Consider the following 57,671-nt stretch of genomic DNA (forward strand, 5'->3'; position numbering starts at 1 on the left):
ATAGGTGATGTTCTTGTTCAAGCAAAGTCATCTGTAACTATAGTGGATTCCAGGATAGAAACAGAAAAAGCCATGAACTTACCAAGCGTTCATGGCTCTATGAGTCACATGGAAATGGATATTCCATGCTTAGTTGATATAGCTTGATTTATGATAAATTAAGCCTCTCCAAAAAGAATCTCATCCCAACTAGGAACAGCAGCTCTCGTGCTCTTCTTAGCCCTAGTATGCTCGTTCATATGCTGTTTTGGTTCAGTTTTTGGAGTTTCTATAGCAACTGTTTTATCTGCTTGAACATGCGCATCTTCAGAATCTGATCCAAAAGTGTTTGATTTAGAATTTGCATATTTGCTTTTTGCAGAAGCAGAATTGGAAGAATCGACTACCGCATTTTCACTAGAATTATCTTGTGAAATGTTTGCGCTCGCATTTTCGCTACTATCTTCATTTTCTGAATTTTCTTTAGACTTATAGATTCCAGAATTAGAAGAAGAGTTTGCAATATTTGCAGCAGTTTCTGCGGCTTCTATGTTTTTTACGTTTGCAGAAGACTGTTCTGTATTATCTGGATTGTTAGATGGAGTAGAGTTTGATACCAAATCGCTTAGAATTGGATTTTCTGTATAACCATCTAAAGAATTATTAGTATTGTTGCTGTTTTGTTCTTTTTGTGCAGCCTCTGTTTGAATAGCAACATTTGCAAGATTAACGCTATTCCTTGATTCCCACTGACTCACAGCACGTTCTATTCTTGCAGAACGAATCGAATTTCCTGGAAGCTCATCATTTGCGAATGGGAAGTTTATGCTTACTGTGTCTCTATAAGCTCCTCCAAACTGTGATTTTTTAGAAGAAGAATCATTGTTCATAACTTCTTCGCCAAGCAACAATCTAGATGAAGGGTTTGCGCACGTAATAGAGTTGTCGTGCATATTCCAAGTCCACTCTGCTTTTATTGTTCGAGTAGCAGTGTTGAACTCTGCTGTTATAAGCCATGGTTCAAGTCCGCGTCTTGTGGCACGCCATTTTACAGTTTCCATTCCAATGTGTGCTTTTGCGAGAGTTCGTTCAATCAAATCTGAAATAGTTCTCATATTGCTTTGTTTTGGAGCTGGAACTGTTAAGAATTGCTCAATAGCATACTGTTTTTCTGTTTCAACGCCACTAGAGAATCTTTTAACTTGAGATTCGCTTACGTTATATCGCTTTGCAACATGTTCTGGATCGACGCCAGCACGTATCAGTGCTTGTATCTGAGATATAGGTAGTGTTGCCGTGGTAGCAGCTGGCGAATCATCAGATTTACTAATAGAATTAACTGTGTTTTGATTATCGCCACCAACATTTGTTAGTTTTTTTGATTCGGCAATCGCGCGCTCCAGCGTGTCGTCAACATGAATTTTTAACGGCGTGTTTTCAAAAATAAAAATTAAATCGCCATTATTATCCACATGATCGAAACTCGCCTCTTTTGGCGGATTTTCAAGCATTGTGCACCACTTTCCTCGCTTTTAACGCTACTTATAACATACTTTAGTCCATAGTCTGCCTTCTTTGCCATTTTCTATGAATAAAAAAGCGAGTATTCTATGCGGGGTAGCTTTCATGTATGCTATGCGCGTAGGTAGCTTTTATTAGATAGCTAAAAGTATAAAAGTAGATTTAGTAAGTAGTTTTAAAAACGAAAGGACCATAATGGCACAGGATTATGATTCTCCTCGTAGTAAAGACGAAGACGAGGAGTCATTGGAAGCGTTGAGTAAGGGTTCACAAAGCTCTGCTAACGATATAGACGATGATGAGAATGCTATTGCAGAAGATTACGAGTTGCCAGGTGCAGATTTAAGCAATGAAGATGCGTCTGTTACAGTAATACCAATGCAGGGTGATGAATTTATTTGCTCAGAGTGTTTCCTCGTAAAGCATCGTAGTCAGCTTGCACAAATGTCTCAAGATGGTCAGCCAGTTTGTAAGGAGTGCGCAGCCTAATGTCTTATGACGAGACCTACACTGGTCCAGAACAGGTAGAAGTTCTTATCAAGTATTTGGATAATTTGAATGATACTGATAGTAATCAGCCTGCTATGGAACATATTTCTTACGCTCATGCTGGAGATGCTGGGGCGGATTTACGAACTACGCAAGATGTGACTTTGCGCCCATTTGAACGTGCTCTGGTTCCAACTGGTGTTGCTATAGCTTTGCCAGCTGGATACGTTGCTCTAGTTCATCCGCGTTCTGGTCTCGCTGTAAAACAAGGTGTTACAGTTCTTAACGCGCCAGGAACCGTTGATGCTGGGTATCGCGGTGAAATTAAGGTTCCGTTGATAAATATGGATCCGAACAATACTGTGCAGTTCCATCGTGGAGATCGTATAGCTCAACTAGTTATCCAGCGTTATGTTGAAGCTAATTTTATTGAAGCAAATAAGCTTCCAGGATCAGATAGATCTACAAAAGGATTTGGATCTACTGGAGTGCAATAAATTACATAAATCCGGCCAGAGCTAAGTTTATTAGACTGAGTCGGATTTATTGTATTTAATATTAAGTTTATTGTGTTTAATATTAGACATGTAGATTATTGTATGATTTAGCTTGTTTTACAATGTAGGATAGTAACTATAAATCGGGAGGTGATATTCGATGGGTGAAAATCAAGACGACATTAAGGGCGCTAACATGCTCGGATGTGAAATTAGCGAAGATATGCGAGACCCATTGTGCCCAATATTGCGAATGTGTAAGTGGCATCATCCCGATGAGAATATGGAGATTTTGCACAAAGCTTATGCTAGAGCCGTAAAACAGCATACTGGTCAAAGGCGTAAATCAGGCGAACCATATATTATTCATCCTCTTGCTGTTGCTCAGATTTTAGCTGACCTAGGAATGGGTCCTATAGTTGTTGCTGCAGGATTATTACACGATACTGTTGAAGATACGGATTACACGCTAGAAGAGTGTAGGGCTGATTTTGGTGATACTGTTGCAGGATTAGTCGACGGTGTTACAAAAATATCAAACATGGAATATGGAGAAAGCGCTCAGGCGGAAACAATCAGAAAAATGGTTGTTGCAATGAGCCGAGATGTGCGAGTGTTGGTGGTAAAACTTGCAGATCGTTTGCATAACGCTCGTACATGGAGATACGTTAAGCCATCTAGCTCGCATAAAAAGGCTCGTGAAACTCTAGATGTTTACGCTCCTCTTGCAAATCGACTCGGTATGAACGCAATTAAGACAGAGCTTGAAGAGCTAAGTTTTAAGGTTTTATATCCAAAAATTTATAACGAAATAGTAGTTTTAGTTGCTCGTAGAGCTGGTCAACGTGAAGTTTATTTGCGTCAAATTCTAGAAGAAATCAATGAAGATTTAAACCAGCAACATGTAAAAGCTTCTGTTAAGGGGCGTCCAAAAGATTATTTTTCAATCTATCAAAAGATGATTGTTCGCGGTCATAATTTTGAAAATATTTACGATCTTGTAGGTGTGCGAATAATCGTTGATTCTATTCGGGACTGTTATGCTGCATTAGGTGCAGTTCATGCGCGCTGGAGTCCTGTTCCTGGACGTTTTAAGGACTATATAGCAACGCCTAAGCTAAATATGTATCAAAGCTTGCACACTACTGTTGTAGGTCCTGGTGGAAAGCCTGTGGAGATTCAGATTCGCACATGGGACATGCATAGGCGTGCTGAATTTGGTATTGCTGCTCACTGGAAGTATAAGGCAAACGGACAAGCTGGTCGCGCTTTAAGTAAGCCAGATAAAGGTGATGTTAAGCGTGAACAAGAAGAAAACAAAGAGCTTAGCGAATTAGATAATTTAAAGTGGATTCAGCAGCTTGCAGATTGGACCAGTGAAACGCCAGATTCTGACGAATTCTTGGGTTCCTTAAAGCAAGATCTTGGAGCTTCGGAAGTCTACGTGTTTACTCCAAAGGGAAGTATTGTTGCTCTTCCGCAAGATGCAACTCCAGTTGACTTTGCTTATTCTGTGCATACTGAGGTTGGTCACAGAATGATGGGCGCTCGCGTAAATGGAAAGCTTGTGCCACTTGACACTAAGCTTAACAATGGCGATACTGTAGAAGTTCTTACATCAAAGTCTGATACTGCTGGTCCTTCAAGAGATTGGCTCAGCTTTGTAAAAAGCCCTAGAGCTAGAAATAAGATTCGTCAATGGTTTAGCAAGGAACGCCGTTCGGAGGCGATTGAAGAGGGTAAAGACGAGCTTACGCGAGCTATGCGTAAACGTAATTTGCCTTTATCTACTTTACTTACTCCACAAGCGTTAATAGGTGTTGCAGAAGAGCTTAATATAACTGCTAATGTAGAAGCTGTTTACGCTGCAATTGGCGAAGGTCAAGTTTCCACTCAAAACGTTATTTCTCGTCTTGTTAAAGATGCTGGTAGTGAAGAAGTAGCTGAAGAAGCTCAGGAAGAAGCACTTCCGCTTAGGAGAGTTGAGCGTAATCGCAAATCTAATGGTGTTCTTGGTGTTTCCGTAAAGGGCGTTGGAGATGTGTGGGTTAAACTTGCTCGCTGTTGCATGCCTGTTCCTGGAGATGACATTGTTGGTTTTATAACTAGAAATCAGGGTGTTTCTGTTCATAGAACGGATTGCCAGAATATGATTGATTTGCAAAAGTCACAGTCGGAGCGTGTTATTCCTGTTCAATGGACTAGCGATAAAGGCTTGTTCCTTGTTAAAGTTCAAGTAGAAGCTTTGGATCGTCAGCATTTGCTTTCGGATGTTACGCGAGTTCTTTCGGATCATGGTGTAAACATTCTTTCGGGAACGATTGCTACTGGAGATGACCGCGTTGCTACAAGTCAATTTACGTTTGAAATGGCAGATCCTCAGCATTTGAACACTCTTCTTGCTGCAATTCGTAAGATTGATGGCGTTTTTGACGTTTATAGAATTACGGGCGCAAAAGATAGTGCGGAACCGCGACTCAGAAAAATGGAACGCGACTAAACAAGAAAACCTAAACAATAAAACTTCCAGTCAAATAATGTTTTGGCTGGAAGTTTTATTATTGCAATTTTATATTATTTATGCTTTATTTTAATTAATGTTATTACTTAATAACCTCAATAGATATAATTCCAACTGGCTCTAGTGGGGCATCAGACCTATCTGTTGGAACAGATTCGAGCTTATCTACAACAGCTTTAGATTCATCATCCACGACTTCTCCAAAAATGGTGTGATGACCATCAAGCCAAGGAGTTGGCACGGTAGTTATAAAGAACTGAGATCCATTCGTGCCGTGTAAGCGTCCGTCTCGTCCGCGCTGTTTTCCAGCATTTGCCATTGCAAGAAGATACGGTTTATCAAACTTTAAGGATGGGTCAATCTCATCGTCAAATTCGTAGCCAGGACCACCCATTCCGTTTCCAAGAGGGCATCCGCCTTGAATCATAAAGTCTTTGATAATACGATGGAATGTCAAACCGTCATAGAATGGTTCGTTGGATTTTTCTCCCGTAAAAGGATTCATCCACTCTTTTGAACCAGTCGCCAAGTCAACGAAATTTTTTACTGTAATAGGCGCTTTATCGTCAAAAAGATTAATCTTTATATCGCCTTCGGACGTATGCATATTGATAAGTGTCATAATGCGATTTTCCCATATGTTAAAGACTGTTCAAAACTGTTGCAAATAAAACTGTTGCAAATAAAAATAAGGCGAGCTTGAGCAGGATTAATCTTGCATTAACTCGCCTTATTTTCGTAATATCAAAACTTTAGAAACATAGATACTCTACGCTTTGGCGCTTTGATACAACGTTGAACCAGCTTCCTGGAACTTTTTACTCATCTCTTTCATACCCTCGGCAATAGCCTGACTGCGGGCTTCTTCAACAAGTTGTTCTTGTTGATCTGCGCCACCGAAACGCTTGCGAATATTCTGAGAAATAGCCATTGAGCAGAATTTTGGTCCACACATGGAACAGAAGTGAGCCATTTTTGCTGGCTCTGCTGGAAGCGTTTCGTCATGGAAAGCGATAGCGGTATCTGGATCGTAGCTTAAATTAAACTGATCCAGCCAGCGAAACTCGAAACGAGCCTTGCTTATAGCGTTATCTCTATCCATGGCATGCGGATGATGCTTAGCAAGATCCGCAGCGTGACAAGCAATCTTATAAGCAATAACACCTTGTTTAACGTCATCCTTATTAGGAAGTCCTAAATGCTCTTTAGGAGTGACGTAGCAAAGCATTGCCGTACCATAACGAGCGATTTCAACGCCGCCGATAGCGGAAGTAATGTGATCATATCCTGGTGCAGTATCGGTTGTTAAAGGACCAAGAGTATAGAATGGAGCATTTTGGCAAATTGCTTTCTCCATTTCAATATTCATGCGTACCGTATCAAATGGTACGTGTCCTGGTCCTTCAATCATAACCTGAACATCGTGTTGCCAAGCAATCTTAGTAAGTTCACCAAGCGTCATAAGCTCAGAAAGCTGAGCAGCATCGTTAGCATCAGCCAAGCTTCCTGGTCGTAAACCATCTCCCAAAGAGAATGCAACATCGTACTTGGCGAAAATCTCACATAATTCTTCGAAGTGAGTGTATAAGAAGCTTTCTTGATGGTGTTGCAAGCACCATTCAGCCATAATGGATCCGCCTCGAGAAACAATACCAGTTACGCGGTTTGCAGTAAGAGGCACGTAGCGAAGAAGTACGCCTGCGTGAATAGTCATGTAGTCAACGCCTTGCTCGCACTGTTCAATAACAGTGTCGCGGAAAAGCTCCCAGCTGAGCTTAGAAGCATCATCCTCAACTTTTTCCAAAGCTTGATACATTGGCACGGTACCAATCGGAACAGGGGAGTTACGCAAAATCCACTCGCGAGTTGTGTGAATATCGTTACCTGTGGAAAGATCCATAACGGTATCTGCACCCCACTTAGTAGCCCACGTAAGTTTTTCTACTTCTTCGTCAATAGAAGATGTTACAGCAGAATTACCCATGTTGGCATTGAGCTTAGTTAAGAAGCGAGAACCAATAATCATAGGTTCTGCTTCAGGGTGGTTGATATTGCAAGGAATCACAGCGCGACCAGATGCAACTTCAGAGCGAACAAGTTCCACATCGCAATTTTCGCGAGTAGCAACATACTGCATTTCTGGAGTGATAATTCCATGACGCGCGTACCACATTTGGGTAATAGGATGATCTGCAGCCTTCATTGGCTTATGAGTGCGACCACGCCACTCTTTTGAAGCTTTACCGCGCTTAATAGCTCGCTTGCCGTCATCTTGAAGATTTCGACTACGACCTTCATATTCAACAACATCGCCACGATCTCTAATCCAATCAAGACGAAGTGGAGCCAAGCCTTCCTTAGGATCGCACTTAGGTCCCTCTGTGTTGTAATCCTTAAATGGTGGGTTAGGGCCAACGCCTGGAGTATCAGAAAGCTTAATTTCTGTATAAGGAACTTCCAAATCGTAAGAACCATATTCATATTCAAAGTGAACTGGCGTAGTTTTACGAATATGAGCTTTGTCCCTCTGAGTACATCCGCGAGAAGCAATATCAACGCGCTGTTGCTTTGCTAATTTTGCAGCATCTTTTGCTTCTTTAGCATTAATGAACTTTGGCGTATTGTTAGCTTTCTCATCAGCTTTTTCCTGAACTATAACGCGTTTTGCATAACCGTGCTTTTGATTGCCGCGAATGTGCGTAAAGCGTTCCACGAATTCACTCATAGTGGATTCTGGTGTTTCGCTTGCGTACAATGCTTCAGATACAAACAATCCTGCAGCCTTACTGCGAGCAATCATGTCAACATCTTCTAAAGATGTTCTTCCTCCAACAAGTACTGGAAAATCGCTTGCTGAGCAAATAGTATTAATCTTTGCTACATCTAAAATAGTGTGATTTGGTTCTAATTCATAAGTTGGAGTAATGTTTTCGCAACCATCTTCTGGATTACGCATTGCCGTTACACAAATATAATCAATGCAGCCATCAGGAAGTTCATTAATAACCTTAACAAGACTTTCTGTTTCTACGGACAAGCCTATTATTGCGTCTTCTCCCAAAAGTGCTCGTGCTTCTTTAGGTTCCATGTCGCTTTGCGCAAGATGAACTCCATCGACTTTAATTCCTTGATTTCTTGCCTGCCAGACAACGTCAACTCTTCCGTCTATTACGAAAGTTACTGAATCACATTTATCGTTATCTTCTATGATTTGTGCAATATCTCGTGCGATTGATGTGATTTCTTTTGCGCTTTCATCCGCACAATTAAGCCTTATAAATGTTGATCCTGCGCGTAAAGAGTCGTCAACTATATCCGTGAGTGCGCGACTTTTGCATAGTTTAGGATTTGCAATAAAACATGTGTTTAGGTTGAACTGGTCACGCATTGATGCGTATGGATAGTTTGAGGTCATACTTAATCGTTGCTCCCTACGTTGTATTAACTAACAGGTTCGAAGGGTCAGGTTTTTCACCTATCTCAGCCTTCTTTAAAAAGAAAGCACCCCTGCAAAATGTTGTGACTCAGACATTCTACATTATTTGGTATCTTTTTAATAAATCGTAGGCATGTTGAATGGTTGATCATTTGATAAATAGAAAATCCTAGAAGCGATTAATAGATTTTACTGTATCTTACGCTACTAGGATTTTATTTGTGACTTTTTTATTTGTGACTTTTTATTGGATATTATCGACGTTCATGATGGTTGATTTTATTGGATATTAAATCTCCAACAGTTTGTACTACTTGCACAAGAAGAATACAGAAAATAACAGCAACACTCATAACATCGTATTGGTAACGCTGATATCCGTAGCGAATTGCAATATCTCCTAGACCGCCTGCGCCAACAGTTCCAGCCATTGCAGAGAATCCAAAAAGTGTAATGAAAGTCAATGCCGCTCCACGAATTAATGAAGGCAAGCTTTCAAAAAGCAATACTTTGAATACTATTTGCGTATTGCTTGCGCCAAAACTTTGTGCAGCTTCTATAAGACTTCCATCAACTTCTGCAAGAGATTGCTCAACAATTCGCGCTACGAATGGTGCAGCTGTTAAAACAAGAGGAACAATAGCGCCAGAAACTCCCAAAGACGTTCCAACAATAAGTCTAGTAAGTGGAATTATTGCAACAAGTAGGATTATAAACGGTATTGAGCGAACAATATTTACAATCCAACCTAAAACCGCATTCAAATATGAGTTAGGACGTATTCCTTGTTTTGCGCTTGTTATAAGAAGAACTCCTATTGGTAATCCTATTACGTATGCGAATAGTGTAGATATTGAAGTCATAGATATTGTATCTTTTGTGCCTTCAATAAGTAGTTCTCCATATTCGTCTATAAATTGTGAAATATTTTCTGGCATTTTTATTTCACCCCATTGTTTGTTGCGCTATTAGTGGTTATTCCATTTTCGGAATTACTATTATTGGATTTAGTTCCCCTATGGTTTTCAACATGTTCGTCTGCAATAAGCGTTTTTAAAATATTGCTTTGAGGATTTTTGAAAAGTGTTGAAGTGTCACCGATCTCTACGATTTTTCCGCCGTCAATCATAGCAACCCTATCGCAAATATTTCTTGCTACTGCTAACGAGTGAGTAATAATAACCAGTGTTACGTTAAGATCTCGGTTGATTCTTCTAAGCAAGTCAAGTATTTGTGCTGTAGTTGTTGAATCCAAGGCGCTTGTTGCTTCGTCACAAAGCATTATAGAAGGATTATTAGCAAGTGCTCTCGCTATTGCAACTCTTTGCTGTTGTCCGCCAGAAAGCTGAACAGGGTAGCGGTTTGCTAAATCTTTTAATCCAACTAAATCGAGTAAATACTTTGCTCGTTCTTCTCTTTTTTCTTTAGGAGTGTTGTTTAGTTCCAAAGGAAAAGTCACATTTTGTAACACAGTTCGCTGTTGAAAAAGACTAAAGTTTTGGAAAATCATTCCAATATTCGATCTTATTTTAGATAAATCTCTATTTTTGGCGTCCGTAATATCTTTTCCGTCTATTAGCACTCTTCCAGATGTTGGACGTTCTAACAAGTTCATGCATCTGACTAATGATGATTTTCCAGCTCCAGAAGATCCCAAAATACCAAATACTTCGCCTGATTCAATAGTTAAATTAATATCGTTAAGTGCTTCGTGCGATTGCTTACCACTTGAGTAAGTTTTATAAAGATGCTCAATTTGAATCATATTATCTCTCACTGATTTTGAAAAGCAAATATGAGGCACGTGCCTCTATGCTTTTGTGAGGCACATGTCTCATATTTGCTTAAGGTTAGAACAATGCAATCATCTTAGAAAACTGGCAAAACAGCGCCGTTGTAGTTTTTCTTTATAAAATCACGAACTGCATCTGTTTTTAACGCTTTTACAAGAGCCTTGATTTTAGCAAGCTTTTCGGATCCTTTCTTAACAGCAATAATGTTTTCGTATGTCTTAGCAGCTACGCCTCCAACTTTTTCGCTTGTAAGAGGATCTTTAGTTGGGTTAAATCCAGCTTGAATAGCGTAGTTTCCGTTTAGAGCAGCTAAATCAACGTCCTTAACAACTGTTGGAACCAAAGCAGCGTCTATTTCCTTAAACTTTAGATTCTTTGGATTAGAAACAATATCTTTCTTTGTTGCGTTAACATCCTTTGGATTCTTTAGCTTAAGAAGACCTGCATCTTGCAAAAGAAGAAGTGCGCGAGCTTCGTTGGTTGGGTCGCTAGGAACCGCAACTGTTGCGCCATCTTTTAAGTCCTTAATTGTTTTAGTCTTTCCTGGGTAAAGTCCAAATGGTTCAAAGTGGATTCCAGCAATAGAAATAATATGCGTTCCTCTTTCTTTATTAAAGTTATCTAAGTATGGCAAATGCTGATGGTAGTTTGCGTCTGCTTCGCCTTCTTCTACAGCAGTATTTGGTTGCACGTAGTCAGTAAATTCCTTAACAACCAACTTATAGCCTTGTTTTTGCAAAATTGGCTTAACTACTTTGTTCAAAATATCGCTGTGAGGAGTTGGGGAAGCTGCAACCTTAATCACCTTATCGTCTTTAGTTGCTCCATTTGCAGAAGATCCGCATGCGCTTAGTGAAAGCCCCAAAATCGCAGTTAGTGCTGTAAAAGCTGCAATAATCTTTGTGTTCTTCTTTGTGATTTTCATATTTTTCCCCTTGTCCTTTAATGTTTTTTGTTCGTTGATGTTTTGTTTCTTAGCAACGGAATATCAATATATGCGATTTTGTATCTTCTTCGCTACCTATTTTCTATTTGTATAATTTATGACGAGTTAGCAATACTAATGAAATCAGGCAGATATGTGACAATTAATTTTTTATACTTGCGATTGATTTTTTGTTTTTCGCTTGTTTTTTATGATTGGCGTTTTGCGATTTTTCTGTTTAGTGGATGCTTTTATTGCAATATGACTTTATACAATGCGGCTTATGCAACATGGATTATAATAAAAACATGACTTCTTTGCGTTTAGCTTTAGCTCAAATTGACACTTGCGTTGGAAACATAAGCAAAAATACGGATGAAATATTGCGATTTTGCAAAGATGCAAGTAGTGGAAACGCTGATATTGTTGTGTTTCCAGAAATGACACTAACAGGGTATCCAATCGAAGACCTTGCTTTGCGTGCAACATTTAGAAAAGCAGCTAGCGACGCTGCTTACAGTCTTGCAAAAATCTTAAAAGATAGCGGATTAGCTGACTTATACGTTGTTGTTGGAACAGTTGGTGTAGACGATGAATTAGGTAAGCCAAGAAATCGTTTACTTGTTATTCATGATGGAAAAGTGGAGCTTGTTTATGACAAGCATTTCTTACCAAATTATGGCGTTTTTGACGAATTTAGAATTTTCTCTTCTGGAGATGATTGCGGAATTCTAAACGTTAAAGGCGCAAAATTAGGATTTGCGATTTGCGAAGACATTTGGCAAGATGGCGGCCCAGTTGCGCGTCTTTCTAAAGAGGGGATTGATGTTTTAGTAACAATCAACGGTTCTCCGTACGAAGAAGGCAAAACGGATATTCGCTTAAAGCTGGCGCAAAAGCGTGCAAAAGAGCTTAATGCTCCTCTTGTTTACGTAAATCAAGTTGGTGCTCAAGATGATCTTGTTTTTGATGGCGGCAGTTTTGTAGTAAACGCAGATGGATCCCTGATCGAGCGTTCTAAAATGTTTGATCAAGACTTAAGTTTTGTTGATTTTAATACAGATTTAGATGCACAAAAGTGCTCAACGATTGCTCAAAAATTAGACCCAGACGAAGAAGTTTATTGCGCATGTGTTTTGGGACTTAGAGATTACATGCGCAAAAACGGATTTAAGGGCGTTTGCTTAGGACTTTCTGGCGGAATTGACTCTGCGCTAGTTGCAACTATGGCGGCAGATGCTTGCGGAGGGCAAAACGTTTGGGGAATCTCAATGCCAAGCATGTATTCTTCGCTTGGTTCTAAAGACGACGCTTGCGATTTAGCTAAGCGACTTGGAGCACATTACGATATTCAGCCCATTGAGCCACTTTTTAAGTCATTCCAAAATCAGCTTGATTTACAAGGTGTTGCTGCAGAAAATTTGCAAGCGCGAGTTAGAGGCGTGATTGTTATGGCGTACTCTAATTCAAAAGGATTGCTGGCACTAGCTACTGGCAATAAGTCGGAGCTTGCATGCGGTTATTCTACGATTTATGGAGATGCAGTAGGAGGGTATGCTCCTATTAAAGATTTGTTTAAGACTCGCGTTTGGGCGCTTTCTAGATGGCGAAATCGTGCTGCTCAAAATGGAGTAGGTCTTGGAATGTTACCTATTGCTGGCAGTGAAGATTTTCCTAAAGACAATGCTCCAAAAGATAGCATTCTTATACCTGTAAACTCGATTATTAAGCCTCCAAGCGCAGAGCTAAGACCAGGGCAAAAGGATTCTGATTCTTTGCCAGAATACGATTTGCTAGATAAAGTGTTGGAAGCTCATATTGAGCTTGCTCACGGTCGCGCAGATTTGCTTGCAGACGGTTTTGATGAGCGCACAGTTGATACAGTTATTAGGCTTGTAGACCGCGCAGAATGGAAGCGTAGGCAGTATCCGTTAGGGCCAAAAGTTAGTGCGATTGCGTTTGGAAGAGATAGGCGAATTCCAGTAACAACCGCGTTTAGAGAGTAGACGAAATCTTGGATACGTCTTGGGAAAAGTCGCAAGCATCCGTTGATTAACTACATATTGCATATGCGCTAGTTTGAGTATTCAAACTAGCGTTTTTTACTAAATTGAATACATAAAAGCATAAAATGTGAGGTAACTCACTTTAAAATAGTAAAAAATCGACGTGTACTGTTTAAACATTGCTTTAACATAGTAGAGAAGACGGCGTGAAGAAGCGTCGTGGATACGAAAGGAGTCAAATATGGCATCAGTGGATGCATCCGTTCTCACCGAAGAGGATCTTCGTGCAAAAGCGTGGGATGGATTTACAAGCGGCAATTGGGAAAAAGATATTGACGTACGCGACTTTATTTTAAAGAACTACACCCCATACGAAGGCGACGAATCCTTCTTGGCGAATGCTACCGAGAAAACGAAGCATATGTGGAAGTATCTCGATGACAATTACTTGGCAGTTGAGCGTGAGCGCCGCGTATACGACGTTGAAACTCATATTCCAGCAGGCATTGACGCAATGCCAGCAGGCTACATTGAAAGCCCAGAAGTAGATAACGTAATCGTTGGTTTGCAAACTGACGAACCTTGCAAGCGCGCTATGATGCCAAACGGTGGTTGGCGAATGGTTGAGCAGGCTATTAAGGAAGCCGGCAAGGAAGTAGATCCAGAAATTAAGAAGATTTTCACCGTTTATCGCAAGACTCATAACGATGGCGTGTTTGGTGTTTACACCAAGAATATTAAGATTGCTCGCCACAATAAGATTTTGACTGGTTTGCCAGACGCTTATGGTCGTGGTCGTATTATCGGTGATTATCGTCGCGTGGCTCTTTACGGCGTAAATATGCTTATTGAGTTCAAGAAGCGCGATAAGGATTCGATTCCATACCGCAACGACTTTACTGAGACCTAGATTGAGCATTGGATTCGCTTCCGCGAAGAGCATGATGAGCAAATCAAGGCTTTGAAGCAGCTTATTAACCTGGGCAACGAGTATGGCTTGGATTTGAGCCGACCAGCTCAAACCGCTAAGGAAGCTGTTCAGTGGACTTACATGGGCTATCTTGCTTCTGTTAAGAGCCAGGATGGTGCTGCAATGAGCTTCGGTCGTGTTTCCGCATTCTTCGATTGCTACTTTGAGCGTGATTTGAAGGCTGGATTAATCAACGAAACCGATGCTCAGGAAATCATTGATGCTTTGGTTATGAAGCTTCGTATTGTTCGCTTCTTGCGTACTAAGGATTACGACGCAATCTTCTCTGGAGATCCATATTGGGCAACTTGGTCCGATGCTGGCTTCAGCGATGATGGTCGCACATTTGTTACTAAGACTTCGTTCCGTTTGCTCAACACTTTGACTCTTGAGCATCTTGGGCCAGGTCCTGAGCCAAACATCACTATTTTCTGGGATCCAAAGCTTCCAGAAGCCTACAAGCGTTTCTGCGCACAAATCTCTATCGACACTTCTGCAATTCAGTACGAGTCCGATAAAGATATTCGTGAGCACTGGGGCGATGACGCTGCTATTGCTTGCTGCGTTTCCCCAATGCGCGTTGGTAAGCAAATGCAGTTCTTCGCTGCACGCGTTAACTCCGCAAAGGCATTGCTTTACGCGATTAACGGTGGCCGCGATGAAATGACTGGCATGCAGGTTATTGATAAGGGTGTTATTGACCCAATCAAGCCAGAAGCCGACGGAACTCTTGACTACGAGAAGGTTAAGGCCAATTACGAGAAGGCTTTGGAATGGCTTTCCGAAACCTACATTGAGGCTTTGAACATCATCCACTATATGCATGATAAGTACGCGTACGAGTCCATTGAGATGGCTTTGCACGATAGGGAAGTCTATCGTACACTCGGCTGCGGTATGTCTGGCTTGTCTATTGCTGCAGATTCCTTGGCTGCTTTGAAGTATGCAAAGGTTTACCCAATCTACAACAAGGATGCTAAGACCACTGAAGGTCATGAGTATGAGTACATCGAAGGCGCAGAAGACGACTTAATCGTTGGCTACAAGACGGTTGGAGAGTTCCCAATCTACGGTAATGATGACGATCGTGCTGATGACTTGGCAAAGTGGGTTGTAAGCACTGTTATGGGTCAGGTAAAGCGTTTGCCTGTGTACCGTAATGCTGTTCCAACTCAGTCTATCTTGACTATTACTTCTAACGTTGAATACGGCAAGAACACTGGTTCCTTCCCATCTGGCCACAAGAAGGGCACTCCTTACGCTCCAGGCGCAAACCCAGAAAATGGTATGGATTCTCACGGTATGCTTCCATCCATGTTCTCCGTTGGCAAGATTGACTATGACGATGCTCTCGATGGTATTTCTTTGACCAACACCATTACGCCAGATGGTTTGGGAAGAGATGAAGACGAGCGTATAACGAATTTGGTTGGTATTTTGGACGCTGGCAACGGTCACGGCTTGTACCACGCAAACATCAACGTTTTGCGCAAGGAACAGCTTGAAGACGCTGTTGAGCACCCAGAAAAGTACCCACACCTTACGGTTCGCGTTTCTGGCTACGCAGTGAACTTCGTAAAGCTCACTAAGGAGCAGCAGCTCGACGTTATTTCTCGTACATTCCACCAGGGTTCAGTTACTGACTGATTCTGATTGATTGCGAATGCCGCCGGGAGTGAGTAGGTTTTGCTCCTGGCGGCTTTTAAAATAAACGTAGTTTTTAAAATCGAATAAATTAAACCAAAGACGGTTATAGGAGGGCATATAGATGGTTGAAAACACAGCATTTCGTACCACGACTCAGCACATGTTAAAGGAGTCAAAAGAGTATGCCCGACAAACTTTAATGGGTGGTCTTTCTGGTTTTGAATCTCCAATTGGATTAGACAGAAAAGACCGCTTAGTTGCTCTTAAAACTGGCGATATTGGATTTGTACATTCTTGGGATATTAATACTTCTGTTGATGGCCCTGGCACTCGTATGACTGTTTTTATGAGCGGCTGCCCACTTCGCTGCCAATATTGCCAAAATCCAGATACTTGGAAAATGCGCGATGGCAAGCCAGTCTACTTAGATGCAATGATTAAAAAAGTAGACCGTTATCAAAGTCTTTTTAAGGCAACTGGTGGCGGAATCACATTTTCTGGCGGCGAATCCATGATGCAACCAGCTTTTGTATCTAGAGTATTTCGTGCAGCAAAAGAAATGGGCGTGCATACTTGCTTAGATACTTCGGGCTTTTTGAATCGCAATTATACAGACGAAATGATTGACGACATTGATCTTTGCTTGCTAGATGTTAAATCTGGTATTGAAGAAACGTATAAAAAAGTAACTGGCGGCTTGCTTCAGCCAACTATTGACTTTGGTCAGCGCTTAGCGAAGGCTGGTAAGAAGATTTGGGTGCGTTTTGTGCTCGTTCCAGGTCTTACAGACAGTGAAGAAAATGTTGAAAAAGTTGCTGAGATTTGCGATTCGTTTGGAGATGCTGTTGAGCATATTGACGTGCTTGGATTCCATCAACTAGGCCGTCCAAAGTGGCATGAGCTTAGGATTCCGTACCCACTTGAGAATCAAAAAGGACCTTCTAGAGCATTAAAAGAGCGAGTTGTAAATCAGTTCAAAGACCACGGTTTTGTAGTGTATTAGACTGAACCTCGATGCGTTTTAGGCAATCTTTGTGTATTGTATTTTTTTGAAGGATTTTGTATAATTATACAAATACCCTTTTTAGAGAAAGGATACGCAATGAAGCGCAGAATAGGTTGTTGGATTGCATTAGCTTTTGCATTAGCGTTAGCTATTTTTGCACGGTGTAACGATCAGTTTGGCTTTGGCACAGCGCTTATTATTTTAATTGTTTTGCCGATAATTTTGTTGCCGATAAATATCGTTGCGGCTTTCGATAAGAAACCTCTTATTGAAGTGCCGATAATATCTATTGCTATAACTATTGCTACGGAACTTGCCACTTTCCCAATAAGAGATTTAGGTTTACATGCTCTCTACGTTATCCCAACAGTTTTAGTTTCGGCAGTCGCATTTACTCTTACTAGATTCCTTAAAACTAAACTTGTTAAGCGCATAAATGGAGAAATAGTAAATAATAAAACAGATTGATTATCTAAATGATTATTTAATTGATTATTTATTTTGATTAGTCGTAGTTGTGTGCGAAAGTTGAAGCCGTGTTAAAAGATGCACAATCTATAACACGGCTTAAATATTTTTTACGGATATTTTGCAAAAAATTGCAAGGCAAGATGCAAAAAGCGTAAGACTTTGGCTAGAGCATGCAAATCGGGAGGCGTTCTTGAATAAGGAACCAAAGCTCTTAAAAGAGCCTAGAGAAGGAGTTCCAGAAGTCATTGATACGCTTGAAGCATATAAAGAATATTGTAATTTGTTAGCAGCAGGGTCGGGGCCTTTGGCTGCAGACGCAGAGCGCGCATCTGGTTTTAGATATGGTCACGAAGATTGGCTGATTCAGTTCAAACGCAAAGGTGCAGGAATTGGATTGCTGGACCCAATAGCGTTAGGAAAACTTGGCGTTGATTGGCATGAATTTAATGAGGCAGTAGGAGACGCGCCTTGGATTATTCACGATTCTATGCAAGATTTGCCAGGATTTTTCGATATTGGTTTGCGTCCGCGTGCTTTATTTGATACAGAAATCGCAGCTAAATTGCTTGGTAGAAAGCGCTTTGGATTAAGCTCTGTAACTGAATATTATTTGGGATTGACTCTTGCAAAAGAACATTCTGCAGCGGATTGGTCTTATAGGCCCCTTCCTAGAGATTGGCGAAATTACGCGGCTTTAGACGTTGAGTTGCTAATCGAATTAGAAGAAGTAATGAGCGGCGAGTTAAAAAAGCAAGGCAAGCTTTTATGGGCAAATCAAGAGTTTGCACACTTATTAAGTAAAGGTGCTCAAAAGAAGTCTCCTCACCCAAATCCTTGGCTTAGAATATCTCATATAAGCGTTCTTATGCACGATAAAGTCGGCTTAATGATTGCAAAAGAGCTTTGGCAAAAGCGAGATGAGCTTGCTTGTCAATACGATATTGCGCCAACTCTATTGCTTTCGGATGCTGCGATTATTGAAGCAGGAAAGCGAAAACCAAGTAATTCTAGGGAGTTTCGCTCAATTCGCATTCTTAACGAACGCGTTAGGATTCACACGGGCAGCGAGCAAGACAAGATGTTTGAACGTTATGCTCCGATTCAGCGCAAAATCAAGCCAAATGTGTGGAAAGTTGTTATAGAAGACGCGATTAGTCGCGCTAAAAGTGGGGAAGTTGCTATTGTTTCTAAGCTTGATGATTCAAGTAGTAAATATGGCAATTACAACGATTCTGGCGATTCTGACAATTCTGCGGATGCTGGCGATTCTGCGGATTCTAGCGACGCACAAGAATCGCAAGCAGCTCCACGATCTATGAAGTATTGGCGTGATCATCATCCCAAAAGATATGAGCGCTTACAAAATGTAAAGCAGTCTTTAATCAAGATTGCAGAAGATACGCATACTCCTACAGAAATCATTATTAAACCGCAAATTATTCGCAATCTTTGTTGGCAAGATAATATTGAGCATATTAACGTTAAGGAGTTTCTTGTAGAGCAGGGCGCAAGAACGTGGCAAAGCGATTTAATTGCAGAGTCCGTAACTCGCGCTATTATGTAACGGTTGTGCCATATGGCAGAAGCTAGAAAACGTAATTTCAGGAGCATGAAGCGTGAAAATCAGCGTCAGGAATCTTGAGCCAACTAAGGTTAAGCTCACCATTACCGCAGATCTCGAAGATTTTGAGCCATTTATGGATCAGGCTCGTAAAGAGATCGCAAAGCAAATCAACGTGCCAGGTTTCCGTAAGGGACACGTACCAGGCAAGATTGTAGATCAGCGAGTTGGCTTCGGAGCTGTTGCCGGTGAAGCTGTAAATTCTGCTGTTCCAGAGCTTTATTCTAAGGCTTTGGAAGAAAAGAAGATTCGCCCAATGGATCAGCCAGAATTTGATGTTCAGGAAGTCCCAGAATCTGCTAAAGACGAACTTAAGCTTAAGTTTGTTGCAACTGTTGAGCGTCGTCCAGAGTTCAAGCTTAACAAGTTCAAGGGTGTAGAAATCGAAGTAGAAAAGCCAGAAGTTACAGACGAAGATGTTAATGCTCGTCTTGAGGCTTTGCGTCAGCGCTTCGGTACTCTTGTTGGTGTTGATCGCCCAGCTAAGAAGGGTGATTTTGCTAACATTGATTTGGAAGCTCGAATCGACGATGAGGTTGCTGATTCTCAGAATGGCGTGAGCTATGAGCTTGGTTCCAACACCATGCTTGATGGTTTGGATGAAGCTTTGGAAGGTCTTTCCGCTGGCGAAGAGACCACTTTTGAAGGCACTCTTGAGGCTGGAAAGAACCAGGGTAAAAAAGCTCAGGTTAAGGTGAAGGTTAACTCTGTTAAGACTCAGGAATTGCCAGAGCTTAATGATGACTTCGCTCAGGAAGCTTCTGAGTTTGATACTTTCGAAGAGCTTAAAGCTGATGTTCGTAAGTCTTGCGAGCAGGCAAATGAAGGCCGTCAGGCTACTATGGCTCGCGATGCCTTTATTGCTAAGATTCAGGAAGAGGTTGAGATTCCTGTACCAAAGGGTGTTAAAGAAAAGGCTGTTGCTGAACATCTTAAGGGTATGACTCCAGATCCTGAAAAGGCTACTAAAGAGCAGAAGGAAGAAGCTGAGAAGGCTGCAGAAAAGGAGCTTCGTGACCAAATGGTTCTCGACGCTTTGGCAGAAAGCCTCGATGTTTCTGTATCTCAGGCAGATGTCACTAACTTCTTGGTTTCTGTTGCTCAGCAGTATGGTATGGATCCAAGCCAGTTTATTAACGCTATTGTTCGTAATGGTCAGCTTGGTTCCGCTGTTCAGGAAGTTGCTCGTTCTAAGGGCTTGCTTGCTGGTATGCGTGCTGTGAAATTCGTTGCTGGTGGAGAGGCTATAGACTTGAGTGCTTTCTTAACGGAAGAAGAGGAGCCAGAAGACGAAAGCGTTAAAGCTGCTTCCGCTGCTGCTGCAGTAGCTGATGAGCTTACCTCTGAAAAGTAAGTTAGTATCTTCTATTAGATTTTAATCTAAGACCTAGTGGAGTTTAGCTCCGCTGGGTCTTACTTATATCTAATTAAATAATTACGATTATTATAGGAAAATCTTAAGAATTGCGAGACATTATGGATAATAGTGCTAAAACTAAGCATGAAGCTTGTTGCAGATTTGGCAGATTCGGTAAATCTTGCAAGTTATTTAGTTTTGCAATTCGTCTAGCGTGTTTTATTGCAGTCTCTGTTGCCCTTGGCGTTCTTATTGGCCTAGGAGCTACAGTTCTTACGCTTATTTTTTATGCTGTACAATACCTTGCTTTTGGCTCAATTGAATCTGCTAAAAACACTGTATTTTCAGCTCTTCCTTGGTATCGATACGTGCTACCTGGCACAATTGCTATGACTATTGCTGCACTGGCTTGGTATTTTTTGCGAAAAAGAGAAAATCCTCCTCGAATCGTTACTATTCCACAAGCCGTTAGTGGCAGTAGAATGCCAATTTTTTCTACTATTGCACATGTTTTATTGCAAATCGGCATTGTTGGCTCTGGAATTTCAATCGGAAGGGAAGTAGCTCCTAGAGAATTAGCTGCAATGATTGCTCAGCGTTGCAGCAGTATTTTTCATATGTCTGTTAAGACTCAGCGTATACTAGTTGCGTCTGCTGCAGGTGCTGGCTTGGCTGCAGTGTACCACGCGCCTTTAGCTGGCACCGTGCTTTCTTTAGGTTTGCTTAGTAAAACTCAAGGTTTTGGTTTTTATGCGTGGCTAAATCGCGAGAATGGCTCGCTAATAGATAATGCAGCTAAAAATATTGCGCGCTCGGAGCGTTTGCATTGCTTGCCTTTTGCTCTTGTTATGAATTATGTTGCTGCGTTTGTTGTTGAATTTTTATTGCATCATTCTAGATACTACAATATTTCGCAATTTTCTTGCGTGATTTCTTGGCAAATTTGCGTTTTAACTGTTGTTGTTGGTGCAGCGTGCGGCTTAGTTGGTTACGTTTTTCGCTTGGGTATTATTTGGTGTAGAACTCATGCTTTGCGTGGCATACAAATGCTGTGTTTTATGCCTGTAGCTGGCTTAGTTATTGGTGTTGCGGCTTGTTGGTTTCCGCATATTATGGGGAATGGTAGGTCGCTTTCTCAGCTTGCTTTTTCTGTAGCTAGTTTTCCGTATTTGGCAGAAAGTTCACATATTGTGACTATTTTATTGCTTCTTGCAATGATGAAAATGCTTGCGACTTTGTTGGTTTTGCGTTACGGTGCCTCTGGAGGCGTTTTGCAGCCGAGTATTTCGACTGGCGCTTGCTTTGGTGTGATTTTATACGCTATTTTTTCAACGTCTGCGCTTTCGCAAGTTTTTGACATTTCGCAAGTTTCTGCAATTTCTGTATCTATTATTGGCGCTGTTTCTTTACTTGCATCTTCCAGAAAAGCTCCAATTATGGCTTGGCTTTTAGTTGCTGAATTAGTAAATGCGCCGTTTGCATTACTTTTTCTTATGCTATTTGCTGCAATTGTGTCCAATTGCGTAGCTAATTGTGTTGAGCGATTTATTTCGCATTTTTTTGCGGTCACACGCACACGATAGTCTAGATATATTCAAAATGTTTGTAAGGAGATAAGGTGACTGAGCTGTTTACGGCTTCTCCCATTATGCAAGAAGGGGAGCCACAAAATCCAATGGATTCGATTTTTAATCAACTTTTAAAGGATCGTATTATTTGGCTTGGTTCTGAAGTCAAGGATGAAAATGCTAATATCATCTGTGCACAGATGCTTATGCTAGCTGCGCAAGATCCTAAAAAAGATATTTGGCTTTATATAAATTCGCCTGGAGGGTCTATTACGGCAGGAATGGCGATTTATGATACTATGCAGCTTATTGAGCCAGATGTGGCTACTATTGCTGTGGGAATGGCTGCTTCTATGGGTCAGTTCTTACTGAGTTCTGGTACTCCTGGTAAGCGTTTTATTACATCTCATGCACGTGTTCTTATGCACCAGCCTTCTGGTGGCGTTGGCGGTACTGCAACTGATGTGCGTATTAATGCTGAGTTAATTATGGATATGAAGAAGACTCTTTCTGAGCTTACTGCGCAGCAGACTGGTCATACAGTTGAAGAAATTTACCGTGACAATGAGTATGATCATTGGTTTACTGCGCAGCAGGCTTTGGAGTATGGTTTTGTGGATAAGATTGTCACCACTCCAGCTTCTATGCGTGGGGAGGAGTGATTTTATATGGCAAGTGAAGAAGCAAAGTTTGTTGCACGCGCCCAGCGCTTGGGTGGATTTGGTCAAACCAGTGGTGTGTTTACGAATCGTTATGTTTTGCCTCAATTTGGCGAGCAGACTCCTTATGGTATGAAAACTCAAGATCCGTACACTAAGCTTTTTGAAGATCGTATTATTTTCATGGGTGTACAAGTTGATGACACTTCTGCTGATGACATTATGGCTCAGCTCTTGGTTCTAGAAAGCATGGATCCAAATAGGGATGTAATGATGTACATTAACTCTCCAGGCGGTTCTATGACAGCTATGACGGCAATTTACGACACTATGCAGTATATTAAGCCAGATGTTCAAACGGTGTGTTTAGGGCAAGCTGCTTCGGCTGCTGCGATTTTGCTTGCAGCTGGTTCTGCTGGTAAGCGTATGATTCTGCCAAATGCTCGTGTTCTTATTCATCAGCCTGCTATGGGTCAGGATTTTGGTAAGGCTACTGAGATAGAGCTTCAGGCTAAGGAAATGTTGCGTTTGCGCGAATGGTTGGAATCCACTCTTGCAAAGCATACTGGTCAGGATATTGAGCGTATTCGTAAAGATATTGAGGTGGATACGATTCTTACAGCTCCTCAGGCTAAAGAATACGGTATGGTAGATGAAGTTCTTGAACATAGGTCTTAAGTAGTTTTTACTTTTTAGATTTTTATGTTTTAGCTGCAACCCTTGGCGACACGCCAAGGGTTGTGTTTTTGTGAATATGGTTGTATATTAGTCAAGTTGCCGAAAACAAGGGAACGATTTCCTAAGGCTTCGGAAACATGCGCCAGTAGCCCAACGGATTAGAGCATCTGACTACGGATCAGAAGGTTGCAGGTTCGAATCCTGTCTGGCGCACAGGTGGCGCGGTGATTTTCACCGCGTTTTTTTTTATTCTGTTTTCCGCTTAACGCATACAAAATCATATTAGGTATAAAAAAACGAGGAACAAATCCAAAATTGGGAGCGTTCCTCGTTTGCTTGTAAGTCTTACGCTTATCGTTTAAACCTACTCAGTAACTGCCTTCTTGAGCAAAGAACCAGCGGAGATTCTAACACCGTAAGATGCAGGAATCTTAATGGTTTCGCCAGTGCGTGGGTTGCGGCCAGTGCGCTCAGCGCGCTTTACACGCTCAGCGGAGAACAGGCCAGTGAGCTTCAAGCCTTCACCAGACTGCAAAGCCTCAACGAACACATCCTGGAATGCGTTGACAGCGGCCTCGGCCTGTGCCTTGGTAAGGTTGGACTTCTGAGCGATCTTCGAAACGAGATCAGACTTGTTGTATGCCATACAAGCATCCTTTGTGTTAGGGGCCTTCTCTTCCAAAGACCACTTTCACTCATAGATATTAATACATTTTCCCTACAAATGCGCGGTTTTTCGCCGTTTTTCCGAGATTTTTTTACGATTTTTTAGATTTTTTGCTTGATAAAATACTTTAAAATCGTAGAAATGCCTTATATAGGTTTATTTATACTATTATCAACTAAATAATCTTATATAATAAGAAAGTTGGTTTTTCAAGATTTTAAGCAGACCATACTAAGCTGTCTAGCTTTTTAAGCATATGTTACATGGTCTAAACTAATCCGCGGTTACTAAGACTTTTCATAGCAAAAGCGCCTATTGGTATTCTTAGCCAGTAGAACATGAGTCTGTAAAGTAGGGTAGCAGATAATGCGATAGTTGGATGAATTCCAACTGAGGTAAAAGCAAAAGTAAGTGAAGCTTCAACAGCTCCCAATCCACCTGGTGTAGGAACAGCGGAACCAGCAGTATTGGCAACTAGGAACAGTAGCACTGTTTCCCAAGGGTTTGCATAGTAGCCGAAAGCAAGAAGAGCTACCCAATATCCCAGTCCTGTTGCAAAAACAAGAATAAGACCGCCTACAGTGCCTTTAATGAGCTGTTTAGGGCTACTTATTAGCTCTTTAATCTGTTTACCATAATCTGAAAGAATAGGAAGATATCTTTTACGTATAAATTTTCGAATAGGTGTAATAATCATAAAAGTGCATATGATTAGCGTTACTATTCCTATTACTGTTATGAGCATGTGTGTAGGAATCATTCCAGAAAGCACATTTTTACCAGTAAAAATGCCTACGCAGAACATAACTAAAGCTGTAACAAGTGCTTGTAAAAGCCAAACTGCACTTGTAATGGCTGTGGCTTGAGCAGCCGAATACCCATTCTTTTTTATAATTTGCATGTTCACAAAGGCTGGTCCTACGCCAGCTGGCATGGAAACAGCTGTAAACCCAGAAGCAGCTTGTGATGTAAACAGAACGCCAGCAGAAGGGCGTGAATCGTCCATAAAAGATCCAACTGTAATCGCAGAACCTACCCAAGCTAGCAAGCTGAATGCAAAGCATAATAGAACCATTAATGTATCCGCGCGTTTAAGAGCAGATACAATTTCTTGAGGATGCCACTGTGTTGCAATAGCAGCCAGAGCTGCAACAATAAGAATCAGCGTAACGAAGAATCTAATATTAAAACGGGCTAATCGCACTGTATCATAATCTTCGTCATCTGTGTGCTCGCATACCTTTTCACCTAGCTTAGTTTTAAGTTCTTCAAACAATTTCTTATTCCAAGACGTTAATGCTCTAGTTGATGAAGGAATAGCAGCTTTTTGCATAAAAGGCATTATTTGAGCTAGCTTATCTGCGCCCCAAGTATTCATAGCAGCGTCTATAGCGCTACTTGTATCAATGCATGTTGCGATTATTGATAACAGTTGTACTTTGTCTAAAGCAATATTGGTGTCGTCGCTAGCAACATCACCATTTTGCCATCCTGCAATAACCGGAGTTCCATCTTCTAGCCTTGCAAGTGTTTCTGGGCTTATTCTTCTATGTGTTATTCCTCGATTGTTTGCAATATCGAGGTAGCGCATAAGTCTTTCCGCATCTTTAATTGTAAGCGTGTTTAAATTGCATGGCACAAGTACATTATCGGTGTGGAATACCATTATTGAAGATTTTCCACAATCTGTTACTCCATAAACGTTTGCTGTAGCTAAGTGCAAGCTCCTAAGAACAAGAAGCATTGAAAGATGATGATGTATGGAGTGTCTTGCAGAACGATCTCGTCTAACTGGTATATCTATTAGCTTAATCCATTGCCATAGCTGATTTAGATATCCTGGCAAGTGAACCTGATTATCTAGAACCGAAATCACGTATCTTGTTCCATGAATATCAATCGCATCGTATAGCCTTGAATTTTCAATCAGATCGTCATCAAGGCTAGATTTCAGAACACCATTATGGTCTGTAGTTAGTGTACGTCTGTTTAATTGAACAAGATGAGTAATTCCAATATTTTCTAATGCGTCAACTATATCTTTTCCCCAAGCACCTTTGCTGCGAGTGCCTTTAATAAATCTGATTATTGTACCTATAGCGCGACCAATACACCAAGATGTTAAAACACCTGTTAGTGAATGCCATGATGTGACTATTAGTATAGGTGAAGCAATTATTAATGCTTGCCAAGATATTCTTACGACTTTACTATCTCGTCTAGGTCCACTAACGGTTAAAAAAGCAACTATTACCGCGTATATGTCTGGCAATAATTCAGTACCGTGACTGCTGGAAATTGAGTTAAATGATGTAAATAGTGGAGCATTATTTAAAGCAGTGAGAAGATAAGAAATATACCATACGAGAGGATATGTTAATAGCAAGGTTAGTGTAGATATCGTTGTGTCAATCCAACGTCTTGCGTTAATCATAGAAATTACTACGCTAGCTACTATGGCGATTGTAATTGCTTGCTGGAAAAGAGAAGATGGTAATCCAGTTACAATCCACACAATAATTTTTCCAGCATTTTTTGCATCGTGCTCTACGCCTGCGGTTGTGCCAGAAAAACACATTGTAAACAGCACAACCGCAGTTCCTAGTGCAATAGATATAATCGCGTAAATCAAGTCAGCCCAATTACGAACTAATTTAGGCCTCGTGTCATTAATAACCAAATTTTCTTCTACTTGCGATTGCATAAACACACCGTTTATTTATTAAATAAAATTATCGAATAAAATCAACCAGCCTAGATGCAATACCAGTATAAGATTCTGGTGTAAGAGCTTTCAACCTATTTGCTGTTTCTCTATCAAAGTTTCTAGAAGATATAAACTCTTCAACATTTTGTCTAGAAATACTATGACCGCGCATTAATTCTTTAACCTGCTCATATGGGCGTTCCATTCCTTCTACGCCAGCAATTTCTTGAGCTCTCATAGCAGTTTGGATTGGTTCTCCAAGAACTTCCCAATTGCTGTTAAGCTCTTCGCTCATCATTTGCGTGTTTGGATGAATCGACTTTAAGCCGCCAAGAAGATTGTTCAAAGCAAGAAGAGCATAACCGAATGCGGAACCAACGTTTCGTTGAGTAGTTGAATCTGTTAAGTCTCGCTGCCAACGGCTCTCGGTAAGTGTTGCGCAAAGAGTGTCGAAAAGTGCGCAAGAAATCTCAAGATTTGCTTCCGCGTTTTCGAATCGAATAGGATTCACTTTGTGAGGCATTGTGGAAGATCCTGTAGCTCCTTTAACTGGAACTTGTACAAAAACTCCGCGAGAAATGTACATCCACACGTCTACAGCAAGATTGTGAAGAATATGATTAATGTGACTTACTGTGCTATAAAGCTCTGCTTGCCAATCGTGGCTTTCGATTTGCGTTGTAAGAGGATTGAAGCAAAGACCCATTCTATTTTCTACAAATTCTTTAGAAACGCTAAGCCAATCAACATTAGGGAAAGCAGCAAGATGAGCGCCAAAAGTTCCAGTAGCACCATTTATCTTTCCAAGATACTCTTGGGAGTTAAGGTGTTTTAGCTGGCGATTTAGTCTATAAACAAACACTGCAAGCTCTTTACCTAAAGTTGTAGGAGTGGCAGGCTGACCGTGAGTGAGAGATAGCATTGGCATATCTCTATACTCTTGTGCTTTTTGGGTTAGGTAATCAACAATAGCTTTCAAATTTGGCGTGTATACGTTTTCAACCGCGTTTTTTACGCACCTCGCTATAGAAAGATTGTTTATATCTTCACTCGTGCATGCAAAATGAACTAATGTTTTAAGATTGCTAAGCTGGGTTTTATGCCCTAATACTTGCTCTGCTTTGTCTAACTCGTCGTCAATGTAGTATTCAACAGCTTTAACGTCGTGATGTGTTATAGCTTCGTGAGCTGCATGGCGTTTTATTCCTTCTGCTCCAAAATTTTCTGGAATTGCACGCAAATAATCGCATTCTTCATCTATTAAAGGATTTACGCCGTCTACAATGGTTTTGAATCCGTTTCCCTTGTATCCGTTTGCTAAAAGGATCATCCATTCAACCTCTACGCGCATGCGCTCGCGGTTTAAGGCTGGTTCGCTTAGAAATTCTACAAGATCAACAGTTTGATTGTGGTATCTTCCGTCTAGCGGAGTCAAAGCAATAGCAGGGCAAATATCAGTAAGCTTCATACTTTAAAGGTTACAGCATGGCATGAAACTACTAGGTGTTTTGAGCGGTTATTAGTTAATGGCGCATAGTTAATGGCTCATAATTCCTTGCCATAGTGTTGTTTCTTCTAATTCGTCACCTAGTGTTTTTCTAAAATGCTCTTCTTGCATTCGTATCTCTTTAGATCCAAGTTGATGAGCGTCTTCATAAGCTGCTTTATGATAATTCAAATCATGTGTGAGCGTTCCTTCTTCTGGTACATTTTTTACTAAGATTCCATCTTTTTCAAAAAGTTTTTCATTTTTATAACTTTTAGTTCTGTATTGTTTATTGTTTTTCTTATTATTTTCTTTATTTTTGTTTTGCGATTTTATTCCATTTACAACAAGTGAATTGTATATTGCATTATGAGCTGTTTTAGGGGCGATTGTGCCATTGTGAGCAGTAGCGCTTTTCTTTGCAGTTCCATGTATTGTAACCCAATTATTTCTATTTGGATTAGATGCGCCATCTAAGGTAGGAACTAGTTCGTCTTCCATTTCTATGCTTGTGACCCAAGTTTTATTTGGTATTGGATGGTTTGCTATTGGAGATCCAGCAGTTACTATGTGTTTTATGTTGTATTGTTTTGAGTAATCGCTAGCTATGCTTGCAGCTACAATTCCTCCTTGTGAATGTCCAACAAGAATAACTGAGTCTTTTGCTTTAATTCCGCTTTTTCTCATGGCTTCTATAACCATTCTTGTGCTGTCTGCATTTTGTCTTACGTTTTTAGAACTACTCATAACTTCTGCGTTTTGTGGCCATCCAAAAGGAGATTTTGGTTTGCCATCTGTTCCAGGTATTGTAACAAGCCAAGATATGCTACCGTCTTTTTTCTTAAAGCGTTGTATTGTTATTGTTGCTGCATCTGCGTTTATTTTAGGCGGTTTTACGCCAAGGTTTCCATTTGAAAGATCTGTTAGATTTCCAAGAGCTTGACTAATATTACTTCCTCTGTAATGAAATATTTTTGAATATTCTCTGTGAGGTAATCTAATTTTTATTACTTTAAGATTATTCCCTTGTTTTGCATCGTTGATTTTTGCGCTAAACAAGCTTAATGCACTTGCAAGCTTAGAAACTGGATCGTTTGAATGCTTATTTGAATTTCTTTCTTGAATACTAGAAATAAAATGCACAGGAATTCCCGTTACGGGGTTTATTAGAAAATGCTTAGAAAAGCCTCTAATAAAGCCTTGTTGAATTGGTGCAGTTTCATGACTCCATTTAGAAAAGTTTTTCATACCGCTTTTTTGAGTCATATCTAAAAGTATGCTAAATCCTACGCTTGCAAAGAATGGTACTGCTGTAATAGGAAAGATACTTGTACCAATCGATACAAGATTATCTAAGTTTTCTCTATTTTTGTATTCTGCGTTAGCATATAGATTATTTGCTCTGATTATTAGAGAAGATAATTCATCAAGTTTATTTGATAACGATTCGCATTGGCTTGATTTTATTCTGCATTCTGCAGGATCCAATAGCGGTTGTAAAGAATCGTCGTTAAAATAACCATTAAAATTTTTGTTATTTTCAGAGAAAACAGATGATTTTTGGCTTTCAATCTGCATCGCAGCTTGCATCCAGCTTGTGCTTAACGAGTGGAAATCGTTGGATAGTTCTTGTAATTTTGCGGATTTTGTTTTGTATTCGCTAGCATCAGCTACGCTAATGGTTTTCCCACCTGTTATTGTTGATTTAACTCTCCAAGGCATTAAATTCACCTCCATAAGTTGATTTTTGAGTTAATAGAGCCAATTTCGCATGCTTTTTTGGCAGCATTAAACATTTCTTCATTGAACGCGTTTGCGGCTTTTCCATGCCAATCTTTAAGAGTATTTGAATGTGCTTCGCCAAGCACGCTGTTAGAACATTGTTCTGTTCTTGCTATCAGCCAGTAATAATTATTAAATGTATGCATACAAAGTATTACACACAATGTTTTTTAAATAGTCACGAAAAATCTTTTAATGTGGTTAAAGGTTCCAAAATATTGAAATATAAGGGTTTATATTCTATTAGATATTTTTTTATTACCTTTACCACGGCTTGTTACTTGAATCTTCTTGTTTAGAAGACTTTATTTTTCCGGACTTACTATTTGAATCATTATTGCTGTAATCTTTTTCGGATTGGTTTATTTGATTCTGGTCTTGATCTTTTTGATTGTTTTGTTTTAATAAGTCTTCGACCTTCTTTTTTTGAGAATCGCTTAAACTAGAATTCCCAGATTTGTCCTGCAAATTATTTTTTTGGTTTCGGTCATTATAGTTGGATTGTGCACTAGAATCAGTATTTTTTTTATCTTCATCAATTTGTTTTTGTAAGAATCTAGTAAGTCTTTTAGATATTAGTGCGTTGTGCTCAATACTATTTTTTATGTGAGGTAAAAGAATAGTGTATGGCGATTTTGCTTCGCTAAATTGATCATCAACCTGTTTTTGAGATACGAGCAATATTTCTCTATCTGCATCAACTTTTTTTGACGCTTTTATGTTATTTATTAGTGATTTTGTGGCAGAATTATACGTTGATTCTGCTTTAAGATTAGTAATAGACAAATAAGCTGATATAGCGCATAAGGCTATAACAATAGAAGATAAAGTAACAAGAGAAAATCTTAGGAGTGACTTAGGTGTGATTCTGCTAATCATATAAGCTTCCTTGATTTTGTAATCCAGCATGATAATTCCCAAAGAATCAATATGCTTGCAAGAATAGCAAAAGGCCAAACGATTGGCTCAGGTCTAAGTCTCGGCTTAACAGTATTGTTCTGTCTCCATTGTTTAGAAAGAATATTTTTTGCTTCTAATCCAATAGAGTGATTTTTGCTAGAGTCAACATATTTTCCACTAACCTCATCAGCTATATTCTTAAGATTCTGCGGATCCATCTTAGATATTCCAGGTTTTCCAGTAGATGGGTCAATAATCCATTTACCAGATTGTTTTGTAGAAGAATCTGTAGAATTTATATCATCTAAATCATTTAGCTTAGTGGTGGTATTTGGGATTTTCCCGCCATTTTTAGAACCTACGCCAATAACATAAGCATGATTCACGTATCCGCGTAGAGATGAGAATGTTCTACGCTTTCTAGAAGTTGTTTCTTCTCCATCGCTTATTAAATATAAAACTGTAACGTCTTGCGGATGAGCGTCATGAATTGCCTTAGCTTCAAGAAGAGTTTTATCTAGGGGAGCATCCAAACTAGTTCCATTTGAAACTCCAACAGGTTCAGTGTTGATAGTATCAACCCAATTTTCAATTGCATTAGAATCTGGCGTAAGTGGAACATCAACACTAGAAGACGCTCCAAACCTAATAGCAGTAAAACTTGCGTTTATGTAATTATTTGTAATTTGTTTTATTATTTGTTTTGCAGAATTAAACCTAGTGGTTGTGTTGTTGTTTAAATCCTTAGAATCATTAACATTCATAGAGCCAGTAACATCTAAAACAAATATAACATTTGTAGCATTAAGAGAGCGTTGCAAGGTGCTTTTCATAACACAAGGGCATAATGCGCAAATAGCTAGAAGAATGCATATCAACACTCTTCGAACCCTCATATAAATTGTTTCGTCCGAACTAAGGTTTTTGCGATTAATTGGGAAAATTTCATATAATGCCAAAATGCCAAGAATTGCAATAGCAACTAGCGAAATCCAACTAAAAGATATTTTCATCGTTTTATCCTTCTCGCTGAAATAAGCCAGAGAGTTACAAAAATAACCGCAAATATTGTTGCAATACTAGGATCGTCGCTTAAAGCAGATTGTGTAGAGTCCTTTTGCATAATTGTGTGCTGCTGTTCAATTTTACGTACCAAAGCTAAAACAGAATCAGAATTATGCTGAGTTAAGAAAATGCCACCATTTTTTTCAATAAGTTCACGCATCTGATTAGTAGTGTTCTCATTTTCGCTTTGAGTAGATCCAGAATACAATCCATCGACTTGAATATTAGCTCGTTTTGTTAGATCTAAAGCTTGCTTAAGAGAGTAAACTGGTTTCCCAGAAACAACATTATCTGTAGCTAAAACAATAGATGCACTACGATTAAGACGATTATGAGGTTTTTGGGAGTTGCTAGAAGAACCATATACAACTCCAGGAATCATTGCAGCGCAACTAACAAGACCATCGCCAATTAACGATGTTGCTTCTTTTCGGTTTTGCGTACCATCAAGCCACGTGGAAATCTGCTGATACTGCTTTTGTTGCATATTGTCGATTTTGTCTTGTGTTTGAACTCCATCCAACAGCTTAGAAGCGTACTGCAACTGTTTTTTAACAAGTGAATAATCGTCTGTAAGAGGAAAAACAGTTCTAGAAGTTGAATTAAAAATACTCAAACCAATGCGCTCGCCTTGAAAATGCTCAACAAATTTCAAATAAGCGTTAATAACTTCCAAATCATACGGCAGAGTAGATCCAGAAACATCTAAGCATAAAACAATATCTCTAGAGCTTGATTGTTCGTTTGCGTTTAAAACTCTTGAAGGTCTAGAGCTGAGAATTGTAGTGCATATAAGAGCTAGGATAAGCATTATAAAAGAGAATTTGCGAAGAATATTCCATAGTCTCCATTTTCTAGCACATAAACTTCCTTGCAAATCCTCGTCTAAAGTAAATGTTCTCAAAAAGCTTGATTCTAAAATGTTTTTTGAATTGTACGAATGATTCTTTAAGTTGTGTCGTTTAACCTCGCTAATCACTAATACAGTTATAAGAATTATTACGCTTGCTAAAACACCAAAAAACAGGACTATTGGCCATTTAAGTCGCATAGAGAAAATAGATGAAACGAGTGTTGAATAATTATATATTTGGCAGTTACATAATGTTGAGAATGATAATGTGGAGAATGTCATCTTTTATTCTCCTTTGTTTTCCAACTTTCTAGCAGAATAAGAACCCATCTTGCACCCTGATCCACATCTGTATTTTTAGCTTGATTATTATATGTGCTATCTGCAAATTCAGGAGGATATAATGCTGCGATTGTTTGTCTTAAAAGATCTGCTCCATGAGTGTTTTTCCAAGATTTTCTAAGTGAACTGATTTCTCCAAGTGTATGCGATTTAATGTTTTCGCCACTCATTATGGAAACATATTGTCTAGCTATTTGCGCTAATTTTGCAAAAGCCTGATCTTTCTCAATTTTATTTTCATGATATTGGCTTACCACTAAATCAATCTTTTTACGCCATTCTTGTTTATTTGCATTCAATGTATGAGCAGCATTTTTAACTTTTTGCTTAGAATCCCCTTTAGTGTTTATTTTATAAATTGCAGCATATAGAACTACGAAAGCAGCGCATGCGATTATTAGACTTAAGCCAATAAATGCAAATAGCATTGAATCATCGTTTAGAATTTTATTAACATCAAGAATACTCATCGACTTACCCCACTAACTCAAGCGTAAATCTTTATTGCTTTTAGCGCCAGAAAACATACTCTGTAAGGTAGCTTTCGATATAAATTTCGTCGAAGAATGGAATATTTGTTCACTAGAAGAACCGCGTATAAGCGATGATCCTGTGTTATTTAGAATTTCGTGCAATGCGTTATTGACAAAAGCTCTATGTGTATTAACTTCTTTAGCGCAAGAATCATCTTTTAAGAATGCTGGAATTTCTCGCATTGTTGTACCGTCAATTATTGGCGTAACTTTATATGAATTAAATGGATTAATTGGACATATTGTTACCACGATCAATGAGTGTAGTCTTGAAATTTTTTGCAAATCATCAAAATGTTTTGACGAAATTGCATATTCATCCGTGATAATTACTATTAATCCGCGTGATTGATTAATTGAATTAGCAAAATTTATGATCGTATTTGTATCTCTAAGTTTTTTACGTGTTTTATATATATTTTTATCCAAATTACGTTCAAAATCAGGAAGATTCCTAGATGAAGGAATCTTTATAATATCGTTACCGTCAAATAAAACGCAGTTTAATGAATCGTTACGTTTTATACTTAAAGACGCAAAGAAACACGCTGAATTAGAAGCTGCCTCGTACAAATACTCGTTAAGTCCATTACAAGAACATGAAGCATTCATGTTCGCGCTAGAATCTACAAGAATCCAAGTCTTAGAAGAACAGTTTCTTTCTCTAGAAGAGACCATTGGCTCGCCAAGTCTAGCGCTAGCTTTCCAGTTCATCATTCTAGCTTCATCACCAGGCTGCCATGAGTGAATGTCAACTAAATCACCATTTCCAAAGTTATGATTGGACGGATGCTCTCCTTCAAAAACACCCAACGATTTTTTGGCTACAGGTAAATTCAGACGATTATCTAATTCTTCAATCTTTCGCCTAATCTTTTTAGCAGAATTTGAAACTAATAAGCTTCTTTTAGTATCTTGTACCACAAAATCAGATTTTGTAAAAGATTTTAACATTCTTGTAAAAAACGGATTTGCAAAGATCATGGTGCAGGAACCGTTTTCACTATTGCGTCAATAATCTGATCACTTGTAATAGAATCAGCTAAAGCTTCAAAAGTAAGAAGAATCCTGTGTCTAAGAACATCATGAGCAAACTTTTTAACGTCTTCCGGTATTACGTAATCCCTTCCAGCAAGAAGAGCCTGTGCCTGACCGATACGGATTAACGCGATAGAAGCTCTAGGGCTTGCGCCCATTCTAACTAGAGAAGAAATAGTTTTAAGAGGGTGACTACCTTCTCCTCTAGAAGTTGCAACAATATCTACTGCATACTTCATAACTGCTTCCGAAACATGTACTCTGCGAGTTGCCGATCTTAAGAAAGTGACATCCTGAAGGCTAATCTTTTGATTATTTAAAGATTCTGGATTGAAAACGTCGCTGCCTCTATTGGTTAAAAGCTTAAGCATACTAACTTCTTCGTTGAAGGAAGGATACGACATAATTGCTTTAATCATAAAGCGATCCATTTGTGCTTCTGGAAGATTAAAAGTTCCTTCTTCTTCAATAGGGTTTTGTGTAGCGATAACCATAAAAGGCTGAGGAAGATTAATGCGTTCTCCACCAATAGTTGTGGCGCCTTCTGCCATTGCTTCAAGCATAGCGGATTGTGTTTTTGCGTTAGAACGATTAATTTCATCTAGAAGAATTACGTTAGCGTGAATAGGTCCAATTTGTGTTGTGAATCTTTGAGAAGCGAAGTCAAAAACTTGTGTTCCAACCAAATCTGCTGGCATTAAATCAGGAGTGCATTGCACTCTTTTGAAACTTCCAGACATTGCTGTAGCAAGAGTTTGAGCCGCTGTGGTTTTAGCCAATCCAGGAACGGACTCAATAAGAATATGTCCTCCAGCAGCAAGAGTTAAAATAAGTGATTCTCTGAGAGAATCTTGCCCAACAAGTGTTTGTGCAAACCTAGAACGAAGAATATCAGCGATCTGTTGAGCTCGTTTAATATCTTCATTAGAAACACCAGCAGATACTGGTTGATTTATAGAGTCAACAATTTGATTAGCTATTGTATTGCTGACCATTGTATTGTTAGGTGTAACTGCACGTGGTTGTGGAGGAAGATTAAATACGCCAGTATTAGCGTTATCGTTTTGTTTGCTTGGTTGTGGAGGGAATAATGCCATGCGTTTCATTCTAACTGATGTTTACTACTTTAGATGATTTTACTACTTTAAATAATCTTTACTATTCGCTAGGGAGAGTCCAATCTATTGGTGTTGATCCTAACGATATTAAAGCCTGGTTTGCTCTTGAAAATGGACGAGAACCAAAGAATCCTCTAGAGGCAGAAAGAGGACTTGGGTGAGGGGATTGAATAATGATTGCGTTTGTAAGAAGAGGAGCAAGACTTTGAGCATTTCTTCCCCACAAAATTGCAACCAGAGGAATATGCTTGCCGTTATTATCTACACGGTTATTCAATGCGGTAATAGCTGCATCGGTAATTTCTTCCCAGCCCTTTCCCTGATGACTATTAGGTCTACCTACTTCAACGCTAAGGCACCTGTTTAGTAGCATAACGCCTTTTTGAGTCCACGGTGTTAAGTCACCATTCTTTGGCATTGGTACATTTAAATCACTAACTAATTCTTTATAAATATTAATAAGACTTTTAGGTAATGGTTTAACGTTTGGAGCAACGCAGAAACTAAGTCCTACAGGATGACCTGGAGTAGGATATGGGTCTTGACCAACAATAAGAACCTTTATTTCTTTAAAAGGTATTGTAAAAGCTCTGAGAATATTGTGACTTTCTGGCAGGAATCGCCTCCCGTTAGATAGTTCATCTCTTAAAAAGTCTCCCATTTTGTGAACTTGTGGTTCTACTGGTTCAAGAGCGTCTGCCCAATCTGGGTCTATTAAATCGTGTAAAGACTTTCGCTGTTTAATCTCCATGGTTAATAACTTTAAAACATAAATGACAAATATGTGCAGCAAATAATAATAATTTTTTATATTTCCATTTATCTTATGTTTTGTGCGAGGCATTCGCTAGTATGTATTCCATACTGTTTTAATGATTTTTTGGAAGGGATACAATTATGGCGAACAATAGCCAGAACGTGTCATTCACGACTGATGATTTCGATAATCCACCAGAAGGTCCTGTTGGAGTACATCGTGGAAATCGCGCGTGGTATGCTGTATTGTTCCCATATGTTGTTGTGCTAGTTGTTGCTGTTGTGTTGGGTCTTCTGGCATGGGCGGTTATGTCTGGAGAGATCAACAATATTCGTATGCCTTGGAGTGCAAATAATTCAGCAATTTCCAAGTCTTCTAATGGCAATAAAAATGGCAAAATTGATGAGAGCAAGAGTAAATCTGACAAAGCTGATGGCGATGATTCAGACGAGGATAAGGACCCAGAAGAAACAAATAAGTCAGATAAAAAGCAAGATAAAGAAGATAAGAATTCTTCTAAAGACTCTAATGCTAACAATGACTCTTCGACAGCAGATATTAACAAGACAGTTCAAGTAAAAGTTGTTAATGCAACTAAAATTCAGGGTCATGCAGCTCAAGAAGCTGGAAAGCTTAAGCAAGCTGGTTATGCAAATGTAGAAGCTGCAAATCCTAAAGGTAATGTTCCTTCGGATTCTGTTGTTTGGTACAAGGGAGATGAAAATCGTGCTGCTGCACAAGACGTCGCTAAAACTTTGGGTATTAGCAATGTTGAGGCAACTAGTGAAATAACTACCACAATAGTTGTTGTTTTGTGCAAGTAAATTGCTATTTACTCATTTTGCAATAAATTTCAATAATAAATAATTTCTTAAATAGTCGAGTAGAAAGTCGTATAGAGTGGCTTTTTGCTTGGCTATTTTTGATTTTGCTTATAGATTTTTTCTATATATTTTTGAATATAGTTGGCACTCGGGCACTTAGAGTGCTAATCTTCATTTAGCACTCTAATGTTGCAGGTTTAATCAACAGCTGACGGTTGGTTAGATTTCGACGGTTTGAGTGAGTGTTCCATAGTTAAGTTATGTGGAGGAATAATGGCAAAGATTATTGCCTATGAAGAAGATGCCCGTCAGGGTATGCTTGCTGGTCTTGATAAGCTTGCAAATACAGTAAAGGTGACTCTTGGTCCAAAGGGTCGTAACGTTGTTCTTGATAAGTCTTACGGCGCCCCAACCATCACTAATGATGGCGTTTCAATCGCTAAGGAGATCGATCTTGAAGATCCATACGAGCGTATTGGCGCCGAATTGGTAAAGGAAGTTGCTAAGAAGACTGACGACGTTGCAGGTGACGGCACTACAACCGCTACCGTGTTGGCTCAATCTCTGGTGCACGAAGGCTTAAAGAATGTTGTTGCTGGTAGCAACCCGATCGCTCTTCGTCGCGGAATTGAAAAGGCTTCAGAAGCAATTGTTAAGGAACTTCTCGCATCTGCTAAGGATGTTGAAACAAAGGATCAGATTGCAGCTACTGCAACTATTTCTGCAGCAGATCCTGAAGTTGGCGAAAAGATTGCTGAAGCTTTGGATAAGGTTGGTCAGGACGGTGTTGTTACCGTTGAAGACAACAACAAGTTTGGTCTTGATTTGGACTTCACTGAAGGTATGCGTTTTGATAAGGGTTATATTTCCCCTTACTTCGTCACTAATGCAGAAGATCAGACTGCTGTTCTTGAAGACCCATACATTTTGCTCACTTCTGGCAAGGTTTCTAGCCAGCAGGACATTGTTCATGTTGCTGAACTTGTTATGAAGTCTGGTAAGCCATTGCTCATTATTGCTGAAGATGTTGATGGCGAAGCATTACCAACTCTTGTTCTTAACAAGATTCGCGGTACTTTCAATACTGTTGCAGTAAAGGCTCCAGGATTTGGCGATCGCCGTAAGGCAATGCTTCAGGATATGGCTATTTTGACTGGTGCTCAGGTTGTTTCTGACGACCTTGGTTTGAAGCTTGATTCTATCGACGCTTCTGTGTTTGGTCATGCTGCAAAGGTTATTGTTTCTAAGGATGAAACAACTATCGTTTCTGGCGCTGGCTCTAAGGAAGATGTTGAGGCTCGTGTTGCTCAGATTCGCGCCGAAATTGAGAACACTGATTCCGATTACGATCGCGAAAAGCTTCAGGAACGTCTTGCTAAGCTCGCTGGCGGCGTTGCTGTTATTAAGGTTGGTGCTGCTACGGAAGTTGAGGCTAAGGAACGTAAGCATCGCATTGAAGATGCAGTTCGTAATGCTAAGGCTGCTATCGAGGAGGGTTTGCTTCCAGGCGGTGGTGTAGCTTTGGTTCAGGCTGCCGCTAAGGTTGAGAAGTCTGCTGATATTGTTGCTCTTAGTGGAGAAGAAGCCACGGGTGCTGCAATTGTGTTCCGTGCTGTAGAAGCTCCAATCAAGCAGATTGCTCAGAATTCCGGCGTTTCTGGAGACGTTGTGCTCAACAAGGTCCGTGAGCTTCCAGAAGGCGAAGGCTTCAATGCTGCAACTAATACTTATGAAGATTTGTTGGCTGCAGGCGTTACCGACCCAGTTAAGGTAACTCGTTCTGCTCTACAGAATGCTGCTTCTATCGCTGGCTTGTTCTTAACTACAGAAGCTGTGGTTGCTAATAAGCCTGAGAAGCCAGCTGCTGCACCACAGGCTGGCGCAGAGATGGGCTACTAAATAAAAGTTAGACGTATTGCTTAGCTTTTAGCTAGTTGTTATATGTGAGCGGTGAGTTGTTTTAAAATACAAATCGCCGCTCACGTTTTTTATTTATTCTATTGTTTAATTATTTTGTTTATCCCATTGCAAACAAAGATGTAGCTTGCGCTTCTGTATCCATGTAAATGTTAGAAGCATTTTGCATAGCGAGTTGAATGGATTGCAATGATTGTTCCATTTGTTGGTGTGCTGCACGCCATTGCCCAGCTGTTGATGCAAATTGTGTAGCGGCAGGACCAGTCCATACGCTTTGCAATTGTTGGAGATTTGCGTACATTCCATTTGTGGCGTCTCGAATCGCATTAATCGAAGATGCAACTGCTGCAGCAGATTGCTGAATTTGTTCTGAATCAACTCTAAATTGTGTCATTTTTTCTCCTCATTTAGTGTAGTTAATTTTCTTATAGTTATTCATTTAGTTTTTGCCGTGCAAACTTATCTTTTGTATAAATTAATTTGTATAAATCAAATTTATAATTTTTTAACTTTTGTTTTGCCTAAATTGCTCTATTTTGCGCTTGTTTCTTGTAATCTAAAAACACGGTATTATGAATATATGCCGTCGAGAAAGTTTATAAAAGATTTTTTTATCAATGTGGTTAAAGGCTTATCTGCTTTTGTAATTATTGTATTTTTGAGCGAAAGTGTTTTGTTTCCAACAACAGCTTTTGCTAATGATGGATTATCAAAAGCGGATTCTCAGAATAAAAGCACTAAGAATTTGGGTATTGTTGCAACAGATTCTATTACGGATACAGAAAATCTTCTTGGAGATTCTGTTACAAAAGTTTCAGATATGATTTCAATAACCAAAAAACAAACAGGTGTATTGGTTAAATTACTTTATTTATCTAATTTTACTGGAAATAAAAATCCGTCAAAATGGGCTAGTGATTTACTTACAAGCACTAATCCAGATCGTAATACTGTTCTTCTTGCTGTTGCTACTCATGATGGAAAGCTTGTAGTAGCAGTTTCATCTAATTCTGATGAATGGCTTAAAAGAAAAACAACCGTGGATTTGCTTTCTGATGCGGCGTATCGTCCTCTTATTAGTTCTCAAGGTGCTGATTGGTCTCAATCTGCAATCATGCTTATGAAGCAGATTGCTCGGTCTAAGAAAACTTCTGTAACTTCCAGAACAAGTGTAGTTTCAACAATCGTTATGGTTGTTATTATTGTTGCTTTGTTTGTTCTTGTTGCATTTATTTTGTGGAGAAGAAACTATATTCTAAAACAAGTATCACTAGGGTTGAGAAGAGCTAAGAGACGCCATGCGGCGCGTAAATAAATCGATTTTTTTCAGGAAACACTCAGGAAACATTCAGTTTTATAAGTGATGCTAATCAGTATGGGTAAGAATGTAGAAGCATCTATTGTTGTGGTCGATGACGAACCTTCAATTCGTGAGCTTTTGGTAGCATCGCTACACTTTGCAGGATTTGATGTAGAAACAGCAGCTTCTGGATCAGAAGCTATTGATGTTATTGAGCGTGTACATCCAGATCTTATTGTTATGGACGTTATGCTCCCAGATATAGACGGATTTACGGTTACAAGGCGAATTCGCCAGAATGGTGTTGCTGTTCCTGTGTTATTCCTTACTGCTAGAGACGACACTCAGGATAAGATTATGGGTCTTACTGTTGGTGGCGACGATTATGTTACAAAGCCTTTTAGTCTAGAAGAAGTAGTTGCGAGAATTCGTGCAATATTGCGTAGAACTCAAGATCCAGATGAAGATACTCCTGTTGTGCGCGTTGCTGATTTGGAAATTAATGAGGATTCGCATGATGTTTCCAGATCTGGTGTTCCAATTGAATTAAGTCCTACGGAGTATAAACTGCTTCATTATTTGATGGACAATGAAGGTAGAGTATTGTCTAAGAGTCAGATTCTCAATCATGTTTGGCAATATGATTGGGGTGGAGATGCGGCAATCGTAGAATCCTATATTTCTTATCTTCGTAAAAAGATTGATGGTATTGAAATTAAAAATGAGGATGGAAGCTTAAAGAAGGTTGTTCCTCTTATTGAAACGAAGCGTGGTATTGGCTATATGATTCGCGTTCCGAAAGCAGGTCAAGCCTGATTATGCGTGAGAGCAAATCTGTGGATGGTTCGCTTTACAATAATGGTTCCAAAACATCTGGTTCTGATAACAGCGGATTAAATCAGTCCGAAGTTAGTGCTGATCGAAATGTTAAAGCCGAATTAGTGACTTATTCTGGTGATAATCCTAAAAAAACTAAGAATAAATCTAAGTCCAAATGGTTGCGGAGGCATATTGATGCTATACCGTTGAGTACTCGTTTGGTGGCGTGTACTTTGGTTGTTCTTACAATTGCTGCATTGTGTATTTCTCTTTCTATTAGGCAATTAGTTGGCAGTTATCTTCTGGATAAAACCGATGCTCAGCTTACAGATCAGGCTCAGCTTATTTACGACAATATAGATTTACTTCGTAGTAAGGATTCTGGAGAACAGGCTGCAGGTCCTAATGATTATTTCTTGCAGATTAGAGACACTAATAACAAGATTATTACTACACCTTTGATTCCAAAACTTAAAGGTGATGTTGTTTCTATGCCAACTCTTCCAGAAGATGGAGAAATTAATAATGTTGTTGTAAGACGTAGGCCTTTTACTGCTCCAGCGCGTGTACATGGAGATGTAAAAAGCATTGATGAAACAACTGCAAAAGCTGCGGAATCTCCTTGGCGAGTTCTTGTTCTTACATGGGGTCAGCGAAGCGGATATAATTCCGAAATGCATGTTAGAGGGTATGTTTATATAGCTCTTTCTTTAAGTGACCAATTAGATACTGTTAATACGCTTACACGCTATTGTGTGATGGTTAGTATAACAGTTATCCTTCTTGGTGCTGTTTTAGCCGCTCTTATTATTCAATCTACTCTTGTTCCACTAAAGAGAATAGAAAAAACTGCGTCGAAGATTGCTTCAGGAGATTTAAGTAGGCGAGTACCTTCCGCACCAGAGAACACGGAGGTTGGATCTTTAGCTGCTTCGTTGAACTCTATGCTTTCTAAGATTGAACAAGGATTTAACGACCAGGAAGCAATGACTGAGAAAATGAAACAATTTGTTTCTGATGCAAGTCATGAACTCCGTACTCCATTAGCTGCTATTCATGGATACGCTGAATTGTACTACATGTGGAGAGGTGTGCCTGGTCAGCAAGAAAAAGCTGATGATTCTATTGCTCATATTAAGGCTTCTAGTGAAAGAATGACGGAACTTGTAGAAGATTTGCTTTCGCTGGCACGATTTGACGAGGGTAGAGGAATAAATGTTTCTCAGACAGTTAAAGTAACTCCTATTCTTTCTGATGCGGCAAATGATTTGAGAGCGTTAGATCCAGTTCGAGTTATTCAGCAAGGCACTTTGCATTTAGCTGATGACTGGAAGTTGATGAATTGCTCTAAGCCAACAAATTGCAGTCTTGATAGAAAGTTTATTTTTACTCCAGGTGAGTTACCTAAAGTCACTTTAAAGGGTGACGGAGCTAGATTGCGACAAGTTCTTACAAATATTGTTGGAAACATTCATCGCTATACTCCAAGCGATTCTCCAGTAGAGATAGGTATGGGTGTTCTCAAGGCTTCTATTACTCCTGAAGCTCTTCAAAAAATGGGATCTGTATCTCGTTCATTGAAAGACTTTTTAGAAGCTGCGGAAGTGAGCCAATCTACTGGAACAGGCAGCTCATTTGTGGTTATTCGAGTGGTAGATCATGGACCTGGCGTACCTGAAGAATCTTTATCTCACATATTTGAGCGATTCTATATTGCAGATCCATCTCGTGCTAGAGAAAAGGGTGGTACTGGCTTAGGTATGTCTATTGCTCAGTCTGTTGTTAAAGCTCATCGTGGTTTTATATGTGCTACTACGTCTTGTGCATCTAGGACCAGCAGTGATCAGCTTATTGATGATACAATGGCAGGAAGCGAATCGTCTGAATCTAAGCCTCATGGTTTAACTCTTACGGTTGTGTTGCCGAATGTGATATTTGACGATGAGAATAATAAGAAGGTTAAGAATACAGATACTTCTAGCATGGTTACCGATAATAATATTGTAAAAATCGATAATAGTTTAAATTATTAATTATTTTATTTATAATTTTGCTTGTTTTGACATGTTTTTTCGGATAATTTATTGCTTATAGTTTTTGTTTTAGATTGTTCGGGATTCATGCGCTACAATTGATAAAGCGTGAGCCGAGTGAATGTTATGTGGATTATAGTAGAATATGATGATTCGCATAGAATTTAATGAATTCGAGTGAGGTGTGTTATGCCCAACGGGCGTGTTCGTTGGTACGATTCTAAAAAAGGATATGGCTTTATATGCGATGAGGATGGCAAAGATGTATTCTTACCATCTTCTGCGCTGCCAGAATCAGTGAAAGAGCTGCGTAAAGGTACGCGTGTTGAATTCTCTGTTGTTGAAGGTCGTAAAGGGCCACAGGCAATGGGTCTCACTGTTGTGGCTTCTGCGCCTTCGCTAGTAAAAGCCACAAGACCAAAAGCTGAAGATATGGCTGCAATAGTAGAAGACCTTATTAAGCTTTTAGATTCTGCAGGCAATGGTTTACGACGTCGTCATTATCCGTCTACTGCTGAGAGTAAGAAACTTGCGCATTTGTTGCGTGCTGTAGCAGACAATTTTGACGTGCAGGACTGATATTTAACAGGATTTTTTATGGCAGATGAAGTAATTAATCCTCAGGAGCTTGCATATAGTATTGCTGTGGAAACTTCAGAGCGTGAAAACGCTGTTGGAGATTTCGTAAGTGCTACAGATCTTGGTAGTGATGTTACCGATTTTAGATTTGTTTGCAATATGCCTGGGTATGAAGGTTGGCAGTGGTCAGTAACGCTGTACCACGATGCTGATGTTGATCGTTGGACAGTTAATGAGTCAACTCTTGCCCCAACTGAGGATTCTTTACTACCTCCACCTTGGATTCCTTGGAAAGATAGACTTAAGCCAACGGATCTTTCGGTTATGGACTCTATTGGTACAGCCGAAGATGATGAAAGGCTTGAGTCTGGAGTTAATCCAGAAGATTTAGATTATAAAAAATCTAAAGCAAATGTTTCTGAAGATTCTGTAGAAACTGAATGCTCTGAATCGGAAAAGTCGCCAGCAACCGAACAGGATGGCGAAACAGAGCAAAATAATGAATCTAAAGAAGATAATGAGTCTAAAGAATCTCAAGAAGATTTTGAAGAAGCAGTTGAGACTTTTAGATTAACTCGTAAGAGGGTTATGACTGCTGAGGCAATAGCTCAAACGGCGAAGCGATGGTATTCGGGACAACATGGTCCTAAATCGCTTTCTACTAAAATTGCGGATGGTAAAGCGTGTTCATCCTGCGGATTTATGATTCCGCTAGCTGGCAGCTTAGGAAACATGTTTGGAGTTTGCGCAAATATGTGGAGCCCAGACGATGGGAGAGTGGTGGCATTAGATCACGGGTGTGGAGAGCATTCCGAAATAGAGCCACCAGAGCCATCACAACTTTGGATTCAATCGACTCCAGCCTATGACGATTATCATATTGAGATAGCTCCTCAAGCTCCTAGAGACGAGAGAGCAGATGTAGAGCTTATCGAAGAAGCGATTGAAGATAGTAAGGAAAATCGTAAAAAACATCGCAGGTTGATAATTGAAGACGAGTCTGACGAGTTCAGTGAAAATAGCGAAAATAGCGAAAATAGCGATTCTGCAGAAATTGATTCAATTGATAGAAGTAATAATAAAGATAATAAAGCTAATGAAGATATTGAATCAGAAGATTTTGCAGATAGCACTGATAATTCTGATGATGTTGATAAGAGTGATGTTTCGGATGATGCAGATAGCGCAGATTATGCAGAATCTGGCGATGACTCGGATTCTGCAGACAATTCTGAAGATTTAAATAAGTCGTCATTAACCAATGAGTAACACTAAAAATAGTGTTAGAGTCATGGCAACTCGTTACCATAGAACGAAGGATAAGAACGGAAGGCAATTATGTTTGAACGGTTCACTGACCGCGCTCGGCGTGTGATTGTGCTAGCTCAGGAAGAAGCGCGCTCTCTTCAGCATAACTATATTGGTACCGAGCATATTCTCTTAGGTCTTATTAGAGAAGGCGAAGGAATAGCAGCAAAAGCTTTAAACGCCAAAGGCGTAGAATTAGACAATACTCGTAAACAAATAAAAGAAATGATTGGCACTGGTACTGTCTCGCCTAGTGGACACATACCTTTTACTCCGCATGCTAAACAAGTGCTTGAGCTTAGTTTGCGTGAAGCATTGCAATTGGGGCACAGCTATATTGGTACCGAGCATATTCTCTTAGGTCTTATTAGAGAAGGCGAAGGTGTTGGAACGCAGGTGCTTATTAAGATGGAGGTCGATTTAGGAGATCTTCGTAGCACTGCAATGGATTTGATTCGAGGAAATTCTGGATTACCAGAAGACGGTCAGAAGGGTGATTTGGCTAATGCTGGAGGAGTGCAGGATAAGAGGAATCAGTCTGGTTCTGCGCTGCTAGATCAGTTCGGAAGGAATCTTACTACAGAAGCTGAGCAAGGGAAGCTTGATCCTGTTATTGGTCGTTCAAAAGAGATTGAGCGCGTTATGGTTGTGCTTTCTCGCAGAACTAAGAATAATCCTGTTCTTATAGGTGAACCTGGTGTTGGTAAAACAGCTGTTGTGGAAGGTCTTGCACAGAAGATTGTTGCTGGAGATGTGCCAGAAACGTTAAAGGGCAAGCAGGTTTATTCTCTTGACTTGGGTTCGATGGTTGCTGGATCTCGTTATCGTGGCGATTTTGAAGAGCGCTTAAAGAAGGTGCTTAAAGAAATTAAGACTCGTGGAGATATAGTTCTATTTATTGATGAGATTCATACTATTGTTGGTGCTGGGTCTGCAGATGGTGCTTTGGGTGCTTCTGACATGCTTAAACCTATGCTTGCGCGTGGTGAGCTACAGACGATTGGTGCTACAACTACCGATGAGTATAGAAAGTATATTGAAAAGGATGCGGCTTTGGAAAGAAGATTCCAGCCTATTCAAGTTCAAGAGCCTTCTATTGCAGAGACAATTGAGATTCTAAAAGGTTTGCGTGCACGCTACGAGAATCATCATCACGTAACTATTACGGATGCTGCTTTGCAGTCTGCAGCCGAAATGTCTGCTCGCTATATTCAAGATAGGAATTTGCCAGATAAGGCGATTGATCTTATTGATGAAGCTGGAGCTCGCCTACGTATTAAGCGATTGACAGAGCCACCAGAGCTTAAGGAACTTGATTCTAAGATTTCTAAACTTTCAGAAAAGAAAGATGAAGCTATTAAGAATCAGGACTTTGAGAAGGCTGCCGACTTGCGAGATGAGCAGGAAAAGCTTGAGGAAGAACGTAAGAATAAAGAGCAGGCTTGGCGTGAGGGCGAGTCTAATGTGAATATGGTTGTAGACGAGGATGTTATTGCATCTGTTGTTTCTAATACAACTGGTATTCCTGTTGTTAAGCTAACTCAAGCGGAATCCAAAAAGTTGCTCGGTATGGAAGCGGAGCTTCATAAGCGTATTATTGGTCAAGATGAGGCTGTTTCTGCACTTTCTCGTTCTATTCGTCGTGCGCGAGTAGGATTGAAAGATCCAAAGCGTCCTTCTGGATCGTTTATTTTCGCTGGTCCTACGGGAGTTGGTAAGACAGAGCTTGCTAAAACCTTGGCTCAATTCCTGTTCGACGATGATGATGCTTTGATTCGTGTTGATATGTCGGAGTTTGCGGAAAAGTATGCGGCTTCTCGTCTTTTCGGTGCTCCTCCAGGATATGTTGGCTACGAGGAGGGTGGCGAGCTTACAGAGAAGGTTCGTAGAAAGCCATTCTCGGTGGTGCTTTTTGACGAAATTGAAAAGGCTCATCCAGATATTTTCAACACGCTTTTGCAAGTGTTAGACGACGGTCATTTAACAGATGGCCAAGGAAGAAAAGTTGATTTTAAGAACACGATTATTATCTTGACTACAAATCTTGGTACTCGTGATATTGCTAAGTCAGCGAATACTGGTTTTAGTCTTGGCAATAATGCGGATGCATCTTACCAGAGGATGAAGGATCAGGTTAATTCGGAATTGAAGCGTCAGTTCCGTCCGGAATTCCTAAACCGTTTGGATGATACGATTGTATTCCGTCAGCTTACTGAGCCAGAGGTTCGTCAGATTGTTGATTTGGACGTTAAGCGTTTGAATGACCGTCTGTTTGAACGTCATATGACTTTGGAGCTTACAGATGCAGCTAAGAATCTTCTTGCGCAAAAGGGCTTTGATCCTCTTCTTGGAGCAAGACCGTTGCGAAGAGTTATTCAGCGCGATATTGAGGATGCCATAAGTGAGAAGATTTTGCTTGGCGACTTAACAGATGGTGAACGCGTTGAAGTTGATGCAGAAGGAGAAGGTTTGCTGGGGGAGTTTATTTTCCGCGGCATAAAGTTTGATGTTGAGTCTTGATTTTGAGTTCTAACTAGTGAAAATATTCTAAATAACGAAAATCCCGGTGTGTAAATCTCATCGGGATTTTTGCGTTTTATGGGTTTTATAAATCACTATTGTTCCGATAAATAAAATATGTTATTCCGATACTGTATTATTCAGATAAATGAATTACGCTGAGCATCTAATAATGCTTTTTCTAATTCCGTATCTACAGCAAAAATGTAGAGTCCATTAACTCCTCGTTTTAATAACACGTTAAGCTCATTTTTAAGATTATCAATTGAATAGTCTAACGTAATTTTCTTTTTTGCTGATAAATCTTTAGTGTGCCTTTTATTAGTTGCTTTATCGTTTCTACTATTTTCTGGGCAAAAAACAACTTTACCATTACGATACTGCACTGAAGGTCCAATTATTACCCCAGCATAATTTAAATCAAATCCTTGAACTGTAAATGTAGATCCAATTTCATTTATAGTATGAGGCTGTTCTGCCCATGATTTTTTTGTTTCCTTTATTGAATGTGAATGCTTCGAGCTATCTAACGATGACAATTGATAATTCCATGGATGGCTAAAAATTTTCCCTTCTCTTTCCAAAATTTCTAACTCGGAACTACTAGCATCAGCATATTCTCCAAGTCCCATATACCATTGTCCATTACTATCACAATGTAAATCTACATTCCAAGTACCATTTACAGCAGTAGGATTATTCTTATTGTTCTTATACTCCCAATCGTATGTTGCAACAATACGTGATAATCCGTGCCCATCGCACCCAGAAGCTTTTTCTTCAGATTTAGATTTGATAGCCTTAAACAGTTTAATAGGTGAATCAAATACCTTGAAATCAAAAGGTTTATCTGCATTATTCGAATCTGCATTTTTTATTTCAGAATTACTACATACTGGAAGAGTGCCAATACAACCATTGTATATAAAATTTTTAATCCATTCGAGAACATTTTTATTAGCTCTCATACGCATCTGATTTTCAAGAATAAAACGACGAACATTCACACTTATTGAATCATTTAAGGATAATGCTCCACAATCATTAGCACTATTACCAAAAGACTTCTTATCCTTGCAATATGTACCCAATAATTTTTCTAAGTCTTCTGAATTCCACCGTTGGTTACTTTGTAAAATTTGATTAGGATCAAAAGCTGCAATAACAACTCGAGACCTACATAAGATATCAGACAACATATTTGAACCAGAGTAAGCCTGATTAGCCTGTGTGTTCAGCAAGTGAGCTTCATCAATAAGAGCTACATCACAGCAACGCTTTGGTCTGTCAATAATACCACGACCTTGTTCGGTTTGCTCGCTAAAACGATTAATAAACTGAGAAGGTAGCATAACAAGTTCATCATTATTTTTTTGCAAACGTAATTTTGTTGCTATTTGATTGTATACATTCACTTGTTCTTTATGGTTTACAATTATGCAAGCAGTTTTCCTATTATTGATAGTTGAAAATTGTTTATATTCATAATCAGAATCTTCTTCGTTTTCTTCTTCAACACTATCATAACTGTACTGGCGTAATTGATTTTTTATTTTGCTTAGCTTGTTACAAATTTTATAGAACAAATCACTAAGTAAAACTGTTTTTCCAGTACCAGCATCACCTTCTAGCAAAATAAGCGTAGACGAATCAGAGTCACACTTATTTTTTGATTTTAAAGCTTCATTAACGATATCTATAACTTTTCTTTCAATAGTCTTCTGTTCAGAAGTCAATTTATGAAATGGTGACGCCTTGAATAAAGCTGAGTCGCGAATAATTCCTTCCTCTGGAAATAAATCTGGATCCATGTCATGAAGCTGAACCCATATTCCAGAAAAAATACGTTCGAACTCTTCTTCTGGATAATATTCACCCTGAGGATTGGTTCTGCGATTAGTAACTTCATTAATTGAATCAACACTTAACAAATACTGCATGAAGCGGTTTTCAACATCTAAAGTAAGTGATTTATTAAAATGTTCATTAGCAATAATATATTGTTTTACTTCGCCTTCAGATAGTTTTTCCCAATCATCTCTGATTTTGGTATCAGCATTCAGATGTTGTTTTGTTCTCTCCTCAATATTATTAGTTTCACCAACATAAACCGTATATCTCTCATATTCTTTTTTATGAACAATATAAACAGTTGGAAATTTCAGCAAGTAATGCTTCAAAACTTGAATAGTTTGGTTATCAAGATCACTTCTTTTATACTTTAGATTTTCATTAATGCTATGTTCTAATTCATTATCTTTGAAAACTTTATAAGGTAAATTAACAATTATGGACTTAGGGGGAACAATAGCTTTCATCATGATTCAATGATAGCTATTTGATAAGAAATATTCTATTAATAAAAACTACTAATAGTGACAAATTTACAAATGTTTTTGAATTGAATATTTTTAACTCAATTTATAAATTTTCGATTATGAAAATTTAGTCCACGTATCAAAACTGTTTCCTTAACGCAACAATTTTGATACACTGGCCCACAAACTCTATAAATTAGATTTATCATATAAACAAAGTCAATGTTGTGTAATAATGCAATATTTACTAGCATGAATCGTAGGAGTCTTCCTGCGTTGAAAGTCGGCTTCATGCCGTCGGCTGATTTACTCACCTTAGGCGTTGTGTGGGCTCCTTTATTTTTTTTTTTACATATAACATATGGATCATTAAAGACTATAAAACAGTTGGAATATGCGAAAGCTAGTCATACCCTCAAACCAACTCATTACGAGATTAAGGGGTAAGAGGAGCCCTAGCCCTCATTTCGATTCTATCATATAAGTCTTTACCTAATACGCAGTGGTAATCCTTGAAGCGCAATAAGTAAATAGTGAGTCCCGAACAGACCAAGTGTCCGGGACTCACTATCCACTATACTGCAGGCTCATTATGAAATTAGATGCAATAGTATCTGCTATGTTTTCACTCGTTATTATCGCTGGCGTATGGTGCCATTTTTCACCTTGGTTCACAGTCTTTCCCGCATCGTGGGGCGGGACAACCTGCTTGAGTGCAACACAACAAGCGCGAAAGTACCTTGGAACGCCGAGCTTGCTCAAAGTTGAAAGCACAGTGTGCTTTTCAACGCAAGTGAGGGCTGACTACGTTAAATCAACGAAATTAGTTTTTCCGCACAAAGATTTATGCGAATGTGTTTACGGTCGATGTGTATCGTGATAGCATAGTAGAGCCGTGGTGCAAAGGGCGATTTTATCCTTTTCGTCCTCTTGACAATTGCGCACCACGGTGCTTTTAGGTCTTTTCTAAATGTGTGGTTATTCATAGAAATTCTAGCTAGTATGTGTAGTTGGAATTTTTTTTCTCACATATGAGGTATGGATCTTAATTGCAACGCGTGGCCCTCGGCAACTAGCTTTCAAGACTGGAACATTAGTCTGAGGAGTACCACGCGTTTTTGCTTATAACCCTATAACCACACGTTTTTCAGGCTTTCACACATAAGCTGATGCTATCCTAGAAGTGCGTTTATCAAAAAAGAAAGAGCTTAGCGCGTTGTTACTGCATATAACGATGTGGAAGATAAGAGAGGAATCAAAAGCTGATGAATATGATGAAACTTTGTTATGATATGGCTGAGAAACTTCGTCCCTATGCTGAACCTAATATGGACAAACACTCTAAAGAAGCAGCCAATAGCGCTATTAGAGCAGGTGAACCATCAATCGCAATTGATATTTATTTAAGTAGACGCATGGATGCGCAAGAGTGCACCTAAAGAGTTGCTAATAGAAGCCTATAACCTTCTAGATCCTTATGAATGCGGAGATGTCTATGACGATATAGCAGACGATTTAGGAGTTCCGCGTAAAGTCCATTCACCAGATGAATAAAAAATAAATTTTATATTAAATCAACAATTATCAGATTTTAGCCACCTGCAAAAGGTTGTAAGCAATTAAAAGTATGCGCGTTAATACCGTGTTCCCAGTTGTGGAAAATAAGAGAGGAGTGAAAAGCTGATGAACATGCAGAAAATTTATTATGACACGGCAGAGAAACTTCGGCCTTATGCTGAACCATACATGGATAAACTTTGCAAAGAAGCCGCTAGTAATGCTACATGCGCAGGAGAGCCTTATGAAGCATTAGCAGATTACTTAAGTTTTGCATGGGAACATCAAGATACTCCTCGCAAACTTATTATTGAAGCATACAATCTTATTGACGATGATTATCTTGATTCATATAACGAAATGGCAGATAAACTAGGGATTCCACGTCGCCAACATTCTGCAGATTACGATGAAGATGAATAAATTGTATATTAAAAAAATAGACTTAGAATGAAAATTGCGAGGGGCCCCTCGACTAACAATCTGACGTAAACGGCAGCTGCGAGGCCCTCGCGTTACGTTCATTATATCGTTATTTTTTAGAATATCCAATGTAACAAAGGATTCAATAAATACTATTTTTCAAAAACGTTTATCTAGAGAAGATACGAAACTAAGTTGCGTTTGCATAATAGAAAACGGGAAAATTAATTATTACAAAAGAGCTGGTCATTCCCCCAAACCTACCCTGTGAAGGGTCAAGGGTAAGGGGGAGCCCCAGCTCTCAATTCGATTCTATCATATGAGTACCTTCCTTATGTGCAAGGATTACCCATATTCTTGTTATTGTTTAGCTAGATTTATCATACGCAATAAGCGCGTGTCAAAACTGTTTCCTTAACGCAACAATTTTGACACACTTGCATTATGTCGATTTTTGTGAATGATACTCTTCTTACACATTAAACATCTACATCTGCTTGACTTGCGTAAGAGTTATACCACTTTGAAAAATTTTAACTTTATACTACAAACTGGCTTAACTGGATACGCAGAAGATCTAGATTAAAGAATCACAATAACAATGTTGTTGATGTATAATCGCTTTTGATAGGCTTTCCTGCATGCGCGGGGGTGATCCTTCTATGTTTCGTGTTCTATCGTCTTTCTCGCATTGGCGAGGCAATTATTTGAGCTTCAAATGCATGCAATACGTTTGAAGCTCAAATAGTTTAGTAATAAATATGCAACACAATCTTTCTTAAAGCTTTTATTGAGAGTATATTTACCATTATTTAATAATCATTGTGGATTAGGAAAAATTGGAAGACGGTAATCATGAGTTGTAATCACGTTGTTAATACTGAATTATGGGGTAAAAAGAGAGAAGTTAATGGAGTAATGCAATGGCTTCCTCTTGCTCAACACCTTGAAGATACTGGAAATGTTATTGGTCAATTATGGGATCATTGGCTTAGTGATGGTCAGCGAAGATTGATTGAATCTTCATTAAGTAAACGAGTTGATGCAAAAAAATTATCTCAATTTTTAGGATGCATACATGATATTGGTAAGGCTACTCCCGTTTTTCAGTTTCGAAAATCGTATTCAAATTCAAAAGATTTAGATATTGCGTTAAAAAATAAATTAGCTACTGTTGGTTTTACAAATATCAATGATTTTATTATTAAGGCAGAAGATTGGTCGAGTAGTCATCACACTATAACCGGTCAAGCTATTCTTTCTAATACTGGAGTTCCTGAAGGGGTTTGTGCAATAGTTGGCGCTCATCATGGTAAACCTTTAGATAATGATTCTGTTTATAAAAGTAACGAATCTGCGTATACTGACCATTATTATCAAAGTGAAACTGAGAGTGAAAATAGTAAATTATGGCAAAAGTTGCAGAATGATATTTTGGATTGGGCTTTAGAAAGAAATGATTTTTCTAATGTAGATGATCTTCCAGAAATAAGTGAACCAGCACAAGTTTTATTGTGTGGACTAGTAATTATGGCTGATTGGATTGCAAGTAATGAACAATATTTTCCGCTTATTCCAATAGAGAAAGATTTAATAGAAAATCAGGAAGAAAGATATAGAAAAGGCTGGGAAAAGTGGTTACAACATGGTTCTAAAGACGTATGGGAATCATTAAATTGTTGTAGCAATATTTCGCAAATATACAAACATCGTTTTGGTTTCTTGCCGAATAGTATTCAGACAGCGTTGTACAATGTAATTTCTCATTGCAAAGAGCCTGGAATTTTTATTCTTGAATCTTCAATGGGTTCAGGAAAAACAGAAGCTTCTTTAATTGCTGCTGAGCAATTAGCAAATCTAACCGGAAGAAGCGGAGTATTCTTCGGTCTTCCTACTCAAGCAACTTCTAATGGAATGTTTAGGCGAGTTGAGGATTGGCTTAAAAGTGTGAATAGTGATTTTCAGGGTGAGATTGGTTTACGTTTAGTTCATGGTAAAGCTGAACTGAATGCAGATTATGCGCATTTGCTGCATGGAATGCAAAATATGAATGATGGTTGTGAAAGTACTTCTAGTAGTAATGATGTAAATAATAATGGAGTAATACTTAATGATTGGTTTACTGGACGAAAAACTGCAATGTTGGATGACTTTGTTGTTGGTACAGTAGATCAATTTTTGTTAGCTTCGTTAAAGCAAAAACATCTTATGCTTCGTCATTTGGGATTAAGTAAAAAAGTTGTAATTATTGACGAAGTGCACGCTTATGACGCTTATATGAATAAGTATCTTGAAGAATCTCTTGTTTGGATGGCAGCATATGGTGTTCCTGTTGTGTTGCTTTCTGCTACTTTACCTGCTAAGCGTAGAAAAGAACTTATAAAAGCCTATATGTGTGGGTTGTTTGGGTTTAATTGGAGAGAATGCGATAAATCTAATGTTGATTTTGAAACAAATAATTATCCTTTAATTACGTACAGTGATAAAAACTGTGTAAAACAAAAATTTATTGAAAATGATGCTAGTGATAATAAATCTGTTTCTGTAAGAAAAATAACAGACGATAGCTTACACGAATCACTTGTTAATGAGCTTAAATCCTTGCTAAATAATGGTGGTATTGCTGGGATTATAGTGAACACAGTTAAAAGAGCTCAGGAAATTTATAATGCATGCGTTGGTGAGTTTACTGACGAAGAAGTTATAGTTATTCATTCGCAATTTATTGCTACAGATAGAGTTAGAAAAGAACAACAAATTTGCAATATGATAGGCAAGAATGCTCATAGACCTGTTCGTGCAATAATTATCGGTACGCAGGTATTAGAACAGTCACTTGATGTTGATTTTGATGTTTTGTTTACTGATCTCGCACCTATAGATTTATTACTTCAACGTGCTGGTAGATTACACAGGCATATGATAGAACGTCCAGATTCTTTTAAAGAGCCAATTTTATATGTGTTGGGAACCAGTGAGCGTTATGAATTTGAGAAAGCTTCTGAGTCTATTTACAGTAAATATTTACTTATAAGAACTCAATACTATTTGCCAGATGTTATAAATATGCCTCAAGATATTTCTCGATTAGTGCAAATAGTTTATGGCGATAATCTTTTAGAGTTACAAGAAGATTTGAAAGATGCGTATGCTGCTGCAAAAAGAGAACATGATTCAGTCAGAAATAGTAATGAAAGTGCCGCAAAAACATATAGAATTGAAAATCCAAAATCAGAAATTGGCAAAAAATCTATCGTCGGTTTGTTGAAAAATTCAATTACAAATGAATCTGATGAATTTGCATGTGCTCAAGTTCGTAATAGCGGTGAATCTATAGAAGTTATTGCTGTGAAAAAAGTTGGATCTGGTTATGGAACTTTCCATGATTGTGAAGATATTTCGCAAAATATTGATTATTCAGAAGTTGCAATGAGACTTGCTCAAGAAACAGTAGGATTGCCGTGGATGTTTACATTAAATAATAATCGCATTGAAGAAACGATTAACGAACTGGAAAGAATACGCAAGCAAAAACAGTTCCAAAACTGGGATAATCAGCCTTGGTTGCGAGGTTCTTTGGTTTTACTATTCGATGAAAATAATATTTGCGAAATATCGAAATATAGAGTTGTGTATTCTGAAAAAAGTGGTATTGTATGTATTAAGAGTTTGGAAGAAGACAGAAAGGAATTAAAAGGTGAGCAGGTTTAATCTACTAGATGAGCCTTGGATTTCCGTCATTGTAGACGAAAAAGGCCACAATAAACTCGTATCAATTACAGATGTATTTAAGCATGCATCAGAATATAAAGCTCTTGCTGGCGATATGAAAACTCAGGACTTTGCATTGCTTCGTGTTTTGCTTGCTGCGATTCATACTGTTTTTTCTAGGTACGATATTCAGGGAAATTCTCGTGAATTTGATTCAGGTGAAGATAGTGAAGATGATTTCAATGAAGAAACAATGGATATTTGGCGCGAAGTTTGGAATTCAAAAAAGTTTCCAGATGCAGTTTTCAAATATTTAGAACAATGGCATGATCATTTCTACCTTTTTGATGACAAATATCCATTTTTCCAAGTACTTAAACAGGATATCGATAGTAAAAAGCTTGGCGGTAAATCTCCTAGTGAGATATCTGGTAAAAATATAAATCGATTGATTTCTGAAAGTAACAATAAAATAGCTGTATTTTCTCCAAAAGATAATGTTGATAACAACAAATCGTCACTTACTGAACCACAATTAGCAAGATGGATTATTACCTTACAGTCATACGCTGGATTAGCAGATAAGACCATGTTTGGTACGGAAAAATATAAAGCTTCTAAAGGTTGGCTTTTTGATCTCGGCGGTATTGAGATAATAGGAGCAAATTTATTTGAAACTCTTATGCTCAATTGTGTACTTGTTGGCGATGTGCAATCTCCTGAGAAAAAACAAAAGCCATGTTGGGAATATTCAGGAACAGAAAATATTGAAAATTCGTTTTATGAAACATTTATTGACAATATTTCCCAGCTTTACACTCGCTGGAGTAGGGCAATATATATAAATCCTGATATTAGTGTTGACAAGCCAATATCGGTTTCTATAGTGAAACTTCCTGATATTAATCATAAAAATTCTTTTATTGAACCAATGACAGTATGGCAGTATAACAAGGAAGGTGAAAACAAGGATAAATACACTCCAAGGAAGCATAGAACAGAAGAAGCTATGTGGAGATCATTTGGACTCCTTACATCGCAAGAATTATATGATGGGAGTGTAAAAAATCACAAACCAGGAATTATGGAATGGCTTAACAAAATTAAACATGATATTACTGGTTCTTCTATTTCACTGCAAGCCATAAGTATGAAAGATGACGGCAATGCTACATCTTGGGTTCCTACAGATGAAATATGCGATACTCTGTATATTGATGAAGTCGTAGTAACTGATAATGCTGACGATGGATGGGTATACAGAATTAACAATGAAGTTGAGTATACAAGATCTGCCATAGGATTCATTTACAAGCAATTTCTTCTCGACATATGTGAAATACGCAATAGAAATAAAGATGATGCAACTAAATATTCTGCTAAGTACATTAGTCAGGCTTATTTCTTAGTTGATCAACCGTTTAGAGAATGGTTAGCAAATATTAAACCAAAAGATTCAATGAATGAACGTTGTACTCAATGGAGAAATACTTTGCATAACATACTCATAGATGAGGCAAAAGGAATGCTAGAAAATGCAACATTGCGCGATTTTACAGGTAGACCATCTGATCAAAGCGAGAAAGAATCTACAAAAAATATAGTTACAGCTTACAACATTTTTACTAGTCGATTAAAAAAATTATCAGGAAAATAAAAGACATAGAAAGGAGGCTATTATGGCTGAAAATAAAAGCAAATCTGTTGAAGTATCAAACGCTGTTAGCAAAATCATAAATCAATTTTTGAACAGCTCAGATATTGCATCGAGACGAACTATGCTTGCTCAACTACGTCACACAATCGGTAAGCCATTAAGTCAGTCAATAGAAATATGGCCATGGATATTAAACAATGTGCCAGAAAGCTTCATAGATAAATATGGCGAAGTTAACTACCAATTGCGAGCTGTTATAAACACTTTGCAAATATACGCATTGTACGAGCAAGGTGTTGCAGAAAAATCAAGT

General features: G+C 38.9%; 46 protein-coding genes, 1 tRNA gene, 1 pseudogene and 1 riboswitch (2 of these 49 cut by a window edge). Of the genes and pseudogenes, 28 read left to right on the forward strand and 20 right to left on the reverse strand.

Annotation, left to right across the window (positions count from 1 at the left end; genetic code table 11):
- Positions 1–147 carry the 3' portion of an alkaline phosphatase family protein gene (locus tag GAVG_RS02370; RefSeq protein WP_161796623.1) on the forward strand. Its footprint begins 1,047 nt before the window's first position, so the window shows 147 of its 1,194 coding nt (coding positions 1,048–1,194); its start codon lies off the left edge, out of view; the stop codon is at positions 145–147.
- A gap of 11 nt (positions 148–158) precedes the next feature.
- On the opposite strand, the gene sepH is transcribed toward GAVG_RS02370, so the two are convergent.
- The gene (gene sepH, locus GAVG_RS02375; protein WP_009993669.1) at positions 159–1,490 is read right to left on the reverse strand and encodes a septation protein SepH; all 1,332 of its coding nucleotides are present in this window, start codon (positions 1,488–1,490) and stop codon (positions 159–161) included.
- Between the two features lie 205 nt (positions 1,491–1,695).
- On the opposite strand from sepH, the gene GAVG_RS02380 reads away from it, so the two are divergent.
- From GAVG_RS02380 to GAVG_RS02390, 3 genes are all read left to right on the forward strand, one after another.
- Positions 1,696–1,989, forward strand: a complete 294-nt coding sequence (locus GAVG_RS02380; protein WP_004112589.1) for a DUF4193 domain-containing protein — start codon at positions 1,696–1,698, stop codon at positions 1,987–1,989.
- Positions 1,989–2,486: a dUTP diphosphatase gene (dut, locus tag GAVG_RS02385; RefSeq protein WP_009993670.1), complete on the forward strand. Its 498-nt coding sequence runs from the start codon at positions 1,989–1,991 to the stop codon at positions 2,484–2,486. Before GAVG_RS02380 ends, dut begins: the two co-directional genes overlap by 1 nt.
- Before the next feature lie 160 nt (positions 2,487–2,646).
- Positions 2,647–4,986: a RelA/SpoT family protein gene (locus GAVG_RS02390; protein WP_013399537.1), complete on the forward strand. Its 2,340-nt coding sequence runs from the start codon at positions 2,647–2,649 to the stop codon at positions 4,984–4,986.
- 103 nt (positions 4,987–5,089) lie between these two features.
- Here GAVG_RS02390 and GAVG_RS02395 read toward each other — a convergent pair whose 3' ends face one another.
- The 5 genes from GAVG_RS02395 to GAVG_RS02415 form a co-directional block, all read right to left on the reverse strand.
- Positions 5,090–5,629 (reverse strand): peptidylprolyl isomerase, encoded by a 540-nt coding sequence (locus tag GAVG_RS02395; RefSeq protein WP_004112594.1) that lies wholly within the window; start codon positions 5,627–5,629, stop codon positions 5,090–5,092.
- Positions 5,630–5,776: 147 nt separating this feature from the next.
- Positions 5,777–8,422 (reverse strand): phosphomethylpyrimidine synthase ThiC, encoded by a 2,646-nt coding sequence (gene thiC / locus GAVG_RS02400; protein WP_013399538.1) that lies wholly within the window; start codon positions 8,420–8,422, stop codon positions 5,777–5,779.
- Positions 8,419–8,526, reverse strand: a riboswitch (TPP riboswitch). (Overlaps the previous gene by 4 nt.)
- 171 nt (positions 8,527–8,697) lie before the next feature.
- Complete coding sequence (locus GAVG_RS02405) at positions 8,698–9,381, reverse strand: methionine ABC transporter permease (RefSeq protein WP_004112597.1); 684 nt, start codon at positions 9,379–9,381, stop codon at positions 8,698–8,700.
- 2 nt (positions 9,382–9,383) lie between these two features.
- The gene (locus tag GAVG_RS02410; protein ID WP_004115441.1) at positions 9,384–10,208 is read right to left on the reverse strand and encodes a methionine ABC transporter ATP-binding protein; all 825 of its coding nucleotides are present in this window, start codon (positions 10,206–10,208) and stop codon (positions 9,384–9,386) included.
- 104 nt (positions 10,209–10,312) lie between these two features.
- On the reverse strand, positions 10,313–11,161 hold the full coding sequence (locus GAVG_RS02415; RefSeq protein ID WP_004112601.1) for a MetQ/NlpA family ABC transporter substrate-binding protein: 849 nt from the start codon (positions 11,159–11,161) through the stop codon (positions 10,313–10,315).
- Positions 11,162–11,469: 308 nt separating this feature from the next.
- Here GAVG_RS02415 and GAVG_RS02420 point away from each other — a divergent pair, with 308 nt between their 5' ends.
- The 10 genes and pseudogenes from GAVG_RS02420 (at position 11,470) to GAVG_RS02465 (ending at position 23,357) form a co-directional block, all read left to right on the forward strand.
- Positions 11,470–13,167 carry an NAD+ synthase gene (locus GAVG_RS02420; protein ID WP_004118066.1) on the forward strand — a complete coding sequence of 566 codons (1,698 nt, stop codon included), beginning with the start codon at positions 11,470–11,472 and terminating at the stop codon, positions 13,165–13,167.
- 241 nt (positions 13,168–13,408) lie between these two features.
- Positions 13,409–15,784, forward strand: a pseudogene (gene pflB, locus GAVG_RS02425) (formate C-acetyltransferase).
- A 121-nt stretch (positions 15,785–15,905) separates the two neighbouring features.
- Positions 15,906–16,787, forward strand: coding sequence for a pyruvate formate-lyase-activating protein (gene pflA / locus GAVG_RS02430; protein WP_004112608.1), 882 nt, complete (start codon positions 15,906–15,908; stop codon positions 16,785–16,787).
- 99 nt (positions 16,788–16,886) lie between these two features.
- Entirely contained in the window at positions 16,887–17,258 is a 372-nt protein-coding gene (locus GAVG_RS02435) for a hypothetical protein (protein WP_004115434.1), read from the forward strand.
- Positions 17,259–17,451: 193 nt separating this feature from the next.
- The gene (locus GAVG_RS02440; RefSeq protein ID WP_029600554.1) at positions 17,452–18,825 is read left to right on the forward strand and encodes an HRDC domain-containing protein; all 1,374 of its coding nucleotides are present in this window, start codon (positions 17,452–17,454) and stop codon (positions 18,823–18,825) included.
- 52 nt (positions 18,826–18,877) lie between these two features.
- The gene (tig, locus tag GAVG_RS02445) at positions 18,878–20,236 is read left to right on the forward strand and encodes a trigger factor (RefSeq protein WP_004112612.1); all 1,359 of its coding nucleotides are present in this window, start codon (positions 18,878–18,880) and stop codon (positions 20,234–20,236) included.
- 122 nt (positions 20,237–20,358) lie between these two features.
- A complete protein-coding gene (locus GAVG_RS02450) occupies positions 20,359–21,822 on the forward strand; it encodes a chloride channel protein (protein ID WP_004112613.1) in 1,464 nt (487 codons plus the stop codon).
- Positions 21,823–21,857: 35 nt separating this feature from the next.
- The gene (locus tag GAVG_RS02455) at positions 21,858–22,469 is read left to right on the forward strand and encodes an ATP-dependent Clp protease proteolytic subunit (protein WP_004112615.1); all 612 of its coding nucleotides are present in this window, start codon (positions 21,858–21,860) and stop codon (positions 22,467–22,469) included.
- A gap of 6 nt (positions 22,470–22,475) precedes the next feature.
- Positions 22,476–23,144 (forward strand): ATP-dependent Clp protease proteolytic subunit, encoded by a 669-nt coding sequence (locus GAVG_RS02460; RefSeq protein ID WP_004112616.1) that lies wholly within the window; start codon positions 22,476–22,478, stop codon positions 23,142–23,144.
- Between the two features lie 139 nt (positions 23,145–23,283).
- Positions 23,284–23,357 (forward strand) — tRNA-Arg (locus tag GAVG_RS02465).
- A gap of 151 nt (positions 23,358–23,508) precedes the next feature.
- On the opposite strand, the gene GAVG_RS02470 is transcribed toward GAVG_RS02465, so the two are convergent.
- The 12 genes from GAVG_RS02470 to GAVG_RS02525 all read right to left on the reverse strand — a co-directional run bounded on the left by GAVG_RS02470 (position 23,509) and on the right by GAVG_RS02525 (position 36,386).
- Positions 23,509–23,790 carry an HU family DNA-binding protein gene (locus GAVG_RS02470; RefSeq protein ID WP_004112617.1) on the reverse strand — a complete coding sequence of 94 codons (282 nt, stop codon included), beginning with the start codon at positions 23,788–23,790 and terminating at the stop codon, positions 23,509–23,511.
- Between the two features lie 289 nt (positions 23,791–24,079).
- On the reverse strand, positions 24,080–26,515 hold the full coding sequence (locus GAVG_RS02475; protein WP_009994202.1) for a lysylphosphatidylglycerol synthase transmembrane domain-containing protein: 2,436 nt from the start codon (positions 26,513–26,515) through the stop codon (positions 24,080–24,082).
- A 28-nt stretch (positions 26,516–26,543) separates the two neighbouring features.
- Positions 26,544–27,986 carry an adenylosuccinate lyase gene (purB, locus tag GAVG_RS02480; RefSeq protein ID WP_009994204.1) on the reverse strand — a complete coding sequence of 481 codons (1,443 nt, stop codon included), beginning with the start codon at positions 27,984–27,986 and terminating at the stop codon, positions 26,544–26,546.
- 69 nt (positions 27,987–28,055) lie between these two features.
- Positions 28,056–29,726, reverse strand: coding sequence for a PGAP1-like alpha/beta domain-containing protein (locus GAVG_RS02485; protein ID WP_009994206.1), 1,671 nt, complete (start codon positions 29,724–29,726; stop codon positions 28,056–28,058).
- Positions 29,727–29,731: 5 nt separating this feature from the next.
- Positions 29,732–29,932 (reverse strand): hypothetical protein, encoded by a 201-nt coding sequence (locus GAVG_RS02490; protein ID WP_009994208.1) that lies wholly within the window; start codon positions 29,930–29,932, stop codon positions 29,732–29,734.
- A gap of 118 nt (positions 29,933–30,050) precedes the next feature.
- Positions 30,051–30,665, reverse strand: coding sequence for a DUF6466 family protein (locus GAVG_RS02495; RefSeq protein WP_009994209.1), 615 nt, complete (start codon positions 30,663–30,665; stop codon positions 30,051–30,053).
- A complete protein-coding gene (locus GAVG_RS02500) occupies positions 30,662–31,699 on the reverse strand; it encodes a vWA domain-containing protein (RefSeq protein ID WP_009994210.1) in 1,038 nt (345 codons plus the stop codon). The genes GAVG_RS02495 and GAVG_RS02500 overlap by 4 nt, the downstream gene beginning before the upstream one ends.
- Positions 31,696–32,886 carry a vWA domain-containing protein gene (locus tag GAVG_RS02505; RefSeq protein ID WP_004115392.1) on the reverse strand — a complete coding sequence of 397 codons (1,191 nt, stop codon included), beginning with the start codon at positions 32,884–32,886 and terminating at the stop codon, positions 31,696–31,698. Before GAVG_RS02505 ends, GAVG_RS02500 begins: the two co-directional genes overlap by 4 nt.
- Positions 32,883–33,416: a hypothetical protein gene (locus GAVG_RS02510; RefSeq protein WP_004115388.1), complete on the reverse strand. Its 534-nt coding sequence runs from the start codon at positions 33,414–33,416 to the stop codon at positions 32,883–32,885. Before GAVG_RS02510 ends, GAVG_RS02505 begins: the two co-directional genes overlap by 4 nt.
- A 12-nt stretch (positions 33,417–33,428) precedes the next feature.
- Positions 33,429–34,463, reverse strand: coding sequence for a DUF58 domain-containing protein (locus GAVG_RS02515; RefSeq protein ID WP_009994213.1), 1,035 nt, complete (start codon positions 34,461–34,463; stop codon positions 33,429–33,431).
- The gene (locus GAVG_RS02520) at positions 34,460–35,614 is read right to left on the reverse strand and encodes an AAA family ATPase (RefSeq protein WP_009994214.1); all 1,155 of its coding nucleotides are present in this window, start codon (positions 35,612–35,614) and stop codon (positions 34,460–34,462) included. The genes GAVG_RS02515 and GAVG_RS02520 overlap by 4 nt, the downstream gene beginning before the upstream one ends.
- Before the next feature lie 61 nt (positions 35,615–35,675).
- Positions 35,676–36,386, reverse strand: a complete 711-nt coding sequence (locus tag GAVG_RS02525) for a uracil-DNA glycosylase (RefSeq protein ID WP_004118032.1) — start codon at positions 36,384–36,386, stop codon at positions 35,676–35,678.
- A 146-nt stretch (positions 36,387–36,532) separates the two neighbouring features.
- On the opposite strand from GAVG_RS02525, the gene GAVG_RS02530 reads away from it, so the two are divergent.
- Together GAVG_RS02530 and groL are read left to right on the forward strand one after the other, a co-directional pair.
- Entirely contained in the window at positions 36,533–37,216 is a 684-nt protein-coding gene (locus GAVG_RS02530) for a LytR C-terminal domain-containing protein (RefSeq protein WP_004138477.1), read from the forward strand.
- A gap of 273 nt (positions 37,217–37,489) precedes the next feature.
- Positions 37,490–39,115 carry a chaperonin GroEL gene (groL, locus tag GAVG_RS02535; protein ID WP_004115364.1) on the forward strand — a complete coding sequence of 542 codons (1,626 nt, stop codon included), beginning with the start codon at positions 37,490–37,492 and terminating at the stop codon, positions 39,113–39,115.
- A 118-nt stretch (positions 39,116–39,233) separates the two neighbouring features.
- Here the strand turns inward: groL and GAVG_RS02540 are convergent, their stop codons facing one another.
- On the reverse strand, positions 39,234–39,527 hold the full coding sequence (locus GAVG_RS02540; RefSeq protein WP_004121657.1) for a WXG100 family type VII secretion target: 294 nt from the start codon (positions 39,525–39,527) through the stop codon (positions 39,234–39,236).
- Positions 39,528–39,713: 186 nt separating this feature from the next.
- On the opposite strand from GAVG_RS02540, the gene GAVG_RS02545 reads away from it, so the two are divergent.
- The 6 genes from GAVG_RS02545 (at position 39,714) to GAVG_RS02570 (ending at position 47,692) form a co-directional block, all read left to right on the forward strand.
- Positions 39,714–40,448, forward strand: coding sequence for a hypothetical protein (locus GAVG_RS02545; protein ID WP_009993562.1), 735 nt, complete (start codon positions 39,714–39,716; stop codon positions 40,446–40,448).
- 60 nt (positions 40,449–40,508) lie between these two features.
- The gene (locus GAVG_RS02550; protein WP_004112649.1) at positions 40,509–41,249 is read left to right on the forward strand and encodes a response regulator transcription factor; all 741 of its coding nucleotides are present in this window, start codon (positions 40,509–40,511) and stop codon (positions 41,247–41,249) included.
- 2 nt (positions 41,250–41,251) lie between these two features.
- Entirely contained in the window at positions 41,252–43,285 is a 2,034-nt protein-coding gene (locus tag GAVG_RS02555; protein ID WP_009993561.1) for a sensor histidine kinase, read from the forward strand.
- 189 nt (positions 43,286–43,474) lie between these two features.
- The gene (locus GAVG_RS02560) at positions 43,475–43,864 is read left to right on the forward strand and encodes a cold-shock protein (RefSeq protein WP_004112652.1); all 390 of its coding nucleotides are present in this window, start codon (positions 43,475–43,477) and stop codon (positions 43,862–43,864) included.
- 18 nt (positions 43,865–43,882) lie between these two features.
- Positions 43,883–45,133: a DUF3027 domain-containing protein gene (locus GAVG_RS02565; protein WP_013399550.1), complete on the forward strand. Its 1,251-nt coding sequence runs from the start codon at positions 43,883–43,885 to the stop codon at positions 45,131–45,133.
- Between the two features lie 69 nt (positions 45,134–45,202).
- On the forward strand, positions 45,203–47,692 hold the full coding sequence (locus GAVG_RS02570; RefSeq protein WP_004112655.1) for an ATP-dependent Clp protease ATP-binding subunit: 2,490 nt from the start codon (positions 45,203–45,205) through the stop codon (positions 47,690–47,692).
- A gap of 140 nt (positions 47,693–47,832) precedes the next feature.
- Here the strand turns inward: GAVG_RS02570 and GAVG_RS02575 are convergent, their stop codons facing one another.
- On the reverse strand, positions 47,833–50,013 hold the full coding sequence (locus tag GAVG_RS02575) for a DUF2075 domain-containing protein (RefSeq protein WP_013399551.1): 2,181 nt from the start codon (positions 50,011–50,013) through the stop codon (positions 47,833–47,835).
- Between the two features lie 1,262 nt (positions 50,014–51,275).
- Here GAVG_RS02575 and GAVG_RS07495 point away from each other — a divergent pair.
- The 6 genes from GAVG_RS07495 to casB all read left to right on the forward strand — a co-directional run.
- A complete protein-coding gene (locus GAVG_RS07495) occupies positions 51,276–51,449 on the forward strand; it encodes a hypothetical protein (RefSeq protein ID WP_004112661.1) in 174 nt (57 codons plus the stop codon).
- A complete protein-coding gene (locus GAVG_RS07540; RefSeq protein ID WP_004138524.1) occupies positions 51,430–51,564 on the forward strand; it encodes a poly(A) polymerase in 135 nt (44 codons plus the stop codon). The genes GAVG_RS07495 and GAVG_RS07540 overlap by 20 nt, the downstream gene beginning before the upstream one ends.
- Before the next feature lie 129 nt (positions 51,565–51,693).
- Positions 51,694–51,990, forward strand: coding sequence for a hypothetical protein (locus GAVG_RS02580; RefSeq protein WP_004112662.1), 297 nt, complete (start codon positions 51,694–51,696; stop codon positions 51,988–51,990).
- 855 nt (positions 51,991–52,845) lie between these two features.
- On the forward strand, positions 52,846–55,701 hold the full coding sequence (locus GAVG_RS02585) for a CRISPR-associated helicase/endonuclease Cas3 (RefSeq protein WP_009994025.1): 2,856 nt from the start codon (positions 52,846–52,848) through the stop codon (positions 55,699–55,701).
- A complete protein-coding gene (locus GAVG_RS02590; protein ID WP_009994024.1) occupies positions 55,688–57,358 on the forward strand; it encodes a type I-E CRISPR-associated protein Cse1/CasA in 1,671 nt (556 codons plus the stop codon). Before GAVG_RS02585 ends, GAVG_RS02590 begins: the two co-directional genes overlap by 14 nt.
- Before the next feature lie 22 nt (positions 57,359–57,380).
- Positions 57,381–57,671, forward strand: partial view of a type I-E CRISPR-associated protein Cse2/CasB gene (gene casB / locus GAVG_RS02595; protein ID WP_009994023.1) — the 5' portion only. 324 nt of this gene lie beyond the right edge of the window; only the first 291 of its 615 coding nucleotides appear in the window; its start codon is at positions 57,381–57,383; its stop codon lies off the right edge, out of view.

Origin of the sequence: Gardnerella vaginalis ATCC 14018 = JCM 11026 (genome assembly GCF_001042655.1) — a bacterium.
Taxonomy (GTDB): domain Bacteria; phylum Actinomycetota; class Actinomycetes; order Actinomycetales; family Bifidobacteriaceae; genus Bifidobacterium; species Bifidobacterium vaginale.

Coding starts and splice junctions, on each gene's coding strand:
- GAVG_RS02580 (WP_004112662.1), top strand. CDS start 51,694: ATGAACATGCAGAAAATTTATTATGACACGGCAGAGAAACTTCGGCCT.
- GAVG_RS02500 (WP_009994210.1), bottom strand. CDS start 31,699: ATGAAAATATCTTTTAGTTGGATTTCGCTAGTTGCTATTGCAATTCTT.
- groL (WP_004115364.1), top strand. CDS start 37,490: ATGGCAAAGATTATTGCCTATGAAGAAGATGCCCGTCAGGGTATGCTT.
- GAVG_RS02550 (WP_004112649.1), top strand. CDS start 40,509: ATGGGTAAGAATGTAGAAGCATCTATTGTTGTGGTCGATGACGAACCT.
- GAVG_RS07495 (WP_004112661.1), top strand. CDS start 51,276: ATGAATATGATGAAACTTTGTTATGATATGGCTGAGAAACTTCGTCCC.
- GAVG_RS02520 (WP_009994214.1), bottom strand. CDS start 35,614: ATGGCATTATTCCCTCCACAACCAAGCAAACAAAACGATAACGCTAAT.
- GAVG_RS02410 (WP_004115441.1), bottom strand. CDS start 10,208: ATGATTCAAATTGAGCATCTTTATAAAACTTACTCAAGTGGTAAGCAA.
- GAVG_RS02485 (WP_009994206.1), bottom strand. CDS start 29,726: ATGCCTTGGAGAGTTAAATCAACAATAACAGGTGGGAAAACCATTAGC.
- GAVG_RS02470 (WP_004112617.1), bottom strand. CDS start 23,790: ATGGCATACAACAAGTCTGATCTCGTTTCGAAGATCGCTCAGAAGTCC.
- GAVG_RS02475 (WP_009994202.1), bottom strand. CDS start 26,515: ATGCAATCGCAAGTAGAAGAAAATTTGGTTATTAATGACACGAGGCCT.
- GAVG_RS02540 (WP_004121657.1), bottom strand. CDS start 39,527: ATGACACAATTTAGAGTTGATTCAGAACAAATTCAGCAATCTGCTGCA.
- GAVG_RS02570 (WP_004112655.1), top strand. CDS start 45,203: ATGTTTGAACGGTTCACTGACCGCGCTCGGCGTGTGATTGTGCTAGCT.
- GAVG_RS02560 (WP_004112652.1), top strand. CDS start 43,475: ATGCCCAACGGGCGTGTTCGTTGGTACGATTCTAAAAAAGGATATGGC.
- GAVG_RS02555 (WP_009993561.1), top strand. CDS start 41,252: ATGCGTGAGAGCAAATCTGTGGATGGTTCGCTTTACAATAATGGTTCC.
- thiC (WP_013399538.1), bottom strand. CDS start 8,422: ATGACCTCAAACTATCCATACGCATCAATGCGTGACCAGTTCAACCTA.
- pflA (WP_004112608.1), top strand. CDS start 15,906: ATGGTTGAAAACACAGCATTTCGTACCACGACTCAGCACATGTTAAAG.
- GAVG_RS02380 (WP_004112589.1), top strand. CDS start 1,696: ATGGCACAGGATTATGATTCTCCTCGTAGTAAAGACGAAGACGAGGAG.
- GAVG_RS02565 (WP_013399550.1), top strand. CDS start 43,883: ATGGCAGATGAAGTAATTAATCCTCAGGAGCTTGCATATAGTATTGCT.
- GAVG_RS02405 (WP_004112597.1), bottom strand. CDS start 9,381: ATGCCAGAAAATATTTCACAATTTATAGACGAATATGGAGAACTACTT.
- GAVG_RS02490 (WP_009994208.1), bottom strand. CDS start 29,932: ATGCATACATTTAATAATTATTACTGGCTGATAGCAAGAACAGAACAA.
- GAVG_RS02530 (WP_004138477.1), top strand. CDS start 36,533: ATGGCGAACAATAGCCAGAACGTGTCATTCACGACTGATGATTTCGAT.
- GAVG_RS02545 (WP_009993562.1), top strand. CDS start 39,714: ATGCCGTCGAGAAAGTTTATAAAAGATTTTTTTATCAATGTGGTTAAA.
- GAVG_RS02585 (WP_009994025.1), top strand. CDS start 52,846: ATGAGTTGTAATCACGTTGTTAATACTGAATTATGGGGTAAAAAGAGA.
- GAVG_RS02390 (WP_013399537.1), top strand. CDS start 2,647: ATGGGTGAAAATCAAGACGACATTAAGGGCGCTAACATGCTCGGATGT.
- GAVG_RS02505 (WP_004115392.1), bottom strand. CDS start 32,886: ATGACATTCTCCACATTATCATTCTCAACATTATGTAACTGCCAAATA.
- GAVG_RS02525 (WP_004118032.1), bottom strand. CDS start 36,386: ATGGAGATTAAACAGCGAAAGTCTTTACACGATTTAATAGACCCAGAT.
- GAVG_RS02510 (WP_004115388.1), bottom strand. CDS start 33,416: ATGAGTATTCTTGATGTTAATAAAATTCTAAACGATGATTCAATGCTA.
- GAVG_RS02420 (WP_004118066.1), top strand. CDS start 11,470: ATGACTTCTTTGCGTTTAGCTTTAGCTCAAATTGACACTTGCGTTGGA.
- GAVG_RS02575 (WP_013399551.1), bottom strand. CDS start 50,013: ATGATGAAAGCTATTGTTCCCCCTAAGTCCATAATTGTTAATTTACCT.
- dut (WP_009993670.1), top strand. CDS start 1,989: ATGTCTTATGACGAGACCTACACTGGTCCAGAACAGGTAGAAGTTCTT.
- sepH (WP_009993669.1), bottom strand. CDS start 1,490: ATGCTTGAAAATCCGCCAAAAGAGGCGAGTTTCGATCATGTGGATAAT.
- purB (WP_009994204.1), bottom strand. CDS start 27,986: ATGAAGCTTACTGATATTTGCCCTGCTATTGCTTTGACTCCGCTAGAC.
- GAVG_RS02515 (WP_009994213.1), bottom strand. CDS start 34,463: ATGATCTTTGCAAATCCGTTTTTTACAAGAATGTTAAAATCTTTTACA.
- GAVG_RS02495 (WP_009994209.1), bottom strand. CDS start 30,665: ATGATTAGCAGAATCACACCTAAGTCACTCCTAAGATTTTCTCTTGTT.
- GAVG_RS02395 (WP_004112594.1), bottom strand. CDS start 5,629: ATGACACTTATCAATATGCATACGTCCGAAGGCGATATAAAGATTAAT.
- GAVG_RS07540 (WP_004138524.1), top strand. CDS start 51,430: ATGCGCAAGAGTGCACCTAAAGAGTTGCTAATAGAAGCCTATAACCTT.
- GAVG_RS02460 (WP_004112616.1), top strand. CDS start 22,476: ATGGCAAGTGAAGAAGCAAAGTTTGTTGCACGCGCCCAGCGCTTGGGT.
- GAVG_RS02415 (WP_004112601.1), bottom strand. CDS start 11,161: ATGAAAATCACAAAGAAGAACACAAAGATTATTGCAGCTTTTACAGCA.
- GAVG_RS02450 (WP_004112613.1), top strand. CDS start 20,359: ATGGATAATAGTGCTAAAACTAAGCATGAAGCTTGTTGCAGATTTGGC.
- GAVG_RS02435 (WP_004115434.1), top strand. CDS start 16,887: ATGAAGCGCAGAATAGGTTGTTGGATTGCATTAGCTTTTGCATTAGCG.